Source organism: Lonsdalea britannica, from assembly GCF_002111595.1.
Classification (GTDB): domain Bacteria; phylum Pseudomonadota; class Gammaproteobacteria; order Enterobacterales; family Enterobacteriaceae; genus Lonsdalea; species Lonsdalea britannica.
Genome location: NZ_LUTN01000016.1, coordinates 57672 through 99430 on the forward strand (window position 1 = coordinate 57672; position 41759 = coordinate 99430).

Here is a 41759-nt window from a genome sequence, read left to right on the forward strand (position 1 = left end):
ATGCGACGGCGCAGGGTAGAGCCGAAAACCGCCGCGTTTCCATCGTCATTACCGCGCCATAATCTGTCCCCTCTGGCGGTAGGCGTCGACAAAAACGCCTGTCGTCAAGCCTTATTTCTCCCGCGATTAAGTTGAAAAATGCGGCATCTCTGCTAATAACTTAATGTTAAAACTGGGAGAATGCCGAATGACATTACCGTGTGGACATACGCGACACCGTTTGATTAAAAATTTCACCTCTTTGGGTCCTTATTTGCGGGAAGGCCAGTGCCATGATTTCTACTTCTTCTTTGACTGTCTGGCGATGTGCGTCGATGTCAAAGCGGAACCGGAAAAGCGCGAATTTTGGGGCTGGTGGTTGGATTTGGATGCGCAGGGACAAAGTATGACTTACTCGTATCGTTATGGCTTGTTTGATGAAGCCGGTAACTGGTCTGAAATCAAATTCAAAGACAAAGCAATCACCGAAAAAGTACACACCACGCGGGAAAGTTTCCACAAACGACTGGAAGTCTTGGTGCAGCAGCTCGACCCCCCTTATTCCTTAACGGAAAGACCGTAACGCCCCTTCAGGTCATAGGCCTGTGTCGGTTTTTTTCGCGTTGTGCCTGTTGGCATAACGCGTCTCTCCTGTTACAACGTTTTCTTCACCATCATCTTTTTTTATACAACGCAATGGCAGAAAAATTATGAGTGGCAGCCAAACGATGGTTGTAAAACTGGGCACCAGCGTGCTGACAGGCGGGTCTTCTCGCCTCAACCGGGCCCATATCGTAGAACTTGTGCGTCAGTGCGCGCAGTTGCATGCCGCAGGGCATCGCATTGTTATTGTTACCTCTGGCGCTATCGCCGCAGGCCGGGAGCACCTCGGCTATCCCGATCTCCCCGTGAATGTCGCGACCAAGCAGCTATTAGCCGCCGTCGGGCAAAGCCGTCTAATCCAGCTGTGGGAACAGCTGTTCTCGATTTATGGTATCCACATCGGCCAGATGTTGCTGACCCGTGCGGATATGGAAGATCGAGAACGCTTCCTGAATGCGCGCGACACGATGCGTGCATTGCTGGATAATCGCGTTGTTCCGGTTGTTAATGAGAACGACGCGGTCGCGACATTGGAAATCAAGGTCGGCGATAACGACAACCTATCGGCGCTGGTCGCCATTATGGCGGACGCCGACAAACTGTTACTGCTCACCGATCAAAAGGGCCTCTTTACTGCCGATCCGCGTGACAACCCGGATGCGAAGCTGATTAGTGACGTTCAGACCATCACCGATGAGCTGCGTCACGTCGCGGGCGGCAGCGTATCCGGTCTGGGCACAGGCGGTATGTCGACCAAAATTCAGGCGGCCGAAGTGGCCTGCCGCGCGGGGATCGACGTCATCATCGCGGAAGGTTGCCGACCGGGCGTGATTGGCGATGTCATGAACAATGTGTCGGTTGGTACTCACTTCCATGCCGTTGACGAACCGCTTGAAAAACGGAAACGTTGGATTTTCGGTGCGCCTCCGGCAGGTGAGATCATTGTGGATGACGGCGCACTCTCCGCCATCCAGGAACGCGGCAGCTCTCTGCTGCCAAAAGGCATTCGGGAAGTGACAGGGATTTTCTCCCGTGGCGAAGTCATCCGCGTACGCAGCCTGTCCGGTCGGGATTTGGCCCATGCGGTCACTCGCTACAACAGTGATGCACTGCGCATGATTGCGGGCCATCACTCGCAGGAGATCGAAGATATTCTCGGATACGAATACGGTCCGGTGGCGGTCCATCGGGACGACATGATTATCAATTAAGGAGTACGCGGTGCTTGAACAAATGGGCAAAGCGGCAAAACAGGCCTCTTATCAACTGGCGGCCTTGAGCACCAGTCAGAAAAATCAGGCCCTTATCGCGATAGCCGATCTGCTGGAAGCGGAGAGCGCCTCTATTCTGTCCGCTAACGAACAGGACGTTGCCGCCGCGCGCGAAGAGGGACTGAGCGAAGCGATGCTGGACCGTCTTCAACTGACGCCAGCACGTCTGGCCGCGATCGCGAGCGACGTACGTCAGGTTTGCAGCCTCAACGATCCGGTCGGCGAAGTGATGGATGGACGTATTCTGGACAACGGTCTCAAGCTGGAACGTCGGCGCGTGCCGCTGGGCGTGGTTGGGGTGATCTATGAAGCGCGTCCCAATGTGACGGTTGATGTGGCGAGTCTGTGCCTGAAAACCGGCAACGCGGCTATTCTGCGCGGCGGGAAAGAAACGTATCGCACCAACGTGGCGACGGTCAGCGTAATCCAACGGGCATTGACGCAGTGCGGTTTACCCGCTGCGGCGATCCAGGCGATTGAGAAGCCGGACCGCGAACTTGTGAACCAGCTGCTGAAACTCGATCGCTACGTAGACATGCTGATCCCCCGCGGCGGCGCCGGTCTTCACAAACTCTGCCGTGAACAGTCGACCATCCCCGTGATCACCGGCGGTATCGGCGTTTGCCATACTTACGTCGATGAGTCGATGGAGTTCGAACCCGCACTGCGCATCATCGTGAACGCGAAAACCCAGCGTCCCAGCACCTGCAACACGTTGGAAACGCTGCTGGTGAATCAGCGTATTGCGCAGGATTTCCTGCCACAGCTGAGCGCGGCGATGCACAAAAGCGGCGTCACGCTGCATGCCTGCCCACGTTCCTTGCCGTTGCTGAGCGAGGGACCGGCGAAGGTGATCGCAGTCGAAGCCGCTGACTTTGATGATGAATGGCTGTCGCTGGACCTGAATGTCGCGCTGGTGGACGATCTCGACGATGCCGTCTCCCATATCCGTGAACACGGTACGCAGCACTCAGATGCGATTCTGACGCGTTCACTGAGCCGTGCGGAACAGTTTGTCCGTGAGGTCGATTCTTCCGCCGTTTACGTGAATGCCAGCACCCGTTTCACCGACGGCGGACAGTTCGGACTGGGCGCAGAAGTGGCCGTCAGCACGCAGAAACTGCATGCGCGCGGCCCGATGGGACTGGAAGCGCTCACCACCTACAAGTGGATTGGCTACGGCGACGATCTCGTCCGCGCTTAATCGTCTGTGTTATAGCGGGTTGGAGATTTATAACAGGCTGCTATAACACGAAAAAAGCGCTCGGCTGTCCGATTATAAAATCGGCAGACGAGCGCCAGATGCTTGACTTGCCGGCATGATTTCACTAGTTTGTCACTCCGTAACACATCGTCAGGCATTCGCAGGGCGACCAAAAAGCCGATATAGCTCAGTTGGTAGAGCAGCGCATTCGTAATGCGAAGGTCGTAGGTTCGACTCCTATTATCGGCACCATTCAAACATCTCCCAACGTCTACTAAAGTTCACTAAAACCCCTTATACTCTGCGTTGTGTCGCTCCTGATAGTATTTTCACGTCTACTGACATACCCCAAAATCTACATGCTTCTGGGGGTACATTCGGGGGTATGTTCTGTTCGGTCTTGTGGAGATACCCCCAATGAAGCTCAACGCCCGCCAGGTTGATACCGCTAAGCCAAAGGATAAACCCTATAAACTTGCTGATGGTGGTGGGCTTTATCTTCTGGTTAACCCAAATGGCGCACGATACTGGAGACTCAAGTATCGGGTGGCCGGGAAAGAGAAGTTGCTCGCTTTAGGTGTGTATCCAGACGTTACCCTAGCCGACGCGCGTTCTAAACGTGATGAGGCAAAAAGGGGTATCGCTGGGGGTATCGATCCTAACGAAGCAAAGCGGGAAGAAAAGGCCACACGCGAAGCTCAGGTAAACAACACATTCCATGACATCGCTACAGAGTGGCATACGAGTAAGTTAAAGAAGTGGTCTCCCGGATATGCCTCCGACATTATGGAAGCATTCAAAAAAGACGTGTTTCCCTACATTGGCAAAAAGCCAATTGCAGAGATTAAGCCGCTTGAACTGCTGAATGTACTTCGTCGAATGGAGGGTAGAGGGGCTACGGAGAAAGCTAAAAAAGTGCGGCAGCGTTGCGGTGAGGTTTTTCGTTACGCCATCGTTACTGGCAGGGCTGAATATAATCCCGCTCCAGATCTCACTAGTGCCATGCAGGGGCATGAATCCAACCACTACCCTTTCCTGAATGCGCAAGAGCTTCCCGCATTTTTTGAGGCGCTATCACGCTACTCAGGTAGTGAGCTGGTGGTATTGGCTGCGCGTTTGCTAATCATTACCGGTTTAAGAACTGGCGAACTGCGTGGGGCTATGTGGCAGGAAATCGATGCTGATGATGCGGTGTGGGAAATCCCGGCAGAGCGAATGAAAATGCGCCGCCCGCATTTAGTTCCTTTGTCATCACAGGCCCAAGCCATTATCGCGCGTATTCGGGAAATGACAGGGCGCTATTCCTATATGTTCCCTGGACGTAATGACCCGCGTAAAACCATGAGCGAGGCCAGCATTAACCAGATTTTCAAGCGCATTGGATATGCAGGGAAAGTGACAGGTCACGGATTCCGCCACACAATGAGCACCATTCTCCACGAACAAGGCTACAACACCGCGTGGATTGAAACACAGCTGGCACACGTTGATAAGAACAGTATTCGCGGCACCTACAATCACGCCCAGTATCTGGATGGCCGCCGTGAAATGCTTCAGTGGTATGCCGACTATATGGACGTGTTGGAGCATGGTGAAAACGTGGTTCACGGGCGTTTTGGTCAATCCTTATGACTGGATGAATAGACAGTGATAGTAGATGTGGGTAGACTTCTGTAGACGAATAAAGAATAGGCTATGTCTAGGCTGATCCCCAAAAACCCGTACACCTCTGCGGGCTGGCATAGCCGCCAAAATCAGAGGGCGTGAGGTGGCGTATGCTTAATCCAGCGATAGAGCTAAAAGCTAAAAAGCAGCAATTCATAAGCATTAGAGAACTGATTATTCGAATCGAGTCTAAATATCCCGATATGACAAGGGATCAGATAGCGAACTGGATAATTATCCGGCTAGATGAAGAGCAGGAATATGCTCCTAGCCTGCTAATACAAGATGCTCGTGGAATAACTAGAAGACCTTCCTCCAGTGACCCATTTTTAAGTGCATATGAGCTGTTAAATCGGGTTATGGCGAGTCCCAATATGGATAACCCACCGTACGAAGGGTGGACACCATCTATGACGAGGACAGGGCAGGAAAAAAGCACTGCAGACCTTAACTTTGATGATGATATTCCATTTTGAGGTGATGTTATGAATTCGTTTGATTTTTTAGGTTTTAACCGTTCGGAGATAGAAAAGACTTTAGGCCTAAACCTCCACGATAATCTATTAGAATATAATATCGGGTTGAAAAAAAATTTAGATAGCTGGCTTGTTCCTTATCTTTCACGCGATAATATTCTATTAAGTGATGCTGCTTGTTTAATTATTGGTGCTAATCCTAGGTTGAGCTTAGGAGGAGAGAAAAATAATGAATGTGAATCTTATAAAGAATCACTATGGGACGCCATTGATAATGGTAAGCTAAACGCAAGGGATATTTCGCACTACGATAATATGGATCAAGACCGTCGAGACTGTGTGCTTGTTCGTAGTGAAGTCGAAAAATGGGTTGCTGAGCATGAATTTAATTGGCCTTTACCTCTACAGCAATCACAGGTAATCGAAAATACCAATCAGGTGTACCTTGACCAGTGGGGAGAGTTCCCTGGTAAAAATACAGCACTTATGATGATTGCTGGTATGGCTATTGCGCTTGAAAAATCGAGTAAATCTTTTCGGAATGGAGATCGGTTAAATAAGCTCTCTATAGCCAGAGCTGTAGCTCACAATCTAGCGGCATTGGGCTATCAGGGGATGGTTGTAACAGAGAAGCAAATGACTAACCTGATTAAAGAGGCTTTAGAAATCACTTTGCCTGATAGTGAGGAGTAGCCACTTCTAAACGTAACCTTAATGCGGGGCAGCATTTCTAAAGTCCCGTATCTGCCTTTTCTACATTTCCAATGTTACGATAAAAATGCTGTTTTCCTGTCGCTTGGCTGAATTACTCTTTCCATCTTTATTGTTGTGATTTCCACACTGAATAGATTGAATCTGATTAAATTAATCTCGTAAACCGCAATGGACGTTACGAGGTAAATATGTCTCAGTCATTAATTAGATTTGCCGAGGTACAAAAGCGCACTGGCTATAGTAAAGCGTGGTTATACCGCCTTATGAGCGAGAAACGTTTTCCCGCTGCTATTAAAATAGGTTCACGCTCAATCGCTTTTATTGAAAGCGAAATTGATGAGTGGATTAATCAGCGCATAGCTGAATCACGTGGCGAGGTGGCGTAATGAAAAAGAAAAACCGCCCCGTACAGCAGGCGGCTAACTCAGATATTCGCACGTCTGATATTACGCCGACCACCAGCCCGGTACAAGTACCTAAGCGTACCCCAAAGAAACACCGCGCCCGTGTCTATATGCTGCGCACTGGCGTAGAGGGATGGACAGAAAATGACATCCTGCGCTACTGCCGTCTTTCATCCGGGCGTAATTATGCGTCTGAGCTGGAGCGCCAGCTTGATATTCAACTAGAGCGTATCGACGAGAAAAACCCGGATGGTATTGGCGCACACCTGCGATACCGCTTTTCCTGCCGTGGCGACGTTCTCAAGGTGATCCAACTTGTGAACCATAATGCCGCCATTAATGAACATCACGGGCTATCTCAGCAGGATATTACCGACATTCTCTCCCTATACCCGGATGCGTTCAACGCAGCTTAACGGAGCCTGACAGATGAAAACTGAAAAAAGCAGATTAATTTCTGAGGCCGCCCCACAGCCTGCTACCAGCATCAGCGATATTTCAGGCAACGAGTTTGCCACTATTGTCCCGGTTATTTCCGGCCAAATCGGTGGGCGTGAAACCAATATTGTGAGTGCAAAAGCACTGCATAAAACGTTAGGCGTTGGGCGTGATTATTCGACGTGGCTTTCCGATCGCATCAAAGACTATGGATTTGAGCTGGGGGTTGATTACGTAGTTTTTGATTCCCCCACTTTGAGGAATCAAAGTACAGAAAACAGCCAAAGCGCTAGCGGTTGGAAAACTAAAAGAGGTGGCGATCGTCGCAGTAAAGATACTGGTCTTTCACTTGGCATGGCAAAAGAGCTGGCGATGGTGGAGCGCAACGAGCACGGCCGCGCCGTGCGCCGATACTTCATCCAGTGTGAAGAGGCACTACAGCGTAGCGTACCGGAGATCGCCGCACAGTATCGCCGCCAGCTTAAAGCCCGCCTGAGTGCCGCTAACATGTTTAAACCGATGTGCGCAGCTCTGGATGCTGCCCGTGCTGAACAGGGTAAACAGACCTTACACCGTCACTACAGCAACGAGAGCAACATGATCTCCCGTATTGTCCTGGGTGGCCTCACAGCTAAACAGTGGGCGCAGGTTAATGGCATTGCTGGGGAAGCACGCGATGCTATGAACGCCGTTCAACTGGAGCACCTCACCTATCTGGAAGGCACTAATACCACCCTGATAGATATGGGCATGGCCTACGACCAGCGAAAAGCTGAGCTAGTGCGCCTGTCACAGCGATGGATGACTAAGCGACTGGGGGCTGACCATGACTAAGCTCACCGGTAATAAAACGACGTTCACTGCTAATAGCAGCGATATTTCGGTAATTAAGTTCGAGGGTAAGAACGTTCGTATCGTGAATGTTTACGGTGATCCGTGTTTTGTTGCTAAAGACGTTTGTCGGGCTCTGGAAATGACAGATCACTTAGTCGCACTTCGCCGCCTTGATGGTGAGGAAAAGGGGAAGTGTTCAATACCTACCCCCGGCGGCAGCCAGGTTATGCGTACAGTATGCGAGTCTGGTTTCTACAAACTGATCGCCCGCAGCCGCAAAGCGACCACACCCGGCACATTCGCACACCGGTTCACTAACTGGGTATTCCGTGAGGTTATCCCGTCTATTCGTAAAACCGGCGCCTACGGTATGCCGTTCGCTTTCCTGAACGACCACAGTAAACGGCAAGCAGCATATATCAAGAAGGCCAGTAAGCGCGGTAAAGACCTGCAAGCCTGCAAAGGTGAGAAGTCCCACCTAATCGCCGAAGAAGCTGAGTTATGGCGCAAGTATCAACCTCAATTACCGGAGGTTCACTAATGCTCGCCGTCCAGGATAAAGCCTTTCCCTTGGCTAGCCTGTTAGCAAATGTTAGCCCTCAGAACCTAATAAAACCTAATACAGCGAACGGCAGATTGTTATCAATTGTTATGGTTCGGGGCTTAGCAAAACCAAGTGAGAGCCTCACAAAACCTCACATTCAGCGCCGGGCGATGATGACAAATGACGACATTTCGAACCTGAAAAAACCTGAGTCGCATGGGGTGAAAACTCGCATAACAATGCCAGCTAATGCCAGCCCCTCATTTTCTCGTCGTGGTGACGAGGAGAGTTTCGAGACCAGTACGCGCGGGGAGTTTTCGGACTCCATAAAAAAGGGCTTGCCGACTATCGCCAACCCGGTTTATGGTTATAGCGCACCAGCAAAATCTGGTGTCGGGATTGGCGTCCCGGTAACCTGTATAGTGCCGACACGCACTAAGCGTGTTTTTTTGTCGGCAAAATTCCTGCGCATCCAAATTATGGTGGGCTGGATGAGGCTTCCGAAAGGAAGGCCGGTGTCTATACAGGCCGGTTACGCCAACCTTGTTCAGCTCACCACCAGTCTGAGATTGGCGTCTCTTGGTGGTGAATTAAAAATTCACTGTATAGAGGCTGCCATCATGGCTACTACCCCTACCAAAAATCCGCAATTCATCTGGCTAATCGCAGTCGTTCGACGCGATATGCCGACAATTACCGCCAAAATTCACCATATCGCCGCAGCGTCTGAACGCGAAGCTCGCCGCACGCTGGCACGGGATCACGTCTGTTTCTTTGCCGGACGTATCCGTCTGGAGGTGGCAGCATGAACATTAACGCCTTGTACCGCCATCCGTCCGAGCTTGAAGCCGAAGTGATGTTATCCCGCGAGCAGGCTTACCCTGATGATTTTACGCTGGCAGAGCGTACAGCAGAACGTATGACTCGCGCCCGCAATGGGCTGGCTCACGTTATGACCGATTTAGCCACTCAACTCGACGATGAACAGGCCGCTATCGTGCATTGCTGGTTGAGTGAAGTCATGACGATTGTCGATATAGCCAGGATTGATGCGGAGGCCAGCGTATGAGCCAGTTACAACTAATTGATGCCACCTGTCAGATTGAACAAGCGCAGGCTGTTTTGTCCATGTGGCTGGAAAGCACCACCAATAAAACAGATCCCGATTTACCGCGCCTGATTGGTTCCATTCTGACGTTATTACACGGTGTACCCGAAGCAATGAACGAGGCTGAAAGCAAACTGGCTGACCATGTAATGCGTGAATACAGGGAGGGGAAAGCATGAGCAACGTACTGACATTAAAGACGGATAATCCCGACGTGTTCCACGCCGAAGCCACACCGTACGGCGTAAACATCATGACCCGCAACGATGCCGGGATGGATGAGCATGTTTGCCTTGTTCCCTATTCAGATGCGGTAACTCATCTCGATATTGGCAGGTATGACGAAATCCCCGATGAAGGTTTTGCCCTGCATTTTGCAGTGGCTGACGGCGGGGCGCGTGGCTGGTTCGATTTCACCACGCAGCACAACGTCACGATGTGGCGCTGGCTGATTGCTGCGACGTTCGTTTCTGAGATGAAGCGCGAGAACGGCACGTCCACGGTCACGGAACCAGACGGCACATCATCGCAGGTAGCGATTTACTCCAATGGGACAGCGGGCATTGTGGTTTACCCGTTTGCTGAACGGCTGGCGATGGCGAACAACATTGAGGGCGCACTGATTGAGCGCTACGGCGCTGAACAGGGGGCGGAGAACGCCATTGTGTTCTATCAGGCCATGCTGGATGCGGAGCGCGGTGAGCTGACCCCGTTTGGACGTGAAACGCTGGCAGAGCTACACGATCACTTCATTGCCGATCTGGATGAAAACGGCTGGCCTGAAATGCCAGCGGCGCACTGAGGGGGCAACATGATTACCAAAAACTTCCGACTAAATGCGCTGGCGAACCAGTACGCGGCGGCACTTTACAATCACATCACGGCTATTAATGGTGGTGATTACTTCATGGTTGACGCGGCAGGCCAGCAAATCCGTGTGGAACTGGTGGGCGGCGTCAGTGGCACGCGCCAGCTTATTGATGGTTACGCGCTCGAAGCACTCAAAAAGACATACCCTCAGCGGGAAAGCATCGGGATCACCATGCTGGAGAAATGCGTTAATGCTGGTGGCCTGACTGATACCGGGCGCGAGATATGGCAAAGCATGGTTAATGATATGGGCGCGACCGTGGCAGGGGGCAATCATGCGTAATATCGACCTTATCCGCGAAGTGAGCGCCGCCGCCGCCGGTAACTGGCCTTATGTGCTGGCTGGCCTGTCTATCGACGTGCCTGATTCATCACGCCGCCATGCCCCCTGCCCTGCATGTGGCGGTACGGATCGCTTCCGGTTCGATGATAACGGGCGCGGCAGCTTTATCTGCAACCAGTGTGGCGCTGGCGACGGCTTAGACCTGATTAAGAACGTGAACAACTGCGACACCACGGAGGCGGCACAGCTTGCGGCTGACGTGCTGGGTATTGATCATCGGGCAGCGCAAACCGACCCGGCGGCAGCGAGCCAGAGAAGGGAGCAACTGGAAGCTGACCGACAGCGGCGTGAGCAGGGGCGCCAGCAACAGGCAGCAGAGGACGCAGCGAAGCGAAGGGCTACGTTTATCCGTCTGTATGCCGGAATGCGCCAGAGCGTCACACAGGGCGAATCTGATTACCTGCAATCAAAAGGGCTGACCGGGTTTAATTACCCGGTTATGTCCGATGGTTCGTTACTCCTGCCGCTGGTGGATGAATCCGGCGCAGTGGCGGCAGCGCAGACCATCACCCCACAGGGAGATAAACGACTCCTGACTGGTTCAGCAAAGCGCGGAGCATATCACGCTGTTAACGCACCGGAACAGCCGCAGGAGGTGATCATTGCCGAAGGGCTGGCAACGACTTTATCCGCTCACCTGATGCGCCCTGACGCACTGACAGTGTGCGCCATTGATGCTGGCAACCTGCTGCCAGTGGCGGAGTTTATGCGCCAGCAGTATCCACAGGCGCAGATCATCATTGCCGCTGATAATGACCGACTGGACGACAAGCCCAATACCGGCACGGAACGGGCAGAGAAGGCCGCTTCTGCCGTGGCGGGCTATGTTGCCGTGCCTCCAACAGACTATAAAGCCGACTGGAACGACTACCACCAGCAGCACGGGCTAGCAGCCGCGACAGCCGCTTTTAACGATTCGATATACCCGCCGCAGGGGGATAACGTGAAACCGCAGCTACAGGCCATCAGGGGTGGTAAATCCAGCCAGCCAGAGAAAGATCCGCTAAAACCTCACATTGAAAGCCGTAGCGATGGTGTTTACTGGATCACGCCTAAGGTGGACAAAGACAGCGGCGAGGTTATCAACCACGATGCGTGGCTATGCTCACCGCTGGATGTTGTAGGTACTGGCCGGGATGATAAAGACCAGTACCTGATTATCCGCTGGCAGGCATTCGGTGCTAATGCGCTGACGACAGCCGCGATCCCCCTAGCTGACATTGGCGAACGTGAGGGCTGGCGCACTCTGAAAGCGGGCGGGATTAACGTTACCACCAAAAGTAGCCTGAGGGCGATCTTGGCCGACTGGCTACAGCGTAGCGGCTCGCGTGAATTGTGGCGTGTTGCTCACGCTACTGGCTGGCAGTGCGGGGCATACATCATGCCAGACGGGGAGATAATCGGCGCACCTGCACAACCCGTTTTATTCAGTGGCCGCAGTTCTGCTGCTGCCGGGTACACAGTAGCAGGAACCTCAGAGCGCTGGCGTAAGAGTGTTGCGCGTCTGGCATACGGTAACTACTCGATGATGACGGGCATTGCCGCCGCTCTGGCAGCACCGTTAATCGGGCTGGCTGGCGCTGATGGGTTCGGCATTCATTTCTATGAACAGTCGAGCGCAGGTAAAACCACCACGGCGAACGTGGCGAGCAGCTTATACGGTAACCCGGACTTACTACGCCTGACATGGTACGGCACTGCGCTGGGGCTAGCGAACGAAGCCGCCGCACACAATGACGGCCTGATGCCGCTGGATGAAGTCGGACAAGGGGCTGACCCGGTAAGCGTGTCACAGTCTGCCTATGCGCTGTTTAACGGTGTGGGGAAATTGCAGGGAGCAAAAGAGGGTGGCAACCGTGATTTAAAGCGCTGGCGCACCGTGGCGATCAGTACCGGGGAAATGGACTTAGAAACCTTTATAGCCACCGCCGGACGCAAGACCAAAGCCGGGCAACTGGTGCGCCTGCTGAATATCCCGCTGAGTAAGGCGGTGCGCTTCCACGACCACCAGAACGGCAAACAGCACGCCGACGCGCTGAAAGACGCTTATCAGCACCATCATGGCGCTGCCGGGCGGGAGTGGATCAAGTGGCTGGCAGACCACCAGCAGCAGGCGGTTGATATCGTGCGTGAGTGTGAATCCCGCTGGCGCAGCCTTATCCCTGCGGACTATGGCGAGCAGGTACACCGCGTGGCCGCACGCTTTGCCATTCTAGAGGCTGCTTTGCTGCTGGGTAAGGTTGTCACCGGGTGGGATGCTCAGACATGCCGTGATGCGATACAGCACAGCTACAACGCCTGGCTGCGCGAGTTTGGCACAGGCAACAAAGAACATCAGCAAATTATCGCCCAGTGTGAAGCGTTCCTTAACGCCAATGGCTATAGCCGGTTTGCTCCATTCCCTTACGACCCTCAGTCGCTTCCTATCCGGGAAATGGCTGGCTTTCGTGCCAGCGGAAACCATGAAAATGATCCCATCGTCTTCTACACCTTCCCTGCAACGTTCGAGCAGGAGATCGCCAGCGGTTTCAACCCGAAGCAGTTCGCTCGCGTGCTGGTGGAAAGCGGAATGATGACACCACCAGCCAGCGGCAGGGGTTTCCAGCGTAAATCACCGAGGATTAACAAGCGTCAATACAACGTCTATGTGATTCAGTACCGGCCAGACGATGAGGCAGAGGAAGAATAAGCCTCACATGTAAGGATTTTAGTGTTGGTTCAGTTAGTTCAGTTAGTTCAATTCTTTATTAGCCATGATTTATAAATAAATTATTTTGATTACTGAACCAACACTGAACCAACAGATGGCAGTTTTGAACCAACAAACTCTGAGTAACCAGATGTCAATTCAGGGCGGCATACATGGTAAGTGACAAAAAAGCAGAAGAACTTGAGGCGAAAGGCCTGTATAGAAGAGCAGCTTCTCGTTGGCTGGAAGTGTTTGACCAATGTGACACGGAAACCGGGCGGGAATGGCTCAGAAATCGCCGCAACGAGTGCTTGGCAAAGCGGGTGAGGCCAGTGGTGCTAATCGACACCTTTGGCGACGTGTCCAAAGCCGCTGCTGATACACAACGCCGCATGGGATTAGCTAAACCCTGCGGCGAGGCATTCCGACTTAAAATGAAGTGATCGATGTCTATGGAATGGATGGTTTTTATTGCTATTCGATAGATTGGGCCAATAGGATTAGTCCCACCAATACAGACGAGATAGATATATGTTCAGACTATCGTTAAGCATTTTTTTCCTTTCCTTTTCAACCTTATGTTGTGCCAACGATGAGGCTGTTATCACTAAAGCTAAAAACGCTGTTTTGAACCAGCTAACAGCGCGGCAAAACATTAAGGAATGTACAAAATTCAAGATATTGGCTAAAGGTGGTGAGATTGATAAATCAGCTGTCATAGCTAAATGTGATAACGACTTCAATGTGAACTACGGCTTAGAATACAGCAGCTTAAAAATACACCATTTGAATGATGGTTTGACTGTCTGCGGGATTGTGAGCGGAACAACTGAGCTAAGCAGAATAGGCGCAAGATTTGTTTATGAGGCAGGAAGTGGAAACGTGACGCTCAAACCATCAAAACATCCATTTTATAATCACCAAGCTTCTGGAGAATTTGGTAAGAACATGGCGAAGCTTGTAAATAATCAATATCGCATTGTGTATAAGGCATCATGTCTCTAAACAGATAATCACGCGCCCCTCAGGCCCTAGCAATACCAAATACCCTCTAAGGCATTCTAGCCTAACTAACGATAAAGTTATTGTTTCACAAAGTGGCACAATCAACTCCAATATTTCATTAATTGCAATTATAATTACTGTATAAAATAACAGGAGGTGTCATGATCCAGAAACCAACCGTGAAACCCGTATTGATGCGGATTAATCAAATTGAAGCTCTGCGAAAAATTCAGGAAGAGGAGCGCACCAAATCACCATTAGGTGTGGCCCCAACCATTCACGTCATAGCGCGTGGGCTGATGGATAAAGCGCTAGCTAAGTTGGTCAGGAGGCATAATGGAGCAATTACAACGTTTGGCTGAAGCCATTGCTGACGCTACATTCGTGATCTCGTCCGCGTTAGCGGGAGTGCTCAATTTTCACATGTAGGAAAGGAAGGTGTAGTACGTCGCGAGTTGTTGGCCTCTGGGCTGGTTGATAACAGTGTTTACGCTGCCCGCCTCAATGGGAAGGTGGATTACGAGCGCGCGGCGTACCCCATGCTGATGAGAATGATTTCTTTGGATGGTAAGGAATACCAGGTGACCAATCACGGGAAAAATATTATTGATGGAATGCTTCGCCTAGCTCTTACCAAGAGTGCTATTCGAGTTAGCCACTAAAGGGGCGTGAAATGACGGGAGCCGATAACGTTGGTGGCATCTATTACGAAGTTGATATTGAGGTTGATAATGCTCTGAAAGCTAACGAAAAGTTACGAGGAGAACTCAGATCACTGGCTGAACAGTCTAAGGCCTCGGCCAATGGAATAAAAACTCTCGAAACCCAAATGAAAACGTCAGCGATAGCGGTTAACCAAGCTACTAAAGCTGGTGGCTCTCTTCGAAGCCAATTCCAGCAGGCTGGCTACCAAATTCAAGACTTCATTGTTCAGGTACAAGGCGGTCAGTCAGCATTAGTCGCTTTTAGTCAGCAAGGATCGCAATTAGCTGGAGCGTTCGGCCCGAGCGGCGCTGTAGTAGGCGCGCTTATTGCTCTTGGTACCGTTATTGCTGGTACTCTTATTACCGCACTGAATGGCGGCAAAAATGCTATGGACGCCCTTAGAGACGCCGCCGACTCGATGGATAAGGTAATCACTATTTCACAAAGTGGTGTCGCCGCTCTTTCAGACAAGTACGCCAACCTTGCTAGAGTGAATGCCGCCGTTGCTACTCTAATGAGAAATCAGGTACTGCTTGAATATAACCAAGCAATGACGAAAGTGGCTAAGTCTATTTCCGACACCACCAACGAATTTTTCACGTTTGGTGATACAGCCAAGGCAGCTCTATCAGGCGGTACAGTTAGCGTTAAATTGCTCGGCGCGATCCTTGATGTGGCCGAAGTTAAAACTACTAATCTCAATGAGGCTTTTAGCCAGGTCAGCAAAAGCGGTGTAGCTAACGAAGCTACTATATCCACTTTTATCAATACCATCGGGGCGTTGGCGTCCCGCCTAGGCATAACTGATCAGGCTGCTTTCGAACTGGCAAAGGAGCTAAGAGACCTAAGCACAAATCCTTCTCCGGAAGCGCTCCAGACGCTGGCATTGCGTTTACAAAACATGAGTTCTTCGAGCAAAGATGGACAAGCTCAAATCACTGCTTTGGCTGGATCATTAGTAGATTTAGCGCGCGAAGCTGCGAATGCGAAATTCAACGTCGACAGCCTAAAGCTCACTACTGACAACCTCACTGATGGGCAAAAAAATCTGATAAAGCAGGCTGAAAGAAATCTCGCTTTATCAAAGCTACAGGGAGAAGCTCGCGCCCGCCTCGCTGCCCAATATTCCGCTGAGGATGCAGGATTTGCTAAAGGCGATCCGCATACTAAAAAAATGGAAGATGACGCGGCGGCTACATACAAAAATTTAGAGGCAACTAAGCAACTTAGATCCGAAGAAAAGAAATCAGCATCTCAGGCAGAGAGAAACGCCAAGGTTTTGGACGAATACAGGCAGAAAGCTGAACTGAGCGCTGACTCAACGAGTGACTTGTCAAGAGAGCAGGCGATACTGGCTGCAAAGAGCAAGCTGATTAACCCGACATCGGAGCAAGTGGCTACCGTTGAGCGAGATGCCGCAGCCGCATGGGATAAGGCCGCCGCCCTCAAGGCGCAAAGCTCTATTCCTGAACTCAAAGAGAACGCCGACTATTCCAAGCAAAAGCAGCAACTGGAGCTTTTGAAAACCGCCAAGGATTCGCAGGGTAATTTGCTCATCAGTCAGCAGCAATATAACCAGCAGTCCGAGCAGTTGGAGCAAGACCACCAAACGAAACTGGCTGAAATCAGGCTAATCAGGTGGTCACGCCGCAACAGGATGCCGCCGCCAAGGTTGACCCGGTACAGCAGCTGGCGAATGAAAATGCGCGTAAATTGGCGCTAATTCAGCAGTTCGAGGCCAATAAAACATTGACCCACGATCAGGCTGAAGCGCTTAGAAACGCGACGGATACCCAGTACGAGCAGCAGCGCATCGCCGCACAATGGACGATTTATCGCAACCAGAGCGTGGCGAATGAACTCCTGGCTTCTTCCGTTGAATCGTTCAGCAGTGGGGCGTCTAGCGCCATCACTGGACTGATCAACGGTACGCAGAGCCTTTCTGAATCCTTCGCTAACCTTGGAACCTCAATCCTAAACGGCGTTGTCAGCAGCCTTGTGCAAATGGGGACGCAATGGGTGATGTCTACGATCATGGGTCAGACAGCTCAGCAAACCGCAATTGCCACGAATCAGGCATCAGCCACTGCCGCCTTAGCAACATCAACGTTAGCTGGTCAGGCTGCGGCGTCAGCATTGTTGGCTTCGTGGTCTCCGGCTGCGATGGCGGCATCCATAGCATCTTATGGTGGCGCGGCGACCGCAGGCTTAGCTGGCTACACCACGGCGATGACTGCGGCTCAGACGATGTCTATTGCTGGAGCGAGAAAGAACGGTGGACCTGTAACAGCCGATTCCATGTACCGAGTCGGCGAAGGGGGAAAGCCTGAGATATTCAAAGCCAGCAACGGCAATCAGTACATGATCCCCGGCGACAATGGATCTGTGATAAGCAATAAGGATATTGGGGGGGCAGGTGGAGGCGGGACGAGTATTCAGCAGGAAAATCATTTCCACATCACAACTACAGGTGGGATTGATGACGCTACAAAGGCTTGGATAATTAAAAATATGAAACAGGTAGCGCTCTATGAAATCAAAGAGCAAAGCTCGCGACCTAAGGGGCTGATTCAGCCGAGGAAATAATACTGACCGGCACCGCAGGGACGCGATCATGTTGAGTTTGGTCAAGGTGAAACGGGAATGAGAAATAGCGAAAGGTGGCAGATAGATGCCTGACAGCACGAAAGAACAGGCCGGCGTGATAAAGGCGGCAAATGGAAGAAAGGCGCATCGGGTAATCCCGGTGGGCGCAGCAGCAAAGCAGCTGAATTGAGGCGTGTGCTGGAAGGTGGCGCTGATGATGCTGTGAAAACCATCATGGACGCGGCTAGAGAAGGCGATATGGCTGCTTGCCGCCTCATCCTGGACAGAGTTGTCCCGCCGAGTAAGCCGGTTTATCAGCCGGTATCTTTCGAGCTGGACGACAGCAATTTACCTGCAGCGGCCCGTTCTGTGATTAAGGCGATTGCCGCAGGCGAACTACCCGCCGACCAGGGGAAAATGATTCTGGATGGCCTGGCGAACATGGCGAAGATTATCGAAATTACAGAGCTGGCTGAGCGCGTTGCTGAGCTGGAGAAGGCACAGGAGAGCGTACAATGAGCCTGTTAAGACGAATTGAAGCACTGGAGGCCACCAGCGGCGCTCAAGCCACCAGCGGCGGCCCTGATGAAATCTGGCTAATCGGTGTCAGCCCTGACGGCTCCCGCGAGTGTGGTGGCGGCTGGGTGAAGCATAAAGGGCTGTTCCGAAATGCTACGGTTGAAGAAGCACAACACCATAATCAGCTTAACCTGCAGGGTGACAATCATGGGTAGTCTGCTGGCACGACTGAACCGGCTGGAAAAGGCCATGACGCCGAAAGATGGTGATGTGCAGGTGATTTCTGCTCTGATGGATGAGTTAGCAGGTAATGCCTCTTCAGGAGCTTATGAGAAGGCCATAGAGCGCCTGTCACTGCGTGGGCACAGTTTCCCGCGGTCCTCAGAACTGAGAGCGTTGCTGGTGGGGGCGAGCGATGAGCATTAAAACTCGCCTGGCTGCGCTGGAGAAGGTAGCTAGAGATAAAGGCAGCAAATCTATTGATGGCCCACAGCCACCCGTTAGAGCAGCTTATCAGCGTGAAGATGGCACCTTTGACCATGAGGGCTACATAGCGGACGCTGACCTGTGGAGCATTGAAGTGTTTGGCAAGCCGCTGGCACTGGTGGCCGAAGAGATAGTAGAGAATGAAGGGTTTTGACCTACCATAGCCCATAATATCTGTCCTACCCCATGAATACCTGACAAAAGTTAACATTGAGGCGAAGCGGGATGGAAAGCAAAGCAGCATTATTGAAGCAGCTGAAAGCATACCACCAGCGAAGCAATGAGAGATTCAAACGCTGGCAGGCGTCAGGATACCGGCACGAATTCAAGCTCCGGCATGAGCCAATGCCAGACGCTCCACCAGCGACATTAAGCAAGCATCAGGATTACTGTCTGGCAGCTCCAGTTTCTGTCGTATGGCATCTACAAGCCATGCAGTTTTATCGCCACCAGCAGCACTCACAGCATCTGTAAAAGCCTCGCTTAGCTCAGCAGGCACACGAAAGGTAACAGACAGGGATTTGCTCATAGGTCACCAATATCAGGGAATTAGTGAGCATTTTGTCATCGTAAGACAATGTAAGACACTCTCTTTTATTGGTTCACATGACATAGTTTGTTGGTTCAATTCGGGGTTGTGCTGGTTCACTTTTTTGAGAATAACCCTTTAAAATCAGTGTTGTTTACAAATTGAACCAACTGAACCAACTAAACCAACACCTTTTTACTTATATAGAAGCATTTAGTCGGTTTTGAACTTAGGCAACAGACGGGTAATTGCTGCGTGCTAGGGTTAATCCGAAAAATACTAATGGGGATATGAAAAAAAACAACTTTAGCGTGCGTTATTGCTACCACTCTTTTGACCGGCTGTGGCCCAAAGAAATTAACCCCTGAGCAAAAGCAGGAAGTGAGCAGTTTTAAAAGCCCGCTTTAGCTAATACGTTGGACAGTATCCGAAACCTGCCTACTTGGAGGGGAGGCTCAATCTCTGGGGGAGAGCGCGTTCCGTTCTGCTCGCCCCGTCAAATTTTATACCCGCGAAAAATGAAATTTAATTCGGGCGTGTTTCACCCTTCCAAAGGGTATGACATATGACACCACGCGAAATAGCTTTATTGACCACCGCCAAATTGGAGCACGAAGGCCACCAGCTTACCCCGGCAGATCAACGGGAGATAGAACGCTCAGTTAATGCCGATATAGCTCGGCGTGAAAAATTCCGCGAAATGATGCGATCACCCGTCTACCAGTGGAAGAAGCCAACGCCGCGCAGGTAGATACGGGATTATTCCGCATGTAACTTATGCGTATTAAGCAAATTACCTTTATTCACCTTTACAGAATTGTGAGTGCGTCAGTATCGTTATCCTCCCGATTCGCATTTATTCAGGATTTGCATGTACCAGCTAAAGATAACCATCCGAGACAGCAAACCACCAATATGGCGGCGTGTGCTGGTTCCAGAGCAAATCCCCTTTAGTAAACTTCACGCGGTGATCCAGTTGGCTTTTGGCTGGAATGACGAACACCTGTATATGTTCGAGAAAGGGCGTAAAGGTGATCCCGGTAGCGAGTATCGCGTATGGGGTGAGGATGAAAGCATGGGTAATGCGGCAATAACACCACTATGGGCAGCGCTCCAGAATGATGGTGACAAGCTGGTTTACACGTATGACTTTGGCGACTGGTGGGATTGTCTTGTTATGCTCGAGAAGCAAACACACGATACGAGTAAACAGCCCATTAGCTGTCTGCGTGGGAAAGGCACCACCCCGGCGGAAAATTCCGGTGGTTTGCATGGTTACAATGAATTGCTCTTACAGGCCAGAGAGTCTGATAATCCTGAACAGGCCGAGATCCACAATTTTCTGATGCTGGATATTGAACGCCGGATTTACGACCTGAACAACATTAACGACAGATTGCAGGCTCTTAACTGACCCGCATGTATTCGCCTGATATTGCGTTATCAGCGCCGCCAGTATCGCGCATAACAGCGTACTGACCGGGTAAACCGTAGCGCACGACCATTGCGTTGGTTTCACCGCCGCGCCGTACCTGACGCGACTCATACACTGTTACACGCTCCAGCAGCCCACCAGCAACCATGCTTTCCAACGTACGCCGGGTTGATTCTAGCTGGTGGCGCTTATCGAACGACACCATGCCATGAAGCAGGTAGGCCACGCCCGACACATCGAACGGCGGCGCACCAATTTCACCTGTCACCCATTCGAGGTTATCCGGTTCAAAATAGCTGAGTATCTCTTTTTTGCGGTTGGTCATTCTCATGACTGGCAGGTTCCTTATTGTGGGATAGCACTATCATACAATAAGCGGGTTGAAGGGAGAGCGTGATAGCCTGATGTACTGTATGAATCACAACCAGATTTCATGGGCGGAAAAATATATGGGGGTACTTTTGGGGGTATCTAGAAAAAACAAACAATAAAAATAACAATAAAAACAAAGATTATAATCTATATGTATTGTTCCTATTATCGGCACCATTTCAACATCCTAAAACATCCAAATTCATTCATAATCCCACTATTTTATAAGATCTTTTTATACTCAGCCCGTCCATTTGACCCTGACCCAAAACCCTGCTCCATTCAGAAGCAAAATTCCGGCTTGATAAACACTCCCCTGAACGGAGGTGGTGCCGATGAAAAGATCACTATTCACTGAAGAGCAGATTGTTTTCGCCCTCAAGCAGGCTGAGCTGGGGACCTCTGTGCCGGACGTCTGCCGCAAGCTGGCTATCTCCGACGCCACTTTTTACGCCTGGCGTAAGAAATACGGCGGGATTTCTCCTTCGGAACTGAAACACATGCGGCAGCTGGAAGAAGAGAATCTCAGGCGGAAGAAGCTGGTGGCTGACCTGAGCCTCGATAAGGCCATGCTACAGGACGTGCTGACAAAAAAGATCTGACGCTGGCACGTTTGCGTGAATGGGTCAGGGATTTGCAGGCCCGTTACGGAGCCAGCGAGAGGCAGGTTTGCTTTGCGCTACGCGTCAGTCGCAGCTCATTCCGCTATCGTTCTGTGGCCGCAGACGACAGCGCGCTGCGCTTACGCATTCGGGAGATCACCGAAACCCGGGTGCATTACGGTTACCGCCGGGTACACGTGATGCTCAGGCGGGAAGGCTGGGCGGGATAACCACAAGAGGATTTATCGGCTTTACAGCGAACAGGGACTGTCGCTGCGATTCAAACGTCCACGCCGCCATAAATCCGCCCAGCGGCGTCAACCGCAGCCTCAGGGGCTCTACCCAAACCACGTATGGGGCATGGATTTTGTCTCTGATGCTTTGTTTGACGGGCGTCGGTTGCGTTTGCTGACGGTGATTGACCTCTATACACGCGAATGCCTGGGGATCTGCGTGGGTCAGAATCTGCGCTCAAGTGAAGTTGCAGAGATGCTGAACAGCATAGCGCTCAGGCGACCTTTGCCACAGTTGCTGAAAACCGATAATGGTTCTGAATTTTCAGGGAAAATGCTGGATAAATGGGTTTACGAACGGGGTATAAGGATTGATTTTTCCCGACCCGGGACACCCACAGATAATGCTACGGTGGAGTCTTTTAACGGCAGGCTGCGGCAGGAGTGCCTGAATGAGAACTGGTTCATGTCTCTGGAGGATGCACGGAGCAAAATCGAGGCCTGGCGCATACACTATAACCAGAGTCGTCCCCATTCCGCGCTGGGGTGGATGACCCCCTCTGAATTCGCCGAAAAATCTGCCGGTTGCCAGAATATGCAGCCAACCTGAAACCGGTTATTTCTGATTATGGGTGGATCATATTTGGGGTCAGGATCAAAGAGCCGACATTACTAACTGAGCGTTGTATCTAATCATGGGGGCAGGTCAAGTGAATTACGGTAAAATATCTCTTAAAACGTAATGAGAGAGCAGAATGGCATTTGAATTGAAAGAGTTATTAACCCCGGCAGCCTCCCTCTTGGCTGTTTGGCTTACAGCCAGATTTACCCTTAATCGGGAAATTCGTAAGAAAGAGCTGGAGATCCGTGTTGATCGGCTGGAGAAGCTCTCAGCTGATTGTGATGAGGTCTTATCACAGCTTATCAATTATGCTGGTTTTATTAGTGGTCTTGTTCAGTCCCGGCTTTTATTATTCACTCCGACTCAGTCAAAGGCCCGGATCCCTGTTCAAAAATTTATTGAAGTCAAAGACCTATTGGATGACAGTGAGTTAGCTCCAGATAGAGAGAAAGTGCGAAGATGCGAACACGGCCTACGCTTTCATCATTATCAGGAATGGCAAAAATGGGATGCTATTGTCCCGAAGCTGAAAAACGATATTTATGATTTTTTCATGATTACACCTGCAGGCGCGATTGTTAAAGTTTTAAAGGATCAGGGTCGAACACAAGAGGATTGTGAGGCGTTCATTCGACAACTCAGTAAATGGCAAAAAGATGCTGATGCTCTGCGGAAACAGCTACTTGACGCTATGTCCAGCGATTTTCACGAGTTAACGAAATCGAAACCACCTTTATGGCTTCGATGGTTGTGTATACATACATGGTTCAACAAGTCTGGATGTTAAAGTCGTAAATAGGGCTGTGTACGTCATGGGTAAACAAAGTGACGTATCGCACAGTAAGCAATATTATTCTTAATCAATCACCGCAGATACTTGGGTGAGTAGAGGTATCTCTATCGAAATTAATGATATTGGCGACTCGATAAAAGGCTCATCGAGTCGCATGAAAAACAAGGTGGGGGGCACAAAGGGGGCATTTATAAATATGAAATAAGAAAATATGTATTTTATCAATGATTTTATGGGTTGTGCTATATTAAATTGTCTGAATCTCATATTCAGAATATCAAAAATACTTTGAATATGCATTTTTTCGTGCAGATTAAATAGAATTAATGTAAACCCTCATGGATAATTAAAAAATGTCACTTTTTCACATCAAAAATAAGTCATTAAGCGCAGTAAAGAAAACAAATTTTCAATCTGCAGGTATTACTGAACGGTATGATTTACAGCAGGCATTAAAAAGCAATATTGCCTCTATTGCACCGGATTGTTTGGTTATTTCTGAAGAGTTTTCTGATTGGGAAGATAGCCGCCGAAGAATTGATTTGTTGGCGATAGATAAGAATGCAAACCTTGTTGTTATTGAGTTAAAGCGTGATGAAACAGGCTCTCATATGGAGCTTCAGGCTCTGCGTTATGCAGGAATGATTTCGACCATGACGTTTGAGAAAGCATGCGGATATTATGAGAGTTATCTTCAAAAACAAGGAATCGAGAGAAACGCGAAAGATGATATTTTGAATTTTACCGGCTTGGATGAGTCGAATATCGATGAGTTTGGTAATGATGTAAGGATAATACTTGCCTCCGGGGATTATAATAAAGAAATTACCTCATCCATTCTTTGGTTGATCAGCAAAGGCATCGATATAACCTGCGTAAGAATGACATGTTATTCATTCAATGAGGATATCTTTATCGATATAGACCAGATCATTCCTGTCCCTGAAGTTGCTGATTACCAGGTTAAATTTCGTGAAAAGCAAATTGAACAAAAAATTAGTAAAACAAAATCCAGAGACTATTCGATGTATAATTATAATGGAGAACTATATAACAAAAGAAGTTTAGCTTTAAGGCTTATATCTGACTGGATTTCAAATAATGATTTCAAAGACATTGATTCTGTCAGGCGTGCGTTTGACGGTAGACTATCCAATAAAATCATAGAGTTGCCATCAAAAGTGCTTGATGGGAGTCGTTATTATATGCGTAAAGAAGACTTGGCTAGGCTTTCTTCTGGAGAAATGGTTGCAATATCGAATCAATGGGGAGTCGATAACATTAAAACCCTTATTGATTTTTTAAGTCAATATAACCAAGTCGTTGATAAAGTGAGTGGCTGATGTATTTGTGGCCTTAGTTGACTAAGGTTTTAGAGAGGGGCGAGCTGCCCCTATGTTCATTTTTTTATTTCGCCGGTACATTGATACTCAGCTGTGACTGTTGTTTGCATACAACCTGAAGATGATGGTTGCGTGCATTGAGAGGTGAACCCTCCGAATGGCTCAGCACCGGAATAGCCCCAGGCAGCACAACGAGCTTTAGCTGAATTTATCCCTTGTTTCGGATCTATCACCGGACTTTCGAACATCCCAAAAGAATAGGCCATACGAACAGTGCCATCGGCTTTACTACCACCTGTTGGAATAAGCTCCTTCTTCGTTGAACATCCGGAAATAAGTAGCGTGAAGAACAATGCCATCATAAGTTTTATTTTCATAGTTACCTTTATTAATTATTAGTGGAGTTGGAGTGTGTTTTATCAATATCAGTAGGATTGTAGTATTTATTCGTTTTTTTGTTATGTGATGTATTTGTTTTTTTATGAAGATGCTTTGTGGTGATTATGAGTATTGTGGTTATTCTTCGTAATGGATGCTGTTCTTGAAATGTTTATTTGATATATTATATATAACAAAATGGTTTCTATGAATTAATGATACATTCCAAATGAAATAAAAAAGGAAGATGTGTTGCAGGAAAACTGGCAACTCAGAAAAGGGAAGTGAAATACACTCCCCTTTTTTTATTCATTGTAGATATCAAATCCAAACATCATTTTGAGCGGTTCGATCTCCGCCTTCGTCTCCGGTATTTAACACACCGCGCGGTTCGATCAGCAGAAGTTTTACCTCTTTCTCTGCATAGGGTTTATGTTCAAGCCCGTGTTTAACCACAAACATTTCCCCGGCGTTGAGGGTAACTGCACCATCACGAAAATCGATCCGTAATGTGCCTTCCAACACGATGAATGTTTCGTCCGTCTCTTTGTGGCTGTGCCAGACGAACTCGCCTTCGATTTTGACGACTTTAAATTGATAGTCGTTCATTTCAGCGATGACTTTCGGGGTCCACTGCTCATTAAATAACGACAGCTTGTGTGCAAGATTAATGGACTGATACATGTATTCTCTCCTGGTTGAATAGAGAGACATCCTAAGAGGGAAAGCGATGAGGGTCTTGAACGTTTGTGCAGCGAGTTAGATACGCTGTTTGTTGATTATTTTTAGCCACATTCCCGGTGAAATACCGAAGGCTTTAATAAAATGCCGCGTCATATGGCTCTGATCGGAAAAGCCGGCAGTCACTGCAATATTCGCTAAGTTTTCACCCGTCAACATCAGCTTTCGGCAATATTCAAGACGCCGCAGGGTGACATATCGGTAAGGGCTGGTCCCATATAGCATGCGGAAGTCGCGGGACAAATTCCATCGGTCTCTTCCACTCACGATAGAAAGCGCATCCAGCGTGACCGTTTCCGTGAAGAGGTCATCGATGTACTCGCGGGCACGCTCTGCAGCTGGGTAATCATACGAACGCCGTATGATTTTTTGTCCCCCAACGGCAGACAGGGCGTGTGCTAGTTCATAGATAGCGTCATCTTCTTCCAGCGAATCAAAGGTATTATCCATTCCTCGAAGTAAGGATTCCGTCGCAGTAATAAGACGCGGGTCAGTTGACGTCCCCCCTTGAATAAAGGGAAGAGGCTGGCCTCCCAATATTTTTTGGATAGAGGAGGGCTCGATATAAATCATGCGGTAGTGAAACCCATCGGCTGTGCCAGCTTCTCCATCATGGATTTCATCCGGATGAAGCACCATCGTGTGGCCCGCCAGACTCTGTCTACGACTACCTCGATATTTGAAGCTTTGTATGCCCGAGAGCGTGCGACCGATGGCATAGGTGTCATGTCGGTGCGGGTCATATCCGTGACCGGTAAAAAACGCTTCCAGGCGTTCGAATTTGTCTGAAGGGGTGGCGAGTTTTACCCAATCATTTTTGACCGTCTTGCGAAACATGACTTTCCGCCTTTGTCGTCGTGATCCGTAAACCGGGACATGATAATTAAAAGCATATAGCGCGTTGTGCAATAGGAACACTATTTTATTCAACCCGGAAGGCGCAGTGACGCCCTGGGAAGTTATTGGTGTGTGACTTCAACGGAATGCTTTGTTTCTTACTTACGCGCTGGTGACGTAAGGGGGGGAGAATTTTCTCATGGTCACTGAAACCTCATGGCTCCTGTGTAGGAATATGGGGAGTAAATGATGAAAATCTTCGTGTCGATATTCTGCCGAGTAGAAATGGCGGTGTGGAATAAAGAGTAAGGGGATATCCACAGGCAATACCAAACCTCGATAATATGATTATGAATGAATAAACCATTAAATAAACCCCCTCGTTATTATCTGAGTATCACCACGGCCTATTTTTCATAAATTCGTAATTAGCAGGCTAACCATCCGCCGTTCTTTTTTTTCATCGGATGAGGAGCGGTTTTTTTATTTCTTATGATAGCTTGCCAAAAAATAGTCTTTATCTGTTTTTCCTCAAAAGTTAATTTCGTTTTTTTAGCACGATGTGCCGGCGGTTATATCGATGATGGGTCAGGAATGCATGCTGCCGTTATTACTTAGTTTTAAAATTAGTTTTTTAACCAAAGTTAGGCAAGGGCGATATAGATGTTAGATCGATTCCATCGATCAAAACACAATACCGCGATAGCCTGTAGCTATCATTGTTATTATTTTGATCGCTATCACCTATTTTGAGGTGGTTTTATATGGTATTAATTTTGACAGGATACATTAAGCCATCTAGGCGCTGGTTGCCTGATTCTCTCGATGGCATTAAGCATCTCAGGTGCAATATTCGTAACTTATTTTGTGTCGACAAGGACGCCTTATGAGTCATTTTTATAATAATTTCATGTCATTATCTTCGGGGGGTAAACATTTGGAACCTTCACGCCACCGCCGTTTTTTTTCGAACCAGAGCTCGGGTTTACCGGGGATAGCGCTTATCTCTAGGCATGAAAAGACCTCACCGTTCTGGTAACGAAGACGCTCATTTATCGCCCTGAACGATTGGGCTACTGACCTGAATTACGCGCACGTTTGTACTTGTTTTTATCTCCAATGGGTGAGAAATCACTCAGGCCTTCTTTTGTCGGAGATAACGGATATAGACAAGCGTGAGAATAATCTTCCTATTGCATGCACAGGTATTGCTATGGCTCAGAATGTTAATCCGTCGGCAAAAGTGATTTCTTCATTAGTCCAGCACAAACATTCACTGTCTATTTATGCTAAAGAGATGGTCTTTTCGGTGACAGCCAAAATAATAGATTTAAGACCGGCTAATGGTCGTATGGTTCTCGAAATGGAATACCCGATTATTAATTTTGAAAAATATTTAATGACGGATGCCATCACTATTGATCTGGAAGCATTGAAGGGGCCGCACAGCGTCGAACGCGAGACTTACAGTCTCAGTAATATACGCGCTAAAATGATTAAAACGCATAAAATGCAGTACCACTTGGAATGTCAGCTTCCTGAGTCGGTCTTTATTAATGAAAGCCGCGGGGCGATTCGTATTCCCTTTATTCTTGGCATGTCTGGACGCGCCAGCATTGAAGTGTATCCCCATGAAGCGCGAGTGGCGGGCCACCTGCGTGATCTGTCGGTTGGCGGCTGTATGGTCGATGTCGATCTGTCTGACTGCATTGCCATGAGCATCGACCAGCCTTTGCCCGAAATCAGACTCGAGTTCCCCAACGGAGAGATCTTTTGGGCTGAAGGCAAAGTTCGCCATATTCGCCCTTTTGGAACCTATGGGCACGCGGCGGTGGGAATACAGTTCATCAATTTATCCGCACCTCAGACCGAAGCCCTCTATCGCTATGTTAATGAAGCCGAGAGAGACGCCATTTTTAGAACCGGCATCAGCGATAAAGTCGAGCATCCTTCTCCTTTGTTTATTCCCGGTGTCGTAGAAAAAATGATGCTGCAAAGAGAGAGTCAGGAACGGGAAAAGCTCTCGCGCCAGCCTGCTGTTGAACGCGACGTCATGAATATCGTCCACCAGCTCCAGATTGGGCTGATGTATATCAAAATCCGTGATGTTTTCCCTGCTGAGATATTTTACGGGTGTGCTGATATTTTGATTAATTGGGTCAAACAGGACCGGAAGGCTTTTTTACATGCGCTGGCGTTTCTTCGCGATGAGCCTGATTGGGTCAGACAGGCTATCAAAGTTGCAGGGCAACTGGCTGACATCTTATTACTGCGCAACCCCTTCGATCATCAGGTGAGGGAAGCCGTGTTAGGCGCATTGCTGCATACACTGGGTAAACCTTTACTGGTCAGTGTTGAACTGCCTTCTCTCAAAGCGAATATGACGCCGCCGCAAAAAGAAGTGCTGAAAGGCCATGTCACGGCGCTGTGCGCCAAGCTGGACGCGTTATCGTGGGAACCGAGTCCCCTTTGCAGAGATATCATTAAGAATGCAAATGAACACCTTGATGGTTCCGGTTATCCCGCCGGTAAAACGTCGGCGCAGCTATCGGGTCTGGTGCGTCTGGTTTCCGTCATCAAAGCGGTCAATAAAGCGATCCATCGGCGTAACGGTATTCCTGCTCGCAATCCGTTGGTCGCTTACCGGCATATCAATGAATGCGGCGATGCCTATGACAAGGCCATTTTGGTTGAATATATTCGTGTCTATGGCCCCAATCCCATCGGTACATTGGCGAAATTCAACGGGGGATTTCTTGCCTGGATTATGGACGTCAACGGTCGAGGCGATCCGGTCAAAGTGAATATCGTCAAAAATCTCCGCTTTCTGGAAAGCAACATCAACAGCGTGGTTTCCGGGAGCGATTTGGCGCAGTTAGGCAAGCTCGAAGGTATTGTGGATCCCGCTGATTATGGTATCGAAGTGCTAAAAATCTGATTGGCGATCGCGCTCAACAGCCAGACGGTTTCCGTCGCTACGCGTCGTGGGTTACGGGCGGCTGAAATCGTCTGACGCCTGAACGCATCTTGACCCGCGATGGTTCATTATCGCGAGACCACTTAATTTTGACGCGGGGGAAACCCTGCGTTGCTGCGTCACCTTCCTTTGACTCATCGTCGTGTTGAGTTCTTTCAACGATGCGCCATCGACTATGTTCCCGTCTCAAAGGGATGCGCTGGCAGCGTTGAATGATGGCCCCTTTTTCGCTCTCCCCAGAACGCCCTTTGTGGCGTTCTCCTCCGAAGGTTTTTCGCATTAATGAACGCTTCTCGGCCGCGGCATTATCCCCTATCAAAAACCATTAACTATATTTAAAGCAGGGTTATTTTTGTGCCTTTCTTATGTGTCTGTTTTTTAACAATTAACAGGAGGCAACATGAAAGATGAAAAGGATCGAAAGCCGACGAAGAGTGTCAAGTTGGACGCCTCTCAGTCAGTGAAGCCTCATCTGGCGGATACCGCACCGAACGATGCGGCGGTAAAACCGACCAGCAGTCCGACACCTCCCGGCGTGGAGCCGATGTTTCCCGGCCAGGCCAAATCGCCTAAAAATACCAATGCTAAATTGAAACAGCTGGATAAATACCATACCCATCCGGAGCACGAAGCCTTGCGTACGGATCAGGGCGTTAAAATTTCAGATAACCAAAACTCGCTCAAGGCAGGCGCACGCGGCTCTACGCTGCTGGAAGATTTTATCCTCCGCGAGAAAATCACGCACTTTGACCATGAGCGTATTCCTGAACGTGTGGTGCATGCGCGCGGGGCGGCCGCGCACGGTTATTTCCAGGTTTACGCACCGCTTTCTCGTTACACCAAAGCGGAGTTTTTGCAGGACCCTAAGGTGAAAACGCCGGTGTTCGTCCGTTTTTCTACCGTACAAGGTTCGCGAGGTTCGGCCGATACGGTGAGGGATATCCGCGGATGGGCCACCAAGTTTTACACGCAGGAAGGCAACTTCGATCTGGTTGGGAACAATACGCCGATCTTCTTTATTCAGGACGCGATCAAATTCCCCGACTTCGTGCATGCGGTGAAGCCGGAGCCTCACAATGAAATTCCTCAGGGGCAGAGCGCGCACGACACCTTCTGGGACTACGTCTCCCTACAGCCGGAAACGCTGCACAATGTGACCTGGGCGATGTCGGATCGTGGTATTCCGCGCAGTTATCGCATGATGGAAGGTTTCGGGATCCACACCTTCAAGCTGATCAACGCCGAGGGAAAAAGTCATTTCGTCCGTTTCCACTGGAAGCCGGTTTACGGCGTGGCGTCGCTGATTTGGGATGAAGCCCAGCTGCTGACGGGGAGAGACCCGGATTTTCATCGTAAGGAGCTGTGGGAGTCGATCGAAGCCGGTGATTATCCCGAATATGAGCTGGGGCTACAGATCATTCCCGAAGAGGACGAGCACAAATTCGATTTCGATATTCTTGATCCGACCAAGCTGATCCCTGAGTCGCTGGTGCCGGTACAGCGGGTCGGCAAAATGACGCTCAATCGCAATCCAGACAACTACTTCAGCGAAACGGAACAGGTGGCGTTCTGTCCCGGCAATATTGTGCCTGGGATCGATTTCTCCGACGATCCGCTGCTGCAAGGGCGGTTGTTCTCGTACCTGGATACGCAGATTAGCCGACTGGGCGGCCCGAATTTCCACGAGCTGCCGATCAACAAACCGGTCTGCCCGTTCCATAATCATCAGCGAGACGGCATGCACCGGATGGAGATCACGGGGGCGGCGAATTATGAACCCAACTCGATTAACAACAACTGGCCACGGGAGACGGCGCCCGCGAAGGCTGACGGCGGATTCGCTACCAATCCGCAGCCGCTGGACGGTCAGAAAGTTCGTCAACGCAGCGAGTCGTTCGCCGATTACTACTCCCAACCTCGTCTATTCTGGCTGAGCCAAACCGATGTGGAAAAAAATCACATCGTAGGCGCCTTCAGCTTTGAGTTAGGGAAGGTGGCGCGTCCTTGGATCCGCGAGCGCGTGGTGGATCAATTGACGTATATCGATCACGACTTGGCGCAGAAGGTGGCGGAGAATCTGGGTATGAAACTCACCGCCGAGCAGCGTAAACATCCACTACCTGGCGCAATCAATGGTATTACGTCGGATGAAACGCTCAGCATCTATGCGGGGAAAAAGCAGACGTTGAAGTCTCGGCAGGTGGCGATCCTGGCGGCGGACGGCGTGTGCGGCGCATCGGTCGAGAAAATCGAAAAAGCGCTGCATCAGCAGGGGATTCATACCAAAATCTTCGCGCCTCACCTCGGCAAGATCAAAACGCTGCAAGGGCAGGAGCTGGACGTGGCGGGAACGATTGAAGGGAATCCTTCCGTTCTGGTCGATGCGGTGATCGTGCCGACCGGTCAGCAAAGCATTGAGACGCTGAAATCTGACGGCAACGCCAAATACTATCTGTTGCAGTCGTTCAAACATCTTAAGGCGATTGGACTGCAAGGGGATGCGCTGAGCCTGTATCAGTCGCTACCGCTGCCTGAACCGGATGAAGGCGTGCTGGTGGAAGAGGACGCCAAAAAGGTCGCGGAGAAATTTATCCACGCCATGCGGGAGCACCGCGTCTGGTCTCGTGAGGCCGTCGCGCAAGCTGTTCCGAGCTAATGAGGCGCGACTCGTAAGTCCGCGTTAGCCTTCTATATCACGGCTGTCCCTGTCTCCATCACGAGCGAGGGCAGCCGTTTCTGTATCAACTACGCCTTCTCTAAAGAAAAACATTCAAACATCACCTTCGGATGGATCATGTCTCTCGCCCCAAAAGCGCAGAGTCGCTGCGGCCAGAAACAGTATCCGAAAGGGTGACAGAGGCCTCATTGGGAGAACGGCCGGGGTTGCCCTATGCTTGTGTCTTGAGGTTCCGGTCATTGGGCGGTGGGGACCGACTTCCGTGGGAGAAATACGGTTATGAAAATAAATCGTCGACATTTTCTGGCGGGCTCGGCGGCGATGCTGCTGACGCCTCTTCGCGGCAGTTGGGCGACCGCCGCGCCGCAGAGGACTCATTTGCCGCTGTGGAAAGATATTCCGCCGGGCGGCGGTGGTCCTGCGGGAGGAGAGGCGCTCTCCGCTGGCGGGGCGCTGAAAAATATCTCCCGACCCTCTCTGGAGGTGTTTACGCCCGTGAATCCTAACGGCTGGGGCATCTTGGTGGCCGGGGGCGGGGGATATAAACATATCGAAATGGGGGATGAGGCATGGCCTGCCGCGAACTGGTTGGCGGCGCTTGGGTATACGGCCTATGTCCTCAGCTATCGCTTGCCGGGAGAGGGATGGAATGACGGCAATCTGGTCGCATTACAGGACGCGCAGAGGGCGTTGCGGATGATTCGCCGCCGTCAGCAACATGTCGGTGTTCTGGGATTTTCCGCCGGAGGCCATCTGTTGGGGATGGCGATAACGCGTACAGAAGTTAAGTCTTATCCTGCTCAGGACGATCTTGATGCAACCCCCGTCTCTGCGGAACACGCCGCGCTCATCTATCCGGTCATTACTTTGGAAAAGCCCTATACGCATACCTCGACCCATAAGATTTTGGTAGGGCCTCACGCGGAGCCAGCGGCGGAAGCCGCGTGGTCGGTACAGAATTTTGTCACGTCGGCCACGCCGCCGGTCTTTTTGGCGCAGGCGGAAGATGATCCCATTTCCGATCCGCATAACACCTTAATCATGGCGGCAGCCTGTCGGCGCCAACACGTTCCGGTTGAGATGCATCGCTATCGTCGCGGCGGACACGCATTCGGTATGGGGAAGGCAGGAACGCCGACGGTGAAATGGCCGGTCAGCTATCGGGATTGGCTGGCGAAGCTTCAAGCGCGCGCCGCCAGCGAGTGTTCAGCTAAAAAGAGCAGCGAGTCACGCGCTTAAACCCGCGCTGGCGTTATTCGTAGGGACCATGACGCATATCGACGGGCAGCAAGATCGTGTCGACGATGATAGAGAAGGGGACATCGATAAACGTGATGTATTTCAACCAGCTATCACGTACGTCCCACTGAACGCCGGGATAATATTGATGGCCGTGTCCCTGTCCCTTGATGTTGCGGCTGATGATGCTGCCGCAGCCGGAAAGAAGGCTGCTGATGATGAGCATGGCGATAAATCTTTTCACTGGATCCTCGGTTTGAGCGTCGATGGGCTGGCGTATGCGGTAAGGAATGTACGTCAAAACAGGGCGATTTGGCGATCTGAATCGGTGAATTTTACTGTCATCTTATACATAAATGTTCTCTGAATGTCAGCGTATCCCACAATGTGGACATAACATGACGCTTTTCTGACAGGTGAGTCTGCCGTCACAGGCATTTACTTCCCGATGCGCTATGATTAACATTCCTTGAATATCAATTAAATAACGCTAATTTTTATTTTTTGGTGCAGCGGTTTATCTTCCGTTTGATCGAGTTGTGATGACTTATTGGGCGATATGAGGGCTGAATTGAATATTAAAGTACCGATTACGGATGCCGATATTCATGTATCATGACCCACCCGAATCATATCAACATAAAGTAAGCAATAGGATGATTGAGATAATTACTATGGGCGACAACCAAGACTCCGATTTGAAGCGTAAAGCCTGGACTGCTTCATTTGTTGGATGCCTGCTGTTTTGGATTGCTGTAGGTGCTTTAGCTTATTTCTACTTCTGAGTGGTTCTCGCCGCCGCAACGGCTGATGAATACCCCATTCTGGATAGCTATCTTGCTGTTATCACCCCAATAATTCACCTCGGAGTCGCGTTAGCACGGTTGGCGTTATGCTGATGGATGCCAACGAGTGACGAATCTACGAGAGACGCTTCTGCTACTAGTGGCCGAGCCGGGCGTCTTTTCTATCTCGGCAATGGAAACCCGATGACTTCATTTTAGTGAACAGAGAGTGCGTTGGCCATTCGACGCGATCTCCTCTATCAGCTTGCACAGTGCCAGACCCCAGACCCCAGACCTTGTTTCAGATACTGACCTGACACGATAAAGGACTACGTTGCCTGAGAGCATGCTTCCTATGTCAGTCTTTATACGAACAGATATCCCTCTCCGGTATTAAATGCAGAACGATCTGACAATGGATGCCTGACGTGCAGCTCTCTCCCTCATTAATCCTTTTGCCCCACCATTTGCCTGACGATGGAAGCGATGTCTTGCATGGCATCTCGCGCCGTTTGACTGATTCCGGCCAACTGGAAAAATCCATGAATCACGCCCAGATAGCGTTTGCACCGGACGTCCACGCCCGTGTTCACCAGCGTACGATAAAGCTGTTCCCCCTCGTCACGCAGAGGGTCGTACTCCGCGGTAATAATCAGCGTTTGGGGAAGGTCGGTCATGTCAGGCCGCCACAAGGGGCTGGCTTCAGGATGACCATACTCAGACGGCGTAAAGTAAGCCTCATAGCCGGTGAGCAGGGTATCGCGAGTGATAATGAAATCGTCGCCATTAGTCTGGTACGTGTCACTCACGGCGGTGGCATCCAACATGGGGTAAATCAGCACCTGTCCGCGAGGCTGAATGCCTTCGCGATCTCGCACCCGCAATGCGGTGATGAGAGCCAAATGACCGCCCGCGCTATCCCCCATCAAGACCAAATTGGCGGCATTGACGTGCAACTCATCCGCCTGTTCCTGAATGACGCAGAAAGCCCGAAAAGCATCGTCGTGGGCGGCGGGATAACAATGTTCAGGCGCTAGACGATACTGGACGGCAATGACTCGACATTGGCTGTGAAAAGCCAACTGGCGAAGCGTGTTGTCATGAGTGGCAAATCCGCCACTGACGAAACAGCCGCCGTGATAATAAACGATGGCGGGAGTATGTGACGGCGCCTGAAGCGGTGAGTAGATACGCAGGTTCAGCCCTTGTAGTTCCCGTTCTTCTACATCGACGCGCGTTTCGATGTCGCCGGACAGAGCGGCTCCGGCGATGTATCCCGCTCTGCGATCGTCAATAGATTGGTTTCTTGCCGATGGGCGGCCTGCATTGATGAAGTCCTGAACGAGTGCGGCGATGCCGGGCTCAAGCGTCATGGCGATAGCTCCAGAGTGCGTATTCATGGATAGCCGCCATCGGAGAGGTTGACGTCATCCTGCCAATACGTAGATGGGAAAGCCCGTACGTTACCGGAATATTTTTGGCGGCGTCAAAGCCTTCTGAGACGGAAATGGCGAGCTTGTATGCAGAGGTTGATGAAATCAGCGATAGCGTGGACGTCGATTTTTGAGGGGGACTTCGGCCGTAAACATGAAGGGATTAATGCGATGATATGATCGAATGTGATGGCGTTGTGGGTAAGCAGCGGCCGGTTGGGCCGCCGGGATATGAAACGGTTACTGTCCTTTCACGTCGCCGCGCTCCAGTGTTTTTACGCTATTGCCCATGGCATCTTTGGTGCTCATATCGGCGCCTTTTCGCTGCAAGTCGTGAAGAAGTTCAGTGCGTTTGAACAAGGCGGCATACATGGCCGCCGTCTGTCCGGCGTTGTTGCGTTCGTCCGGATTACATTCCGCGGCGAGCAGCCGTTTGGCGATGCGCAGTTCGCCTTTGAATACGGCGCCCATTAGCGCGGTATTGCCTCGTTTGTCTTTCAGGCAGGGATCGGCGCCGTGTTTTAGCATGAGCGCGACGGCGTCATCGTGGCGTGATAGGCCGCGAGGATCACGGCGGTATATCCCTTTTCATCCTGCACATTCAGGTTGTAACCCGAGTGGATGAATTCGGTGATAATGGGCAGCTCGCCATTTCGGGCGGCATCCCACAAATAGTGGTTTAACTGCGACTGTACGTTCCCAGGGTTTTCTGGCGGTTGAGCCTGTGCGAGGCCGATCAGCATAAACAAGCCCGTGACGAGCGATAACACACGTTTCATGACGGCATTCCCCGAAATAAGTGACCGCCCGCGGGGATGATCCACGGGCGGCCGGGCATCATTAGTCGCTCAGTTTAGCGGCCAGACTCTTCACCTTCGTCAAATCGCCTTTGGCGATCGTCGTCAGCCGTGAGCCATAGTCCTGATCGGCTTTGTAGAAGTAAGACAGCATGATATTTCTGCTTTCAACATCTGCTGTTCCCAAGGCTGAACCCAGGCTATTGACCAGATCGGTGCGATCTTTTTCGCTATAAGAGCGGTACAGCTCGCCCGTTTGCTTAAAGTTCTGCTCTTTCTGGATCTTGCTTTGCTGTGTCGTCCCGTTCAGCGGCGTTTGGCTGTAACGCGCGGAAACCAGTTCTTCACGCGGGTGCAGTCGGCTAGGCTGGTAATTCACGCCTTCATCCTGGGTGTGCCCGTGATTCAGCGTACCGTCCTGATTGCCATTGTTGACCGCTTTCAGAGGCGCGTTGATCGGCAGACTCAGCCCCGTCGTGCCTACCCGGTACAGCTGGGTATCCGCGTAAGCGAACAGTCGGCCCTGCAGCAGCTTGTCTTCGGATGCTTCGATACCGGGAACCAGATTCGCGGGTGCCATTGCGACCTGCTCGGTTTCCTGGAAGAAGTTATCCGGGTTCTTGTTCAGAACCATCTGCCCGATTTTACGTTCAGGGACGTCAGGCCAGATTTTGGTGGCGTCCAGCGGATTGAAGTCGAACTTTTGCAGATCTTCCGGCTTCAATACCTGAACATAAAGATCCCACTTCGGATAGTCGCCGCGCTGGATAGCGCTGACCAAATCATTGGTCATGTGGCTGTAATCCTTGCCTTGCACTTCTTCAACCTGTTTGGGATCCAGATTCTTCACGCCCTGCAACGTTTTCCAATGGAATTTCACGTAGTGAACTTCCCCTTTGGCGTTAACCAGTTTGTAGGCGTGAACGCCGTTACCATCCATATTCCGGTAGGTTGCCGGCGTCCCTTCGTTGGAATAGAGCAACGTCAGCGTACGGGTCGATTCCGGGAGGTGAGAGAAGAAGTCGAAACGACGAGCATCGTTATCCTGATTGGTGCGTGGGTCCGGTTTGAAAGCATGCACCATGTCGGGAAACTTGATGGCGTCTCGGATGAAGAAGGTCGGGAAGTTGTTGCCGACTAAATCCCAGTTACCTTGTGTGGTATAGAATTTGGTGGCGAAACCGCGCGGGTCACGCAGCGTTTCCGGGGAGTGGTTACCATGCACGACGCTGGAAAAACGCACGAAGACGGGGGTGTGCGTGCCTTTTTTGAATACATCGGCGACCGTGAGATCGGAAATATCGTCTGTCGCAGTGAACTGACCGTGCGCGCCGGTCCCGCGGGCGTGAACCACGCGTTCCGGGATGCGTTCGCGGTCAAAACGCTGCAGCTTCTGTAGCAGTTGGACGTCCTGAAGAAGAACCGGGCCGTTGGGACCGGCGGTTTGCGAATTCTGGTTATCACCGACCGGTGCGCCATTATCGCGGGTTAAGGTATCGGCGAATGCCGACTGAAAAACGATGAGTGATGACACGGCGACCAGCGTTTTTTTCCAGCTGGCGCCACGATGCGTTGCGGGTATATTGCTCATAATTTGCCTCTTCTTCCTTGCGATGTTCAACAATAAGGGGTGTATTGCCGTCGAGTCCGTTGTGCTGATTTCCGACAAACCACGGTCTACTGCCGCCTGATGCTCTGTCTTTCCCTGGGCGTGTCCTTCTTCCCTCTGTTCAGGCCTGACCGGGCTGCCACGTATAGGTCTATCATCCCGGGAAGAACAAAATAGTTACTTTCCGTGACTGAATTACTTTACCTGTTTTAACCCTATGCTTGAGGCCGTTATTTCTATCGAATTGATAGGCGGGCTATAGCGGCATGATTGCGGACGGAATCGAACAAAAGAGAACGGGGCTGCGAGGGATGTTGTAGGATCGGTTTCCCGCCAGAGACAAGTTCAATCCGGCGGGAAACACACGACTTAGGTCAGACGCTTACTTAAAGACCATACCACCGTCGATTAACAATGACTGACCCGTCATGTAGTCGGAGTCAGGTCCGCAGAGATAGGATACGCATGCTGCCACATCTTCCGGGGTGGACGGACGGCCCAGCGCAATCTGCTTGGTGAATTGCTCGGTGCCATATCCTTCCGGTTTACCCGCGGCGGCAGAGAATTTACGATCAAACTCTTGCCAAAGCGGCGTAACGACGATGCCCGGGCAAAAGGCATTGACGTTAATACCTAGCGGCGCCAGGTCGCGTGCGGTGGTTTGAGTCAGCCCGCGTACGGCAAACTTGCTGGCGCTGTAGATGGACATATCGGGGTTGCCGACCTGGCCTGCCTGTGAACAGGCATTGACGATTTTGCCGCCGTGACCCAGTTTTTTGAACGCTTTGACTGCCGCCTGGGTTCCCCAGATAACGCCTTTGATATTGATATCCACAACGCGGTCGATGATTTCGGACGTCATGTTTTCAATCGGGCCACGCGGTGCAATACCGGCGTTGTTGACGATGACATCGAAACCGCCCAGCTGCTGTTCGGTTGTTTCGACAGCCGCGAAGATTTGATCGCGGTCGGAGACATCGGCCGTAATCGCAATGGCTTTACCGCCTGCGGAATTGATTTTCTGTGCGACCTGTTCGGCACTTTCGCCGTTGTAATCGACGATAGCGACAGCGAATCCATCTTTCACCAGACGAAGCGCGATAGCTTCACCAATTCCCTGACCCGCTCCTGTGACCAACGCGACTTTATTTGTCATCTGTTATCCCTTTAATAAATTTTATTAATCAATTGCGGGTAGGGTAGCGTCTGGCGTGTTAAATAAAAACTCATAGTAAATTCAGTGACTTTTACCCGGCATTCAATAACCGAGTGCGTTTATCAGTCGAAGCAATTGTTCCTGAACTAACTATTTTTCAGCCTGGGCCGGCATATAAAAATCAACAATCAACGGTGAGTGACGAAGAGAAATACTAGGGGAAAGGGAAATGAAAGAATGCGTTCTCCCGTCTGATTTAATCAGTGGCGGGAGAACGTAGGCGTCGGCAGCCCGGTCAAGACTGCCATCACGAGTTTATTGATTAACTAAATACCATACCGCCATCGATCAGCAGCGACTGGCCGGTCATATAGTTAGAATCCGGGCTGGCCAGGTAAGAAACGCAAGCAGCTACGTCTTCCGGTTCTGACAGACGGCCTAACGTGATGCGTTTGGCGAACTGTTCAGTGCCGTAGCCTTTAGGTTTGCCAGCCGCTTCGGAAATTTGGCGGTCGATTTCATCCCACATTGGCGTTTTCACGATGCCCGGGCAGAAACCGTTGACGGTGATGCCAAGCGGAGCCAGGTCGCGTGCTGCGGTTTGCGTTAAACCACGAACGGCGAATTTACTGGAGCTGTAGACAGCCAGTTCCGGGTTACCGATATGTCCCGCTTGTGAACAGGCATTGATGATTTTACCACCGTGACCCAATTCTTTGAACGCTTTGACGGCAGCTTGAATACCCCAGATCACCCCTTTCAGGTTGATGTTGTAAACCTTATCCACGATTTCCGGCGTGATTTCTTCAATCGGCGTGCTCGGCGCGATACCTGCGTTGTTGACGATCACATCGAAGCCGCCCAGCTGTTGCTTGGCTGCTTCAACGGCGGCGAAGACCTGGTCCCGGTTAGAGACGTCGGCTGTGACCGCAATCGCTTTACCGCCAGCTTCGTTAATACGCTGCGCTACCGCTTTAGCGCTGTCACCGTTGTAATCCACAATAGCTACGGCAAATCCGTCTTTAACCAAGCGAAGGGCGATAGATTCCCCGATGCCTTGACCCGCACCGGTTACCAATGCAACTTTCGTCATGTTCTATTCCTTTGTGTGTGATAGTTAAATCGCTTCTGTGAGGATAGACGTAGACCAAAGGAATAAAAACTCATAGTGAGAATGATTATTGTTATTTGGCTTTAAATAACTCAGGGATATAAATGCGACCATCATTATTTGTTACGTGGCGCATGACAACGAGAGAGGATGCAGGAAGAGTGTCATTCGGCAGACAGGGGAATAATGGGGAAGGGCGGTGTGGAATTGGAAAGTTTGTAACAAGCCAAATTCACCTTACATCCTGACTATCAACCTTACCGACCTATGACAGTTCTATACATTCAGGTTGGTAGATTAGAGTCATCCCTTGTTGATGTTGTGTTATTCATCCCTGTCTGAGAGTAGTTATTTTCCCGCTTTCGAGCGGGATTTTTTTTGTCTGTCGATTAGGATGATGCCGGCGGAGGCAGGGGTTCTTGCTCTGCCAGTTTTTTGAAACGCTGGAGGGTATTGTTCAGCATTTCTTTAGAAAGTAGCGCGAACATCTGACCGATTTGTCGTCCCAATAGTCCACCCGGCGCATCGAAATAGATCGTCAGCGTGACTTCTGTGCCTCTGCTCTGTGGCGCGGGTTGAAAGGACAACTTGCCCTCGTTTGGAATGCGGGCGCCTTCAAGAGAACACCAATGAATGAAACTCCCCGGCAGCTCTTCCACGATGCGGGCCGTCCATTCAATGCTTGGTCCGATCGGCGCTTTGACTCGCCAGAGAGAATCCGTCTCGTTCAGAATCTCTATGCGCGCAAAATGATTCATTAGAACGGGGAGTGTTTCTGGTTTGCGCCATAGGTCGAATAACATGTCTGCGGGTCGGTCTATGACAATCGATTTGCCGAAGCTGGTGGCGTTAGGACCTTTCACGCCCATATTGCGTAAGAACGTTGATGACACGTTCGTCCCTCCTTTATCTGCCGCCCTACGTTGCTGTAGAGAATGGTATTCCCAAGTGTACCGCAGAATGCGTGTTCGCAGGATTGCTCTAGCGGTGTATCGAATCGCGGTTGTGAAAAGGTGACAGCGATCTGAATGTTATTGCTGTATTTGTTACGTTTCTCATCCTTGCTGCGTATCGGTTTGCACTGAGGGACTTGCCACGTTTTTTGAGGCGAGAAATGCTACCCTGATGGGTAACAGCTTCATTACTATAGTGAGTCAGTCGATGACAGAACATCATATTTTTCAGTTAAGTGAGCAGGTTGGCGAACGATTGAAATCCCGTAGCGCGCACATGACCTGCGCGGAGTCCTGCACGGGGGGCTGGGTGGCGAAGGCGATTACCGATGTCTCAGGGAGTTCCGCGTGGTTTGACTATGGGTTTGTGACCTACAGTAATCGAGCCAAAGAAGTTTTGGTCGGCGTTAAGGCTGAAACGCTGGCGCAGCATGGGGCCGTCAGCGGCGAAGTGGTGGAAGAAATGGCCGTAGGCGCGCTGGACAAAGCAGAAGCGGATTATGCGATTGCCATCAGTGGTATCGCCGGTCCGGACGGCGGAACCGCCGATAAACCGGTCGGCACCGTGTGGTTTGGTTTCGCCGCCAGACATGAAAACGGATTCGTCCGTAGAATGCACTTCGACGGCGATCGCAATCGCGTCCGCCAACAAGCCGTTCAGTTTGGTCTGGAAACGCTGCTGAATACTTTTCTG

The 41759-nt window shown here is 50.5% G+C and carries 47 protein-coding genes, 1 tRNA gene and 2 pseudogenes (1 of these 50 only partly in view); 37 read left to right on the forward strand and 13 right to left on the reverse strand.

Annotated features, from left to right (window positions below; translation table 11 throughout):
• From AU509_RS13455 to AU509_RS13590, 27 genes are all read left to right on the forward strand, one after another.
• A protein-coding gene (locus tag AU509_RS13455; RefSeq protein WP_085653210.1) for an OmpA family protein crosses the window boundary here: on the forward strand, positions 1 to 62 show its 3' end. The gene continues 424 nt to the left of window position 1, outside the view; 62 of the gene's 486 nt are visible here — the last part of the coding sequence; its start codon lies off the left edge, out of view; the stop codon is at positions 60 to 62.
• 125 nt (positions 63 to 187) lie between these two features.
• A complete protein-coding gene (gene crl, locus AU509_RS13460) occupies positions 188 to 562 on the forward strand; it encodes a sigma factor-binding protein Crl (RefSeq protein WP_085653212.1) in 375 nt (124 codons plus the stop codon).
• Positions 563 to 689: 127 nt separating this feature from the next.
• Positions 690 to 1793, forward strand: a complete 1104-nt coding sequence (proB, locus tag AU509_RS13465; protein ID WP_085653213.1) for a glutamate 5-kinase — start codon at positions 690 to 692, stop codon at positions 1791 to 1793.
• A 10-nt stretch (positions 1794 to 1803) separates the two neighbouring features.
• The gene (proA, locus tag AU509_RS13470) at positions 1804 to 3057 is read left to right on the forward strand and encodes a glutamate-5-semialdehyde dehydrogenase (RefSeq protein WP_085653215.1); all 1254 of its coding nucleotides are present in this window, start codon (positions 1804 to 1806) and stop codon (positions 3055 to 3057) included.
• Positions 3058 to 3233: 176 nt separating this feature from the next.
• Positions 3234 to 3309, forward strand: a tRNA-Thr gene (locus tag AU509_RS13475).
• A gap of 165 nt (positions 3310 to 3474) precedes the next feature.
• Positions 3475 to 4689, forward strand: coding sequence for a tyrosine-type recombinase/integrase (locus AU509_RS13480; protein WP_094118575.1), 1215 nt, complete (start codon positions 3475 to 3477; stop codon positions 4687 to 4689).
• Between the two features lie 143 nt (positions 4690 to 4832).
• Complete coding sequence (locus tag AU509_RS18010) at positions 4833 to 5198, forward strand: hypothetical protein (protein WP_094118576.1); 366 nt, start codon at positions 4833 to 4835, stop codon at positions 5196 to 5198.
• 9 nt (positions 5199 to 5207) lie between these two features.
• Positions 5208 to 5891: a hypothetical protein gene (locus AU509_RS18755; protein WP_244200988.1), complete on the forward strand. Its 684-nt coding sequence runs from the start codon at positions 5208 to 5210 to the stop codon at positions 5889 to 5891.
• Between the two features lie 209 nt (positions 5892 to 6100).
• Positions 6101 to 6298 carry a helix-turn-helix transcriptional regulator gene (locus AU509_RS13495; protein ID WP_048241341.1) on the forward strand — a complete coding sequence of 66 codons (198 nt, stop codon included), beginning with the start codon at positions 6101 to 6103 and terminating at the stop codon, positions 6296 to 6298.
• On the forward strand, positions 6298 to 6732 hold the full coding sequence (locus AU509_RS13500; RefSeq protein WP_094118577.1) for a hypothetical protein: 435 nt from the start codon (positions 6298 to 6300) through the stop codon (positions 6730 to 6732). Before AU509_RS13495 ends, AU509_RS13500 begins: the two co-directional genes overlap by 1 nt.
• Before the next feature lie 13 nt (positions 6733 to 6745).
• Positions 6746 to 7588, forward strand: coding sequence for an antA/AntB antirepressor family protein (locus AU509_RS13505; protein WP_094118578.1), 843 nt, complete (start codon positions 6746 to 6748; stop codon positions 7586 to 7588).
• On the forward strand, positions 7581 to 8129 hold the full coding sequence (locus tag AU509_RS13510) for a BRO-N domain-containing protein (protein WP_094118579.1): 549 nt from the start codon (positions 7581 to 7583) through the stop codon (positions 8127 to 8129). Before AU509_RS13505 ends, AU509_RS13510 begins: the two co-directional genes overlap by 8 nt.
• Positions 8090 to 8941: a host cell division inhibitor Icd-like protein gene (locus AU509_RS13515; protein ID WP_244200987.1), complete on the forward strand. Its 852-nt coding sequence runs from the start codon at positions 8090 to 8092 to the stop codon at positions 8939 to 8941. The genes AU509_RS13510 and AU509_RS13515 overlap by 40 nt, the downstream gene beginning before the upstream one ends.
• Entirely contained in the window at positions 8938 to 9201 is a 264-nt protein-coding gene (locus AU509_RS13520) for a nicotinic acetylcholine receptor subunit beta (protein WP_094118580.1), read from the forward strand. Before AU509_RS13515 ends, AU509_RS13520 begins: the two co-directional genes overlap by 4 nt.
• A complete protein-coding gene (locus tag AU509_RS13525; protein WP_094118581.1) occupies positions 9198 to 9419 on the forward strand; it encodes a hypothetical protein in 222 nt (73 codons plus the stop codon). The genes AU509_RS13520 and AU509_RS13525 overlap by 4 nt, the downstream gene beginning before the upstream one ends.
• Positions 9416 to 10042 (forward strand): ubiquitin family protein, encoded by a 627-nt coding sequence (locus AU509_RS13530; RefSeq protein WP_094118582.1) that lies wholly within the window; start codon positions 9416 to 9418, stop codon positions 10040 to 10042. Before AU509_RS13525 ends, AU509_RS13530 begins: the two co-directional genes overlap by 4 nt.
• 9 nt (positions 10043 to 10051) lie before the next feature.
• Positions 10052 to 10393 carry a hypothetical protein gene (locus AU509_RS13535; protein ID WP_094118583.1) on the forward strand — a complete coding sequence of 114 codons (342 nt, stop codon included), beginning with the start codon at positions 10052 to 10054 and terminating at the stop codon, positions 10391 to 10393.
• On the forward strand, positions 10386 to 13142 hold the full coding sequence (locus AU509_RS13540; protein WP_094118584.1) for a TOPRIM and DUF927 domain-containing protein: 2757 nt from the start codon (positions 10386 to 10388) through the stop codon (positions 13140 to 13142). Before AU509_RS13535 ends, AU509_RS13540 begins: the two co-directional genes overlap by 8 nt.
• A gap of 173 nt (positions 13143 to 13315) precedes the next feature.
• Positions 13316 to 13585 (forward strand): PerC family transcriptional regulator, encoded by a 270-nt coding sequence (locus AU509_RS13545; protein WP_094118585.1) that lies wholly within the window; start codon positions 13316 to 13318, stop codon positions 13583 to 13585.
• 88 nt (positions 13586 to 13673) lie between these two features.
• On the forward strand, positions 13674 to 14147 hold the full coding sequence (locus AU509_RS13550) for a hypothetical protein (RefSeq protein WP_094118586.1): 474 nt from the start codon (positions 13674 to 13676) through the stop codon (positions 14145 to 14147).
• Positions 14148 to 14308: 161 nt separating this feature from the next.
• Positions 14309 to 14509 carry a hypothetical protein gene (locus AU509_RS13555; RefSeq protein ID WP_094118587.1) on the forward strand — a complete coding sequence of 67 codons (201 nt, stop codon included), beginning with the start codon at positions 14309 to 14311 and terminating at the stop codon, positions 14507 to 14509.
• 311 nt (positions 14510 to 14820) lie between these two features.
• Positions 14821 to 16575, forward strand: a complete 1755-nt coding sequence (locus AU509_RS13565; protein ID WP_094118588.1) for a hypothetical protein — start codon at positions 14821 to 14823, stop codon at positions 16573 to 16575.
• Entirely contained in the window at positions 16491 to 17438 is a 948-nt protein-coding gene (locus AU509_RS13570) for a hypothetical protein (RefSeq protein WP_139824058.1), read from the forward strand. Before AU509_RS13565 ends, AU509_RS13570 begins: the two co-directional genes overlap by 85 nt.
• A 258-nt stretch (positions 17439 to 17696) precedes the next feature.
• Positions 17697 to 17957 (forward strand): hypothetical protein, encoded by a 261-nt coding sequence (locus AU509_RS13575; protein ID WP_217809664.1) that lies wholly within the window; start codon positions 17697 to 17699, stop codon positions 17955 to 17957.
• A complete protein-coding gene (locus AU509_RS13580; RefSeq protein WP_094118591.1) occupies positions 17954 to 18172 on the forward strand; it encodes a hypothetical protein in 219 nt (72 codons plus the stop codon). Before AU509_RS13575 ends, AU509_RS13580 begins: the two co-directional genes overlap by 4 nt.
• On the forward strand, positions 18165 to 18383 hold the full coding sequence (locus tag AU509_RS13585) for a hypothetical protein (RefSeq protein ID WP_094118592.1): 219 nt from the start codon (positions 18165 to 18167) through the stop codon (positions 18381 to 18383). The genes AU509_RS13580 and AU509_RS13585 overlap by 8 nt, the downstream gene beginning before the upstream one ends.
• Complete coding sequence (locus AU509_RS13590; protein WP_094118593.1) at positions 18373 to 18597, forward strand: hypothetical protein; 225 nt, start codon at positions 18373 to 18375, stop codon at positions 18595 to 18597. Before AU509_RS13585 ends, AU509_RS13590 begins: the two co-directional genes overlap by 11 nt.
• A gap of 180 nt (positions 18598 to 18777) precedes the next feature.
• On the opposite strand, the pseudogene AU509_RS13595 reads toward AU509_RS13590, so the two are convergent.
• Positions 18778 to 18972: pseudogene (locus AU509_RS13595) on the reverse strand (hypothetical protein); the annotation flags it as partial.
• A gap of 565 nt (positions 18973 to 19537) precedes the next feature.
• Between AU509_RS13595 and AU509_RS18760 the strand changes: the two are divergent.
• Positions 19538 to 19723: a hypothetical protein gene (locus AU509_RS18760; protein WP_094118594.1), complete on the forward strand. Its 186-nt coding sequence runs from the start codon at positions 19538 to 19540 to the stop codon at positions 19721 to 19723.
• 120 nt (positions 19724 to 19843) lie between these two features.
• Positions 19844 to 20386: a plasmid pRiA4b ORF-3 family protein gene (locus AU509_RS13605; RefSeq protein ID WP_094118595.1), complete on the forward strand. Its 543-nt coding sequence runs from the start codon at positions 19844 to 19846 to the stop codon at positions 20384 to 20386.
• Here the strand turns inward: AU509_RS13605 and AU509_RS13610 are convergent.
• A complete protein-coding gene (locus tag AU509_RS13610) occupies positions 20379 to 20738 on the reverse strand; it encodes a hypothetical protein (RefSeq protein WP_094118596.1) in 360 nt (119 codons plus the stop codon). The genes AU509_RS13605 and AU509_RS13610 overlap by 8 nt on opposite strands.
• Before the next feature lie 376 nt (positions 20739 to 21114).
• Here AU509_RS13610 and AU509_RS13620 point away from each other — a divergent pair.
• From AU509_RS13620 to AU509_RS13630, 3 genes and pseudogenes are all read left to right on the forward strand, one after another.
• A pseudogene (locus AU509_RS13620) lies at positions 21115 to 22224 on the forward strand (IS3 family transposase).
• Between the two features lie 145 nt (positions 22225 to 22369).
• Positions 22370 to 23023 (forward strand): hypothetical protein, encoded by a 654-nt coding sequence (locus tag AU509_RS13625; protein ID WP_094118598.1) that lies wholly within the window; start codon positions 22370 to 22372, stop codon positions 23021 to 23023.
• A gap of 359 nt (positions 23024 to 23382) precedes the next feature.
• A complete protein-coding gene (locus AU509_RS13630; RefSeq protein ID WP_094118599.1) occupies positions 23383 to 24372 on the forward strand; it encodes a PDDEXK family nuclease in 990 nt (329 codons plus the stop codon).
• A gap of 56 nt (positions 24373 to 24428) precedes the next feature.
• Here the strand turns inward: AU509_RS13630 and yecR are convergent, their stop codons facing one another.
• From yecR to AU509_RS13645, 3 genes are all read right to left on the reverse strand, one after another.
• The gene (yecR, locus tag AU509_RS13635) at positions 24429 to 24749 is read right to left on the reverse strand and encodes a YecR family lipoprotein (RefSeq protein WP_094118600.1); all 321 of its coding nucleotides are present in this window, start codon (positions 24747 to 24749) and stop codon (positions 24429 to 24431) included.
• Positions 24750 to 25071: 322 nt separating this feature from the next.
• Positions 25072 to 25434, reverse strand: coding sequence for a cupin domain-containing protein (locus tag AU509_RS13640; RefSeq protein WP_085653220.1), 363 nt, complete (start codon positions 25432 to 25434; stop codon positions 25072 to 25074).
• Positions 25435 to 25509: 75 nt separating this feature from the next.
• On the reverse strand, positions 25510 to 26328 hold the full coding sequence (locus AU509_RS13645) for an AraC family transcriptional regulator (RefSeq protein ID WP_094118601.1): 819 nt from the start codon (positions 26326 to 26328) through the stop codon (positions 25510 to 25512).
• A gap of 1147 nt (positions 26329 to 27475) precedes the next feature.
• Between AU509_RS13645 and AU509_RS13650 the strand changes: the two genes are divergently transcribed.
• The 3 genes from AU509_RS13650 to AU509_RS13660 all read left to right on the forward strand — a co-directional run bounded on the left by AU509_RS13650 (position 27476) and on the right by AU509_RS13660 (position 33221).
• The gene (locus AU509_RS13650) at positions 27476 to 29266 is read left to right on the forward strand and encodes a PilZ domain-containing protein (RefSeq protein ID WP_244200986.1); all 1791 of its coding nucleotides are present in this window, start codon (positions 27476 to 27478) and stop codon (positions 29264 to 29266) included.
• A gap of 439 nt (positions 29267 to 29705) precedes the next feature.
• Positions 29706 to 31961 (forward strand): catalase HPII, encoded by a 2256-nt coding sequence (gene katE / locus AU509_RS13655; protein WP_094118603.1) that lies wholly within the window; start codon positions 29706 to 29708, stop codon positions 31959 to 31961.
• Positions 31962 to 32267: 306 nt separating this feature from the next.
• Positions 32268 to 33221, forward strand: coding sequence for an alpha/beta hydrolase (locus AU509_RS13660; protein ID WP_094118611.1), 954 nt, complete (start codon positions 32268 to 32270; stop codon positions 33219 to 33221).
• Positions 33222 to 33234: 13 nt separating this feature from the next.
• On the opposite strand, the gene AU509_RS13665 is transcribed toward AU509_RS13660, so the two are convergent.
• Positions 33235 to 33447: a YceK/YidQ family lipoprotein gene (locus AU509_RS13665; RefSeq protein WP_085653224.1), complete on the reverse strand. Its 213-nt coding sequence runs from the start codon at positions 33445 to 33447 to the stop codon at positions 33235 to 33237.
• A gap of 448 nt (positions 33448 to 33895) precedes the next feature.
• On the opposite strand from AU509_RS13665, the gene AU509_RS18015 reads away from it, so the two are divergent.
• On the forward strand, positions 33896 to 34006 hold the full coding sequence (locus AU509_RS18015; protein ID WP_118895276.1) for a YmiA family putative membrane protein: 111 nt from the start codon (positions 33896 to 33898) through the stop codon (positions 34004 to 34006).
• Positions 34007 to 34452: 446 nt separating this feature from the next.
• Here the strand turns inward: AU509_RS18015 and AU509_RS13675 are convergent, their stop codons facing one another.
• From AU509_RS13675 to AU509_RS13700, 7 genes are all read right to left on the reverse strand, one after another.
• Positions 34453 to 35379: an alpha/beta hydrolase gene (locus AU509_RS13675; RefSeq protein WP_094118605.1), complete on the reverse strand. Its 927-nt coding sequence runs from the start codon at positions 35377 to 35379 to the stop codon at positions 34453 to 34455.
• A 300-nt stretch (positions 35380 to 35679) separates the two neighbouring features.
• Positions 35680 to 35967 (reverse strand): ankyrin repeat domain-containing protein, encoded by a 288-nt coding sequence (locus AU509_RS18970; RefSeq protein WP_322788444.1) that lies wholly within the window; start codon positions 35965 to 35967, stop codon positions 35680 to 35682.
• Entirely contained in the window at positions 35961 to 36218 is a 258-nt protein-coding gene (locus tag AU509_RS18975; protein ID WP_322788445.1) for a hypothetical protein, read from the reverse strand. The genes AU509_RS18970 and AU509_RS18975 overlap by 7 nt, the downstream gene beginning before the upstream one ends.
• A gap of 61 nt (positions 36219 to 36279) precedes the next feature.
• On the reverse strand, positions 36280 to 37827 hold the full coding sequence (locus tag AU509_RS13685) for a catalase (RefSeq protein ID WP_085653231.1): 1548 nt from the start codon (positions 37825 to 37827) through the stop codon (positions 36280 to 36282).
• Between the two features lie 400 nt (positions 37828 to 38227).
• Positions 38228 to 39001: a (S)-acetoin forming diacetyl reductase gene (locus AU509_RS13690; RefSeq protein WP_094118606.1), complete on the reverse strand. Its 774-nt coding sequence runs from the start codon at positions 38999 to 39001 to the stop codon at positions 38228 to 38230.
• Between the two features lie 322 nt (positions 39002 to 39323).
• Complete coding sequence (locus AU509_RS13695) at positions 39324 to 40094, reverse strand: (S)-acetoin forming diacetyl reductase (RefSeq protein ID WP_085653093.1); 771 nt, start codon at positions 40092 to 40094, stop codon at positions 39324 to 39326.
• A 407-nt stretch (positions 40095 to 40501) separates the two neighbouring features.
• Entirely contained in the window at positions 40502 to 40981 is a 480-nt protein-coding gene (locus AU509_RS13700; RefSeq protein ID WP_085653092.1) for an SRPBCC family protein, read from the reverse strand.
• 292 nt (positions 40982 to 41273) lie between these two features.
• Here AU509_RS13700 and pncC point away from each other — a divergent pair.
• A partial coding sequence (pncC, locus tag AU509_RS13705; RefSeq protein ID WP_094118607.1) for a nicotinamide-nucleotide amidase occupies positions 41274 to 41759 on the forward strand: 486 nt, incomplete at its 3' end.

Coding starts and splice junctions, on each gene's coding strand:
- crl (WP_085653212.1), top strand. CDS start 188: ATGACATTACCGTGTGGACATACGCGACACCGTTTGATTAAAAATTTC.
- proB (WP_085653213.1), top strand. CDS start 690: ATGAGTGGCAGCCAAACGATGGTTGTAAAACTGGGCACCAGCGTGCTG.
- AU509_RS13480 (WP_094118575.1), top strand. CDS start 3,475: ATGAAGCTCAACGCCCGCCAGGTTGATACCGCTAAGCCAAAGGATAAA.
- AU509_RS18010 (WP_094118576.1), top strand. CDS start 4,833: ATGCTTAATCCAGCGATAGAGCTAAAAGCTAAAAAGCAGCAATTCATA.
- AU509_RS18755 (WP_244200988.1), top strand. CDS start 5,208: ATGAATTCGTTTGATTTTTTAGGTTTTAACCGTTCGGAGATAGAAAAG.
- AU509_RS13495 (WP_048241341.1), top strand. CDS start 6,101: ATGTCTCAGTCATTAATTAGATTTGCCGAGGTACAAAAGCGCACTGGC.
- AU509_RS13500 (WP_094118577.1), top strand. CDS start 6,298: ATGAAAAAGAAAAACCGCCCCGTACAGCAGGCGGCTAACTCAGATATT.
- AU509_RS13505 (WP_094118578.1), top strand. CDS start 6,746: ATGAAAACTGAAAAAAGCAGATTAATTTCTGAGGCCGCCCCACAGCCT.
- AU509_RS13510 (WP_094118579.1), top strand. CDS start 7,581: ATGACTAAGCTCACCGGTAATAAAACGACGTTCACTGCTAATAGCAGC.
- AU509_RS13515 (WP_244200987.1), top strand. CDS start 8,090: ATGGCGCAAGTATCAACCTCAATTACCGGAGGTTCACTAATGCTCGCC.
- AU509_RS13520 (WP_094118580.1), top strand. CDS start 8,938: ATGAACATTAACGCCTTGTACCGCCATCCGTCCGAGCTTGAAGCCGAA.
- AU509_RS13525 (WP_094118581.1), top strand. CDS start 9,198: ATGAGCCAGTTACAACTAATTGATGCCACCTGTCAGATTGAACAAGCG.
- AU509_RS13530 (WP_094118582.1), top strand. CDS start 9,416: ATGAGCAACGTACTGACATTAAAGACGGATAATCCCGACGTGTTCCAC.
- AU509_RS13535 (WP_094118583.1), top strand. CDS start 10,052: ATGATTACCAAAAACTTCCGACTAAATGCGCTGGCGAACCAGTACGCG.
- AU509_RS13540 (WP_094118584.1), top strand. CDS start 10,386: ATGCGTAATATCGACCTTATCCGCGAAGTGAGCGCCGCCGCCGCCGGT.
- AU509_RS13545 (WP_094118585.1), top strand. CDS start 13,316: ATGGTAAGTGACAAAAAAGCAGAAGAACTTGAGGCGAAAGGCCTGTAT.
- AU509_RS13550 (WP_094118586.1), top strand. CDS start 13,674: ATGTTCAGACTATCGTTAAGCATTTTTTTCCTTTCCTTTTCAACCTTA.
- AU509_RS13555 (WP_094118587.1), top strand. CDS start 14,309: ATGATCCAGAAACCAACCGTGAAACCCGTATTGATGCGGATTAATCAA.
- AU509_RS13565 (WP_094118588.1), top strand. CDS start 14,821: ATGACGGGAGCCGATAACGTTGGTGGCATCTATTACGAAGTTGATATT.
- AU509_RS13575 (WP_217809664.1), top strand. CDS start 17,697: ATGGCTGCTTGCCGCCTCATCCTGGACAGAGTTGTCCCGCCGAGTAAG.
- AU509_RS13580 (WP_094118591.1), top strand. CDS start 17,954: ATGAGCCTGTTAAGACGAATTGAAGCACTGGAGGCCACCAGCGGCGCT.
- AU509_RS13585 (WP_094118592.1), top strand. CDS start 18,165: ATGGGTAGTCTGCTGGCACGACTGAACCGGCTGGAAAAGGCCATGACG.
- AU509_RS13590 (WP_094118593.1), top strand. CDS start 18,373: ATGAGCATTAAAACTCGCCTGGCTGCGCTGGAGAAGGTAGCTAGAGAT.
- AU509_RS18760 (WP_094118594.1), top strand. CDS start 19,538: ATGACACCACGCGAAATAGCTTTATTGACCACCGCCAAATTGGAGCAC.
- AU509_RS13605 (WP_094118595.1), top strand. CDS start 19,844: ATGTACCAGCTAAAGATAACCATCCGAGACAGCAAACCACCAATATGG.
- AU509_RS13610 (WP_094118596.1), bottom strand. CDS start 20,738: ATGAGAATGACCAACCGCAAAAAAGAGATACTCAGCTATTTTGAACCG.
- AU509_RS13625 (WP_094118598.1), top strand. CDS start 22,370: ATGGCATTTGAATTGAAAGAGTTATTAACCCCGGCAGCCTCCCTCTTG.
- AU509_RS13630 (WP_094118599.1), top strand. CDS start 23,383: ATGTCACTTTTTCACATCAAAAATAAGTCATTAAGCGCAGTAAAGAAA.
- yecR (WP_094118600.1), bottom strand. CDS start 24,749: ATGAAAATAAAACTTATGATGGCATTGTTCTTCACGCTACTTATTTCC.
- AU509_RS13640 (WP_085653220.1), bottom strand. CDS start 25,434: ATGTATCAGTCCATTAATCTTGCACACAAGCTGTCGTTATTTAATGAG.
- AU509_RS13645 (WP_094118601.1), bottom strand. CDS start 26,328: ATGTTTCGCAAGACGGTCAAAAATGATTGGGTAAAACTCGCCACCCCT.
- katE (WP_094118603.1), top strand. CDS start 29,706: ATGAAAGATGAAAAGGATCGAAAGCCGACGAAGAGTGTCAAGTTGGAC.
- AU509_RS13665 (WP_085653224.1), bottom strand. CDS start 33,447: ATGCTCATCATCAGCAGCCTTCTTTCCGGCTGCGGCAGCATCATCAGC.
- AU509_RS18015 (WP_118895276.1), top strand. CDS start 33,896: ATGGGCGACAACCAAGACTCCGATTTGAAGCGTAAAGCCTGGACTGCT.
- AU509_RS13675 (WP_094118605.1), bottom strand. CDS start 35,379: ATGACGCTTGAGCCCGGCATCGCCGCACTCGTTCAGGACTTCATCAAT.
- AU509_RS18970 (WP_322788444.1), bottom strand. CDS start 35,967: ATGCTAAAACACGGCGCCGATCCCTGCCTGAAAGACAAACGAGGCAAT.
- AU509_RS18975 (WP_322788445.1), bottom strand. CDS start 36,218: ATGAAACGTGTGTTATCGCTCGTCACGGGCTTGTTTATGCTGATCGGC.
- AU509_RS13685 (WP_085653231.1), bottom strand. CDS start 37,827: ATGAGCAATATACCCGCAACGCATCGTGGCGCCAGCTGGAAAAAAACG.
- AU509_RS13690 (WP_094118606.1), bottom strand. CDS start 39,001: ATGACAAATAAAGTCGCGTTGGTCACAGGAGCGGGTCAGGGAATTGGT.
- AU509_RS13695 (WP_085653093.1), bottom strand. CDS start 40,094: ATGACGAAAGTTGCATTGGTAACCGGTGCGGGTCAAGGCATCGGGGAA.
- AU509_RS13700 (WP_085653092.1), bottom strand. CDS start 40,981: ATGGGCGTGAAAGGTCCTAACGCCACCAGCTTCGGCAAATCGATTGTC.